Annotated in this window: 57 protein-coding genes and 3 tRNA genes (1 of these 60 running past the window's edge); 25 read left to right on the top strand and 35 right to left on the bottom strand. The window is 68.0% G+C overall.

The genetic code is table 11. The features are described 5' to 3' along the window. The 3 genes in view from AC1DW4_RS14290 to lpxK are tightly spaced (each overlapping or abutting the next) and all read left to right on the top strand, a layout consistent with a single transcriptional unit that may run on beyond the window. Positions 1-164 carry the 3' portion of a lysophospholipid acyltransferase family protein gene (locus AC1DW4_RS14290; protein WP_477017926.1) on the top strand. 523 nt of this gene lie to the left of the window's left edge, so the window shows 164 of its 687 coding nt (coding positions 524-687); its start codon lies beyond the left edge, outside the window; it ends in the stop codon at positions 162-164. Further along, a complete protein-coding gene (locus AC1DW4_RS14285; RefSeq protein ID WP_477017925.1) occupies positions 161-1,444 on the top strand; it encodes a 3-deoxy-D-manno-octulosonic acid transferase in 1,284 nt (427 codons plus the stop codon). Before AC1DW4_RS14290 ends, AC1DW4_RS14285 begins: the two co-directional genes overlap by 4 nt. After that, complete coding sequence (gene lpxK / locus AC1DW4_RS14280; RefSeq protein WP_477017924.1) at positions 1,441-2,448, top strand: tetraacyldisaccharide 4'-kinase; 1,008 nt, start codon at positions 1,441-1,443, stop codon at positions 2,446-2,448. Before AC1DW4_RS14285 ends, lpxK begins: the two co-directional genes overlap by 4 nt. Here lpxK and AC1DW4_RS14275 read toward each other — a convergent pair. Next, complete coding sequence (locus AC1DW4_RS14275) at positions 2,433-3,749, bottom strand: metal-dependent hydrolase family protein (protein WP_477017923.1); 1,317 nt, start codon at positions 3,747-3,749, stop codon at positions 2,433-2,435. The genes lpxK and AC1DW4_RS14275 overlap by 16 nt on opposite strands. Before the next feature lie 147 nt (positions 3,750-3,896). Between AC1DW4_RS14275 and AC1DW4_RS14270 the strand changes: the two genes are divergently transcribed. Continuing rightward, positions 3,897-4,550: a murein L,D-transpeptidase catalytic domain-containing protein gene (locus tag AC1DW4_RS14270; protein WP_477017922.1), complete on the top strand. Its 654-nt coding sequence runs from the start codon at positions 3,897-3,899 to the stop codon at positions 4,548-4,550. Positions 4,551-4,553: 3 nt separating this feature from the next. Here AC1DW4_RS14270 and purD read toward each other — a convergent pair whose 3' ends face one another. Both purD and AC1DW4_RS14260 read right to left on the bottom strand, forming a co-directional pair. Beyond that, a complete protein-coding gene (purD, locus tag AC1DW4_RS14265; RefSeq protein WP_477017921.1) occupies positions 4,554-5,831 on the bottom strand; it encodes a phosphoribosylamine--glycine ligase in 1,278 nt (425 codons plus the stop codon). Positions 5,832-5,879: 48 nt separating this feature from the next. Next, positions 5,880-6,035 (bottom strand): hypothetical protein, encoded by a 156-nt coding sequence (locus AC1DW4_RS14260; RefSeq protein ID WP_477017920.1) that lies wholly within the window; start codon positions 6,033-6,035, stop codon positions 5,880-5,882. Between the two features lie 64 nt (positions 6,036-6,099). Here AC1DW4_RS14260 and xseA point away from each other — a divergent pair, with 64 nt between their 5' ends. The 3 genes from xseA (at position 6,100) to AC1DW4_RS14245 (ending at position 8,762) form a co-directional block, all read left to right on the top strand. Beyond that, positions 6,100-7,689, top strand: coding sequence for an exodeoxyribonuclease VII large subunit (gene xseA / locus AC1DW4_RS14255; protein WP_477017919.1), 1,590 nt, complete (start codon positions 6,100-6,102; stop codon positions 7,687-7,689). An 89-nt stretch (positions 7,690-7,778) separates the two neighbouring features. Further along, positions 7,779-8,240, top strand: a complete 462-nt coding sequence (locus AC1DW4_RS14250) for a YciI family protein (RefSeq protein WP_477017918.1) — start codon at positions 7,779-7,781, stop codon at positions 8,238-8,240. Between the two features lie 117 nt (positions 8,241-8,357). After that, positions 8,358-8,762, top strand: coding sequence for an RcnB family protein (locus tag AC1DW4_RS14245; RefSeq protein ID WP_477017917.1), 405 nt, complete (start codon positions 8,358-8,360; stop codon positions 8,760-8,762). A 59-nt stretch (positions 8,763-8,821) separates the two neighbouring features. Here the strand turns inward: AC1DW4_RS14245 and gatB are convergent, their stop codons facing one another. Continuing rightward, entirely contained in the window at positions 8,822-10,324 is a 1,503-nt protein-coding gene (gene gatB, locus AC1DW4_RS14240) for an Asp-tRNA(Asn)/Glu-tRNA(Gln) amidotransferase subunit GatB (protein WP_477017916.1), read from the bottom strand. A gap of 103 nt (positions 10,325-10,427) precedes the next feature. On the opposite strand from gatB, the gene AC1DW4_RS14235 reads away from it, so the two are divergent. Further along, entirely contained in the window at positions 10,428-10,769 is a 342-nt protein-coding gene (locus AC1DW4_RS14235; RefSeq protein ID WP_477017915.1) for a hypothetical protein, read from the top strand. A 38-nt stretch (positions 10,770-10,807) separates the two neighbouring features. On the opposite strand, the gene gatA is transcribed toward AC1DW4_RS14235, so the two are convergent. From gatA to AC1DW4_RS14220, 3 genes are all read right to left on the bottom strand, one after another. Then, entirely contained in the window at positions 10,808-12,286 is a 1,479-nt protein-coding gene (gene gatA / locus AC1DW4_RS14230; protein ID WP_477017914.1) for an Asp-tRNA(Asn)/Glu-tRNA(Gln) amidotransferase subunit GatA, read from the bottom strand. Then, positions 12,287-12,574, bottom strand: coding sequence for an Asp-tRNA(Asn)/Glu-tRNA(Gln) amidotransferase subunit GatC (gene gatC / locus AC1DW4_RS14225; protein WP_477017913.1), 288 nt, complete (start codon positions 12,572-12,574; stop codon positions 12,287-12,289). It lies immediately after the preceding gene. Between the two features lie 72 nt (positions 12,575-12,646). Then, the gene (locus AC1DW4_RS14220; protein WP_477017912.1) at positions 12,647-13,192 is read right to left on the bottom strand and encodes a hypothetical protein; all 546 of its coding nucleotides are present in this window, start codon (positions 13,190-13,192) and stop codon (positions 12,647-12,649) included. 70 nt (positions 13,193-13,262) lie between these two features. Between AC1DW4_RS14220 and ruvX the strand changes: the two genes are divergently transcribed. The 4 genes from ruvX to pyrC are packed head-to-tail and all read left to right on the top strand — an operon-like array spanning position 13,263 to position 16,940. Next, positions 13,263-13,730: a Holliday junction resolvase RuvX gene (gene ruvX, locus AC1DW4_RS14215; protein ID WP_477017994.1), complete on the top strand. Its 468-nt coding sequence runs from the start codon at positions 13,263-13,265 to the stop codon at positions 13,728-13,730. Next, positions 13,730-14,653, top strand: a complete 924-nt coding sequence (locus AC1DW4_RS14210; protein ID WP_477017911.1) for an AEC family transporter — start codon at positions 13,730-13,732, stop codon at positions 14,651-14,653. Before ruvX ends, AC1DW4_RS14210 begins: the two co-directional genes overlap by 1 nt. Before the next feature lie 23 nt (positions 14,654-14,676). Beyond that, positions 14,677-15,657, top strand: a complete 981-nt coding sequence (locus AC1DW4_RS14205; protein ID WP_477017910.1) for an aspartate carbamoyltransferase catalytic subunit — start codon at positions 14,677-14,679, stop codon at positions 15,655-15,657. Then, positions 15,654-16,940, top strand: coding sequence for a dihydroorotase (pyrC, locus tag AC1DW4_RS14200; RefSeq protein ID WP_477017909.1), 1,287 nt, complete (start codon positions 15,654-15,656; stop codon positions 16,938-16,940). The genes AC1DW4_RS14205 and pyrC overlap by 4 nt, the downstream gene beginning before the upstream one ends. A 261-nt stretch (positions 16,941-17,201) precedes the next feature. Here pyrC and AC1DW4_RS14195 read toward each other — a convergent pair whose 3' ends face one another. Then, positions 17,202-18,122, bottom strand: a complete 921-nt coding sequence (locus AC1DW4_RS14195) for a glycerophosphodiester phosphodiesterase family protein (protein ID WP_477017908.1) — start codon at positions 18,120-18,122, stop codon at positions 17,202-17,204. Between the two features lie 131 nt (positions 18,123-18,253). Here AC1DW4_RS14195 and plsY point away from each other — a divergent pair, with 131 nt between their 5' ends. Together plsY and dprA are read left to right on the top strand one after the other, a co-directional pair. Continuing rightward, positions 18,254-18,895, top strand: a complete 642-nt coding sequence (gene plsY / locus AC1DW4_RS14190; RefSeq protein WP_477017907.1) for a glycerol-3-phosphate 1-O-acyltransferase PlsY — start codon at positions 18,254-18,256, stop codon at positions 18,893-18,895. Continuing rightward, positions 18,892-19,974 (top strand): DNA-processing protein DprA, encoded by a 1,083-nt coding sequence (gene dprA, locus AC1DW4_RS14185; protein WP_477017906.1) that lies wholly within the window; start codon positions 18,892-18,894, stop codon positions 19,972-19,974. The genes plsY and dprA overlap by 4 nt, the downstream gene beginning before the upstream one ends. Here the strand turns inward: dprA and AC1DW4_RS14180 are convergent. Beyond that, positions 19,971-20,216, bottom strand: a complete 246-nt coding sequence (locus AC1DW4_RS14180) for a hypothetical protein (protein ID WP_477017905.1) — start codon at positions 20,214-20,216, stop codon at positions 19,971-19,973. The genes dprA and AC1DW4_RS14180 overlap by 4 nt on opposite strands. 148 nt (positions 20,217-20,364) lie before the next feature. Here AC1DW4_RS14180 and topA point away from each other — a divergent pair, with 148 nt between their 5' ends. Beyond that, positions 20,365-22,995 carry a type I DNA topoisomerase gene (gene topA, locus AC1DW4_RS14175; protein WP_477017904.1) on the top strand — a complete coding sequence of 877 codons (2,631 nt, stop codon included), beginning with the start codon at positions 20,365-20,367 and terminating at the stop codon, positions 22,993-22,995. A gap of 234 nt (positions 22,996-23,229) precedes the next feature. Then, a complete protein-coding gene (locus tag AC1DW4_RS14170; protein WP_477017903.1) occupies positions 23,230-24,306 on the top strand; it encodes a PA0069 family radical SAM protein in 1,077 nt (358 codons plus the stop codon). Positions 24,307-24,333: 27 nt separating this feature from the next. Here AC1DW4_RS14170 and AC1DW4_RS14165 read toward each other — a convergent pair whose 3' ends face one another. Then, positions 24,334-24,732, bottom strand: coding sequence for a hypothetical protein (locus AC1DW4_RS14165; protein ID WP_477017902.1), 399 nt, complete (start codon positions 24,730-24,732; stop codon positions 24,334-24,336). Positions 24,733-24,736: 4 nt separating this feature from the next. Continuing rightward, entirely contained in the window at positions 24,737-25,981 is a 1,245-nt protein-coding gene (locus tag AC1DW4_RS14160; RefSeq protein WP_477017901.1) for a class I SAM-dependent RNA methyltransferase, read from the bottom strand. A gap of 148 nt (positions 25,982-26,129) precedes the next feature. Between AC1DW4_RS14160 and AC1DW4_RS14155 the strand changes: the two genes are divergently transcribed. Further along, positions 26,130-26,702 (top strand): glycine zipper 2TM domain-containing protein, encoded by a 573-nt coding sequence (locus AC1DW4_RS14155; protein ID WP_477017900.1) that lies wholly within the window; start codon positions 26,130-26,132, stop codon positions 26,700-26,702. Between the two features lie 149 nt (positions 26,703-26,851). Here the strand turns inward: AC1DW4_RS14155 and AC1DW4_RS14150 are convergent, their stop codons facing one another. Together AC1DW4_RS14150 and AC1DW4_RS14145 are read right to left on the bottom strand one after the other, a co-directional pair. Beyond that, positions 26,852-27,577, bottom strand: a complete 726-nt coding sequence (locus AC1DW4_RS14150; protein WP_477017993.1) for a TlyA family RNA methyltransferase — start codon at positions 27,575-27,577, stop codon at positions 26,852-26,854. Continuing rightward, positions 27,577-28,467, bottom strand: a complete 891-nt coding sequence (locus tag AC1DW4_RS14145) for a LysR substrate-binding domain-containing protein (protein WP_477017899.1) — start codon at positions 28,465-28,467, stop codon at positions 27,577-27,579. The genes AC1DW4_RS14150 and AC1DW4_RS14145 overlap by 1 nt, the downstream gene beginning before the upstream one ends. A gap of 126 nt (positions 28,468-28,593) precedes the next feature. On the opposite strand from AC1DW4_RS14145, the gene AC1DW4_RS14140 reads away from it, so the two are divergent. Then, positions 28,594-29,154 (top strand): carboxymuconolactone decarboxylase family protein, encoded by a 561-nt coding sequence (locus AC1DW4_RS14140; RefSeq protein WP_477017898.1) that lies wholly within the window; start codon positions 28,594-28,596, stop codon positions 29,152-29,154. A 191-nt stretch (positions 29,155-29,345) separates the two neighbouring features. Here AC1DW4_RS14140 and AC1DW4_RS14135 read toward each other — a convergent pair whose 3' ends face one another. The 4 genes from AC1DW4_RS14135 to AC1DW4_RS14120 form a co-directional block, all read right to left on the bottom strand. Continuing rightward, positions 29,346-32,189 carry a valine--tRNA ligase gene (locus AC1DW4_RS14135; protein WP_477017897.1) on the bottom strand — a complete coding sequence of 948 codons (2,844 nt, stop codon included), beginning with the start codon at positions 32,187-32,189 and terminating at the stop codon, positions 29,346-29,348. Positions 32,190-32,315: 126 nt separating this feature from the next. Then, positions 32,316-32,924, bottom strand: a complete 609-nt coding sequence (locus tag AC1DW4_RS14130) for a DUF2497 domain-containing protein (RefSeq protein ID WP_477017896.1) — start codon at positions 32,922-32,924, stop codon at positions 32,316-32,318. 125 nt (positions 32,925-33,049) lie between these two features. After that, entirely contained in the window at positions 33,050-34,543 is a 1,494-nt protein-coding gene (locus AC1DW4_RS14125) for a TolC family outer membrane protein (RefSeq protein ID WP_477017895.1), read from the bottom strand. A 132-nt stretch (positions 34,544-34,675) separates the two neighbouring features. Then, a complete protein-coding gene (locus AC1DW4_RS14120; RefSeq protein ID WP_477017894.1) occupies positions 34,676-35,305 on the bottom strand; it encodes a protein-L-isoaspartate O-methyltransferase family protein in 630 nt (209 codons plus the stop codon). A 161-nt stretch (positions 35,306-35,466) separates the two neighbouring features. On the opposite strand from AC1DW4_RS14120, the gene AC1DW4_RS14115 reads away from it, so the two are divergent. Then, positions 35,467-35,540: transfer RNA gene (locus AC1DW4_RS14115), tRNA-Cys, on the top strand. Positions 35,541-35,775: 235 nt separating this feature from the next. Here the strand turns inward: AC1DW4_RS14115 and AC1DW4_RS14110 are convergent. Continuing rightward, on the bottom strand, positions 35,776-36,582 hold the full coding sequence (locus AC1DW4_RS14110) for a TrmH family RNA methyltransferase (protein WP_477017992.1): 807 nt from the start codon (positions 36,580-36,582) through the stop codon (positions 35,776-35,778). A gap of 65 nt (positions 36,583-36,647) precedes the next feature. Between AC1DW4_RS14110 and AC1DW4_RS14105 the strand changes: the two genes are divergently transcribed. Then, a tRNA-Asn gene (locus AC1DW4_RS14105) sits at positions 36,648-36,722 on the top strand. 22 nt (positions 36,723-36,744) lie between these two features. Here the strand turns inward: AC1DW4_RS14105 and AC1DW4_RS14100 are convergent. Beyond that, the gene (locus AC1DW4_RS14100) at positions 36,745-37,479 is read right to left on the bottom strand and encodes a hypothetical protein (protein ID WP_477017893.1); all 735 of its coding nucleotides are present in this window, start codon (positions 37,477-37,479) and stop codon (positions 36,745-36,747) included. 84 nt (positions 37,480-37,563) lie between these two features. Here AC1DW4_RS14100 and AC1DW4_RS14095 point away from each other — a divergent pair, with 84 nt between their 5' ends. Next, positions 37,564-38,166: an LOG family protein gene (locus tag AC1DW4_RS14095; RefSeq protein ID WP_477017892.1), complete on the top strand. Its 603-nt coding sequence runs from the start codon at positions 37,564-37,566 to the stop codon at positions 38,164-38,166. Between the two features lie 145 nt (positions 38,167-38,311). Next, entirely contained in the window at positions 38,312-38,632 is a 321-nt protein-coding gene (locus tag AC1DW4_RS14090; RefSeq protein WP_477017891.1) for a DUF8200 family protein, read from the top strand. Positions 38,633-38,683: 51 nt separating this feature from the next. Here the strand turns inward: AC1DW4_RS14090 and gltX are convergent, their stop codons facing one another. Next, on the bottom strand, positions 38,684-40,045 hold the full coding sequence (gltX, locus tag AC1DW4_RS14085) for a glutamate--tRNA ligase (RefSeq protein ID WP_477017890.1): 1,362 nt from the start codon (positions 40,043-40,045) through the stop codon (positions 38,684-38,686). Positions 40,046-40,176: 131 nt separating this feature from the next. Here gltX and alr point away from each other — a divergent pair, with 131 nt between their 5' ends. Further along, on the top strand, positions 40,177-41,217 hold the full coding sequence (alr, locus tag AC1DW4_RS14080) for an alanine racemase (RefSeq protein WP_477017889.1): 1,041 nt from the start codon (positions 40,177-40,179) through the stop codon (positions 41,215-41,217). A gap of 604 nt (positions 41,218-41,821) precedes the next feature. Next, positions 41,822-43,807: a M61 family metallopeptidase gene (locus AC1DW4_RS14075; RefSeq protein ID WP_477017888.1), complete on the top strand. Its 1,986-nt coding sequence runs from the start codon at positions 41,822-41,824 to the stop codon at positions 43,805-43,807. Here the strand turns inward: AC1DW4_RS14075 and AC1DW4_RS14070 are convergent. From AC1DW4_RS14070 to AC1DW4_RS14020, 11 genes are all read right to left on the bottom strand, one after another. Then, positions 43,804-44,484: a type 1 glutamine amidotransferase domain-containing protein gene (locus AC1DW4_RS14070; protein ID WP_477017887.1), complete on the bottom strand. Its 681-nt coding sequence runs from the start codon at positions 44,482-44,484 to the stop codon at positions 43,804-43,806. The genes AC1DW4_RS14075 and AC1DW4_RS14070 overlap by 4 nt on opposite strands. Positions 44,485-44,616: 132 nt before the next feature. After that, entirely contained in the window at positions 44,617-45,003 is a 387-nt protein-coding gene (gene rplL, locus AC1DW4_RS14065) for a 50S ribosomal protein L7/L12 (protein ID WP_477017886.1), read from the bottom strand. Positions 45,004-45,065: 62 nt separating this feature from the next. Next, on the bottom strand, positions 45,066-45,581 hold the full coding sequence (gene rplJ, locus AC1DW4_RS14060; protein ID WP_477017885.1) for a 50S ribosomal protein L10: 516 nt from the start codon (positions 45,579-45,581) through the stop codon (positions 45,066-45,068). A 318-nt stretch (positions 45,582-45,899) separates the two neighbouring features. Beyond that, complete coding sequence (locus AC1DW4_RS14055) at positions 45,900-46,403, bottom strand: DUF2059 domain-containing protein (RefSeq protein ID WP_477017884.1); 504 nt, start codon at positions 46,401-46,403, stop codon at positions 45,900-45,902. A gap of 142 nt (positions 46,404-46,545) precedes the next feature. Continuing rightward, positions 46,546-47,235, bottom strand: a complete 690-nt coding sequence (gene rplA, locus AC1DW4_RS14050; RefSeq protein ID WP_477017883.1) for a 50S ribosomal protein L1 — start codon at positions 47,233-47,235, stop codon at positions 46,546-46,548. A 3-nt stretch (positions 47,236-47,238) separates the two neighbouring features. Next, positions 47,239-47,670 (bottom strand): 50S ribosomal protein L11, encoded by a 432-nt coding sequence (rplK, locus tag AC1DW4_RS14045; protein WP_013269214.1) that lies wholly within the window; start codon positions 47,668-47,670, stop codon positions 47,239-47,241. A 306-nt stretch (positions 47,671-47,976) separates the two neighbouring features. Beyond that, positions 47,977-48,558, bottom strand: a complete 582-nt coding sequence (gene nusG, locus AC1DW4_RS14040; RefSeq protein ID WP_477017882.1) for a transcription termination/antitermination protein NusG — start codon at positions 48,556-48,558, stop codon at positions 47,977-47,979. Positions 48,559-48,580: 22 nt separating this feature from the next. Then, positions 48,581-48,892, bottom strand: coding sequence for a preprotein translocase subunit SecE (gene secE, locus AC1DW4_RS14035; RefSeq protein WP_477017881.1), 312 nt, complete (start codon positions 48,890-48,892; stop codon positions 48,581-48,583). 81 nt (positions 48,893-48,973) lie between these two features. Further along, positions 48,974-49,049, bottom strand: a tRNA-Trp gene (locus AC1DW4_RS14030). A 95-nt stretch (positions 49,050-49,144) separates the two neighbouring features. Then, positions 49,145-50,479: a hemolysin family protein gene (locus AC1DW4_RS14025; RefSeq protein ID WP_477017880.1), complete on the bottom strand. Its 1,335-nt coding sequence runs from the start codon at positions 50,477-50,479 to the stop codon at positions 49,145-49,147. 100 nt (positions 50,480-50,579) lie between these two features. Next, positions 50,580-50,711, bottom strand: coding sequence for a hypothetical protein (locus AC1DW4_RS14020; protein ID WP_477017879.1), 132 nt, complete (start codon positions 50,709-50,711; stop codon positions 50,580-50,582). 144 nt (positions 50,712-50,855) lie between these two features. On the opposite strand from AC1DW4_RS14020, the gene AC1DW4_RS14015 reads away from it, so the two are divergent. Then, entirely contained in the window at positions 50,856-51,962 is a 1,107-nt protein-coding gene (locus AC1DW4_RS14015) for a L,D-transpeptidase family protein (protein WP_477017878.1), read from the top strand. Between the two features lie 51 nt (positions 51,963-52,013). Here the strand turns inward: AC1DW4_RS14015 and AC1DW4_RS14010 are convergent, their stop codons facing one another. The 4 genes from AC1DW4_RS14010 to AC1DW4_RS13995 form a co-directional block, all read right to left on the bottom strand. After that, a complete protein-coding gene (locus AC1DW4_RS14010; protein ID WP_477017877.1) occupies positions 52,014-53,624 on the bottom strand; it encodes a carboxylesterase/lipase family protein in 1,611 nt (536 codons plus the stop codon). An 8-nt stretch (positions 53,625-53,632) separates the two neighbouring features. After that, entirely contained in the window at positions 53,633-53,956 is a 324-nt protein-coding gene (locus AC1DW4_RS14005) for a hypothetical protein (protein WP_477017876.1), read from the bottom strand. Then, positions 53,953-54,297 (bottom strand): glycine zipper domain-containing protein, encoded by a 345-nt coding sequence (locus AC1DW4_RS14000; RefSeq protein WP_477017875.1) that lies wholly within the window; start codon positions 54,295-54,297, stop codon positions 53,953-53,955. The genes AC1DW4_RS14005 and AC1DW4_RS14000 overlap by 4 nt, the downstream gene beginning before the upstream one ends. A gap of 173 nt (positions 54,298-54,470) precedes the next feature. Then, the coding region (locus AC1DW4_RS13995; protein WP_477017546.1) for an EF-Tu C-terminal domain-related protein at positions 54,471-54,614 on the bottom strand (144 nt) is incomplete at its 5' end.

Below are 54,614 nucleotides of genomic sequence, written 5' to 3'. Positions count from 1 at the left end.
ATCGGGCCCTTTTGCCCTTACCCTTTGGTCGCGGGGCCATCGTCTATGACATCGCCCACTTCCCGGCGGGCGCGGCCCTGTCCGATGTCACCGGGCCCTGGACGGAGCGCCTGACGGCCGTCGAGGCCCGCGCCGACGCGATGACGGGGCTGGAGCGGCTGTGACCCTGCCGCTCGTCGCCTATCGGCTGCTGACCCGTCTGCTGGAGCCCCTGGCCCCGCGCATCCTCGACGCGCGTGTCAAACAGGGCAAGGAGGACGCCGTCCGCGTCGATGAACGCCTGGGCGTCTCGGGTCTCGCCCGCCCCGACGGCGATCTGGTCTGGCTGCACGGCGTCAGCGTCGGCGAGACCCTGTCCCTGCTGCCCGTCGTCGAGCGGTTCGTGAAAGCCCGTCCCGACCTGAGCGTCCTCGTCACCTCCGGCACCATGACCTCCGCCGACCTGCTGGCCCAGCGCCTGCCGCCCGGCGTCATCCATCAGTTCGCCCCCGTCGACGGCCCCCATGCCGTCGCATCCTTCCTCGACCATTGGCGACCCTCGCTCGGCGTATTCGTCGAAAGCGAACTGTGGCCCAACCTGATCCTCGCCGCGCAGGCCCGGAAGATCCCGCTCGCCCTCGTCAGCGCCCGCATCACGGAGAAGACCGCCGAGGGCTGGAGCCGCATCCCCGCCTCGGTCCGAAGACTGCTCGATGCCTTCGCCCTCATCATGCCCCAGGACGACACGTCGGCGGCGCGTCTGCGATCGCTGGGCGCGCAAGTCGACGGTCAGGTGAACCTGAAACTCTCCGGTGCGCCCCTGCCCCACGACACGGCGGCCTTCACCGCCCTCAGTGCCGCCATCGGCGACCGCCCCGTCATCGTCGCCGCCTCGACGCATGAGGGCGAGGAAATCGCTATCGTCCGCGCCCTGGATCGCCTGGCCGAGCGCCTGTGCCTCGTCATCGTCCCCCGCCATCCGGCGCGAGGATCCGAGATCGCAACCACCCTGACCCGCGACGGCTATCGTTTCGCCCTGCGCTCGCGCGGCGCGGCCCCGAACGGCGAGACCGACATCTACGTCGCTGACACCCTGGGCGAGCTCGGGCTGTTCCTGCGGCTCGCCGACGTGGTCGTCATGGGCGGCTCGTTTGGTTCAGTGCTCGGTCGCGAGCCGTGGGGCGGGCACAATCCGCTGGAACCCGCGCGGCTGGCCAAACCCGCCGTCACAGGCCCCGACGCCGCGAACTGGGGGGCCGTGACCGCTGATCTGGTCGCGGCGGATGGTCTCGCCGTCGTCGGCACGCCCGGCGATCTGCCCGGCGTGATCGCGCCGCTGCTCGCCGAGCCCTCTGCCGCCCGCGCCATGGGTGAGCGCGGCCGGCGCGCAGCCGCCGAGGTCGGGGCGGGTCTGGACCGCCTCTGGGAGGCCTTGCAGCCGCTTCTGCCCCCGGTGCGCCGATGAAGCTTTCCACGCCGCGCTGGTGGTATGAGCGCGACGGCCGCCACGGCCGCGTCGCCCGCACCCTGCTGAAACCCGCCTCCTGGATCTGGGCCGCCGCCACCGCGCGCCGCATCGCCCGCGCCATCCCCGTGGACGTCGGCATCCCCGTCATCTCGATCGGCAATCTGACCGTCGGCGGATCGGGCAAGACGCCCGTTGCGCGCGAGGTCCTGCGCCTGCTTCGGGCCGACGAGATCGAGGCCCAGGCCCTGTCGCGCGGCTATGGCGGCAGGCTGGAAGGCCCCGTCCATGTCATTCCTGCCCTGCACGCCGCCGCCGACGTCGGCGATGAGCCCCTGATGCTCTCGGGCGAGGCTCCGGTCTGGATCGCGCGAGATCGGGTGGCCGGCGCGAGGGCTGCCGCATCGGCCGGCGCTCAGGCACTGATCCTCGACGACGCCCACCAGAACCCGACGTTGCGAAAGACGCTCAGCCTGATCGTGGTGGACGGCGAGACTCGCGAGGGTGAATGGCCCTTTGGCGACGGATCGGTCTTTCCGTCCGGCCCCATGCGCGAACCCCTCGCGGCCGGGCTCGCGCGCGCCGACGCGGTCGTCGTCCTGTTGCCCGCCGACGCCCCTCCCGCCGACCCTGAGCTGTTGGCGACGTTCGGCAATCTGCCGACCTTCATTGCCCGCCTGGAAGCCGCCAACGCACCGCCGACCTGCCCCCTGGTCGGCTTCGCGGGCATCGCCAAGCCGTGGAAGGTCGAGCGGGCGCTAAAGGCGGCGGGTGCGAATCTGGCCGATTTCGTCCCCTTTCCCGACCATGCCGAGTACCGGCCCGAGGACCTCGCCTTCCTCGCCGACCGGGCCGCCGCCTTCGGTGCCGGTCTGATCACCACGGAAAAGGACTGGGTCCGCCTGCCGCCCAACTGGCGAACCCGCGTCACCGCATGGCCCGTCGCCGCCCGGTTCGAGGACGAGGCGGCGTTCCGGACCCTTCTGGCTCACTGCTCGCGATAAACGACGCCGCCCTTCATCACGAAGGCCATGTGCTCCAGTGTCGTGACGTCGCTCAGCGGATCGCCCTGAACCGCCACGATGTCGGCCGGCATCCCGACCGCGATCCGACCGGCTTCCCCCGAGATCTGCAGGTGCGCCGCCGCCACGTTGGTCGCCGCCTGAACCGCCTCCAGCGGCGTCAGACCCGCCCGCACCAGCAGGGCGAACTCCTGGGCGTTGTCGCCGTGCGCCGAGACGCCCGTATCCGTCCCGAAGGCGATCATGACCCCGCCCTCGTGCGCCCGGCGCGCCATGTCCACCATCTTCGGCCCAACCTCCAATGCCTTGGCGGTCTGGGCGGGCGTGAAGAAGTTATCCGGTCCCGAGGCGACCCGCGCCACGAAGTCCCCCGCCAGAAGCGTCGGCACCAGATAAGCGTGGTGTGAGCGGAACAGCCGGATCGACTCGTCGTCCAGATAGGTGCCGTGCTCGATCGAGTCGCCGCCCGCTTCCAGGAAGGCGTTGATGCCGTCCGTGCCGTGGGCGTGGGCCGTGACCTGCCGTCCCATCCGGTGCGCGACCTCGACGATGGCGGCCAGTTCCGCGTCGGTGAACTGCTGGGCCAAGCCCGCGGCGGTGTTGGACAGCACGCCCCCGGTCGCCGTGATCTTGATGATGTCAGCCCCGGCCCGGACCTGCAGCCGCACCGCCCGCATGCAGTCGTCGGCCCCCGAACAGACGCTCTCGGGCGACAGCAGGTGCATGACGTCGTCGGTATAGCCGTTCACGTCCCCGTGCCCGCCGTGGATCGACACCGCCGACCCCGCCGCGATCACGCGCGGTCCGACCACGTCACCTCTGCGGATACCGTCTCGCAGGGCGAAGACGGCGTCGTTATCTCCACCCAGGTCGGCCACGGTGGTGAACCCGGCCATGAGCGTAAGTCGGGCGAATCCGGCCCCGATCATGGCGCTGTCGGCGGAATCGCGCGTCACCGCGTCCAAACGCCCCGAAGGGCTCTGCTGCGAGGTCAAGTGAACATGGCTATCGATCAGTCCCGGCAGCACGAATTCGTCGCGCAGATCGATGACATGGCCGTCGCCGACGAAGCCGTCGCGGATTTCGGTGACGCGGTTCCCGACGATCACGAGAGTTTTATCGCGCAGCACAACGCCGCTTTCGGGGTCTGCCAAAAGCCGCCCGGCCTGAACGAACGTCGTTTCGCCTGTCGCGGGTAAACCCTGTGAGGCGGGGCTCTGCTGCGCCTGCGAAGCGCCGGCCATGGCCATGACGGCCATCGCGGCCACGAGTGCGGACTTCATCGATCTCTCCCCTGTTATTGAAACGACCATACCCCGCTCAGGACCGGAGCCAAGGCCGCGCTTGAACGCAGGGCTGGATTTGTGAAACAAGTCGTACCTTCGGACAAACCGCTACGAGGGCGTCGCATGCGGCTATCGAGACGAGGGATGATTTTGGGTGGTTCGGCGTTGCTCGCCGGCTGCGCCTCGGCTCCCGCCGCCGTCACGCCGATCGTTCTGGCCCAGACGCCCGCGCCGCGTCCGCTAGCCCCCATTCCACAGATCACGCCGCCGCCGCTCGACCCGCAGCGTCTGGTCCGTCCCACCTTGATGGCCCGTGCCATGGCGGCGCTGGACGTGCACCATCAGCGCATCCCCCTGCGCGACCGGATGTATCTGGTCGATTTCCAGAAATTCTCCGGTGAGCAGCGATTCTACGAAGTCGATCTGATCGCCGGTCGCGTGATCGCCTTCCGGACCTGTCACGGTCGCGGGTCCGACCCGGAACACTCGGGCTATGCCCGGACCTTCTCCAACGAGCCCGAGAGCTACATGTCCTCGGTCGGGGCCTTCGCCACCGCCGGTGCCGGCTGGGGTGCGCAACAGGGTCCGAACGTTCTGCTCGACGGGCTGGAGTACACCAACAATCTGGCCCGCGACCGCGCGATCATCGTCCACGGCGCGGACTATGCGGACCCTGAGTTCCTGGCCCGCGAAGGCAAGCTGGGTCGCAGCTACGGCTGTTTCTCCACCGCCCACACCGACCTGCCGATACTGCGTGAACGCATGGGCGAAGGCCGCCTGCTCTACGCCGCCGCCTAGACCCTACTCCCGCTCCAGCGCCCGCCAACCGATGTCTGTGCGGTTGAAGCCGCCCGGCCAGTCGATCTTGCGTACCGCCTCATAGGCCCGCTCGCGCGCCTCGACGATGTCCTCGCCCTCGGCGCAGATGTTCAGCACCCGCCCGCCGACGGCCTTCAGCATACCGTCCTCGTCGCGGTGCGTCCCGGCGTGGAACACCTGCACATGCGGGCCGAAGTCCTGCTCGGCGCCCCGGATGATCGACCCCTCGATCGGACTGTCGGGATAGCCCTTGGCCGCCATGACCACGCAGATCACCGTCTCCGGCTTGAACTCAGGCTCGGGCAGGCGCGACACGTCCCCCCGCGCACAGGCCAGCAGATACGGTACGATGTCACCCGCCATCCGCATCATCAGCACCTGACACTCCGGGTCGCCGAAGCGGGCGTTGAACTCCACCACCTTGGGACCTTCGTCGGTCGACATCAGCCCGGCATAAAGCACCCCGCGATAGGGCGTCCCCTCCAGCGCCATGGCCTTCAGCGTCGGCTGCACGATCCGCCGGTTCGCGGCCATCACCAGGGCCTCGTCGAACACCGGCGCGGGCGAATAGGCGCCCATTCCGCCGGTATTGGGACCCAGGTCGCCGTCGAAGGCCCGCTTGTGGTCCTGGGCTCCGCCGAACAGCACGGCCCGCTTGCCGTCACACAGGGCGAACAGCGAGCCCTCCTCGCCGGCCATGAACTCCTCGATCACCACGCGCGCCCCCGCCGCTCCGAACCGCCCGCCCAGCATCCGCTCGATCTCGGCCTCGCCGTCGTGCCGGTCCGGGCTGATCGCCACCCCCTTGCCCGCCGCCAGACCATCGGCCTTGATGACATAGGGGGGCTTGAACACCTTCAGCGCGGCCTTGGCGTCCTTGATCCGCTCATAGACGCCATAGTGGGCCGTCGGGATCTCGTGCCGCGCCATGAAGGCCTTCGAGAACGCCTTGGACGTCTCCAACTGCGCCGCCTTGGCGGTCGGCCCGAAACAGGGAATGCCCGCGGCGTTCAACCGGTCGGCCAGCCCGGCCTCCAGCGCCACTTCCGGCCCGACGACCACCAGCCCGACCTTCAGCTCGCGCGCCAGCCGGGTCAGCCCCTCGGCGTCATTGGCCTTGTAGTCGGCCAGACAGGTGGCGACCTTGGCGATCCCGGGATTGCCGGGCGCGCAGTAAAGCTTGTCGACCAGCGGCGACTGGCTGATTTTCCAGGCCAGGGCGTGCTCACGCCCTCCCGATCCGACGAGCAGGATATCCATGCCCGCGCAATGGCCGCGACCGGCCGGGCGGTCAAGGGCAGCGGGCGATCAGAGGATGGCAGACGCCACATAGACGACCGCGCCCAGCAGGCCGATCGCCATCAGGATCAGCCAGATCGACACCGACGGATTGTTGCTGCGTCGGGCCAGGTCGCGCTCGCGCGGGTCGTCGGTCTCACGGGGAGGCATGCGTTCATCGCTCATGATCGAAGGGTATAATCCGAATGCGGCGGTTTGCGCGCGGCCCGACGCGCCATAGACTGCGACCATGACCGACGACTACGTCTTCGCCGGGCCCGCCGAGGCCACGCCAGCGCCCGCGCGTGACAACAACCCGCCGCTGTCGATCTCGGAGCTGTCTTTCGCCCTGAAGCGCACGCTGGAAGACCGTTTCGGCCACGTCCGGCTGCGGGGCGAGATTTCCAAGGTCACCCGCCACGCCTCGGGCCACATCTATCTGACGCTGAAGGACGACAAGTCGGCCATCGACGGCGTGGTCTGGAAGGGCTCCACGCGCGGCTTGGGTGTCCAGCCCGAGACGGGCTTGGAGGTCATCGTCACCGGCAAGATCACCTCCTACCCCGCCCGCTCCAGCTATCAGATCGTGATCGAGTCGATGGAGGCGGCCGGGGCCGGCGCCCTGCTGGCGCAGCTGGAGCGGCTGAAGATCAAGCTCAGCGGCGAGGGGCTGTTCGAGACCAGCCGCAAGCGCGCCATTCCGCTCTATCCCCGCACCATCGGCGTCATCACCAGCCCGACGGGGGCGGTGATCCGAGACATCCTGCACCGCATCGCCGAGCGCTGGCCGTGCCACGTCATCGTCTGGCCCGTGATGGTCCAGGGCGACGCCGCCTGCGGTCAGGTCGGTGCGGCTATCCGGGGCTTCGACGCCATGAGGCCGGACAGTCCAATCCCCCGCCCCGACCTGCTGATCGTCGCGCGCGGCGGTGGCTCGGTGGAGGATTTGTGGTGCTTCAACGACGAAGACCTGGCCCGCACGGTCTCGGCCGCCACCATCCCGATCATCTCGGCGGTGGGCCACGAGACCGACACCACCCTGATCGATTTCGTCTCCGACCGCCGCGCGCCGACGCCGACAGGGGCGGCCGAGATCGCGACGCCGGTCCTGGCCGACCTGCGCGCCGCTGTCACCGACCTGGAGCGCCGCCTGGACCGGGCGGGCGCGCGCCTGCTGGAGGACCGTCGCGTGCGCCTGCGCGCCGTCGCCCGCGGGCTGCCGGCTCGACCCGAGGACCTGATCGCCGTGGCCCAGCAGCGCCTCGATTACGCCGCCAGTCGTCTGGGATCCGGTCTGGGACGCAATGTCGAGCTGCATCACCGCCGACTGGTCGGGGTCGGAGGCCGGTTCTCGCCGCGTCTGCTGGACCGCGCGGTGGAGCAGCGCGTGGCCCGTCTGGACGGTCTCGGGAGCCGTCTCATTGCCGGGCTCGGCTCCAATGCGGCCAGGCATGAGCGTCGCCTGCTTCAGGTCAGCGGAAAGCTGACCCTAGCCCCTGTCCGCCATCGTCTGGAACAACGCACGACCCGGCTGACGACCGCGACCGCCCGCCTCGAACGCATTCCGTCACAGACGATCGACCGCGCGTCCGATCGCCTCGCCGCCCTCGCGCGCGCGCTCGCCACCCTAGATCCCCGGCGACCCAAACCCGGTTTCGCCCGGATCGACGACGAGACCGGCCGCATGATCGCCTCCGCCGCCGCTCTGTTGCCGGGCCAGGCCGTGACATTGAACTTCGCCGACGGATCGCGCGGCGCTGTGATCGATGGCGCGCACGCAGCCCCGCGCCCGACGTCCAAGCCCCGCCCGACGCCCGCCGACCAGGGCAATCTTTTCTAAGATCGCTCAGCCCGATGTCGATTCGGCATCCGGCCACGCGTCTCCCTCATGCGCGACCGTTCGCGTCGTCATGTTCGAGGAGACCTCCGATGCCCAGGCTGATCCCCAACGCCTTCGCCTTTCACGCGGCCGCCGCCGCCCTGATCCTCGGGGCCGCCGCCCTCGGCCCCGCCACCGCCCACGCCGAACAGTTCGCCCTGTTCGTCTATGAGACGCCCGCCGACTTCGCCGCGCGAAACGATCCGACCAAAGCCGAGGCCTACTGGGGCAGTTTCGCCGCTCTGGGGGCCGAGATGAACGCCGCCGGCATCGTGCGCGGGGGCGGTCCGCTGGCCGAGCCCACCCAGGGTGTGACCGTCACGGTCCGCGACGCCCAGGCTCGCAGCGCCACCCTCGAAAGCGCGCCCCAGACCCTCAGCGGCTGGTTCGTCATCGAGGTCGCCGACCGCGCCGAGGCCGAACGCTGGGCCGCCCGCGTTCCGGCCGCCGCCACGGCCCGGATCGAGGTGCGCCCGGTGCTCGACCTGCTGATGAACGGGATGGCGAAGTAGCGGTTTTCCTAAACGGCCCATTCAGGTCGGGTTCATGCAGCGATCGCGAGACTGGAGCCTCAGGTCGGGCTTTTTTCACGCGGTCGCGCAGACGACCCATCGAACGGGAGCAGTAGGATGAAGAACAAGACCCTCATCATCGGCGCCATGGCCCTGGCCACCCTGGCCGCGCCAGTCGCCGCATCGGCCCAGTCGCGCCATCACGACCGTGACCGCGATGGACGTTACGAGCAGTGGGAACGCCGCTCGGACCACAATCGCTACGACGGCGGACGCTACACGCCGCGCGAGCGCTACAACGACTACCGCCGCGGTCAGCGCGATCAGTACCGCGACAACCGCCGATATTACCGGGGAGCGACCCTGCCATACCAATACCGGTCCAGCTGGTACATCCGCGACTACAACCGCTACGGCTATCGCACCCCGCCGCGCGGCTACGGCTACTACCGCACCGACACCGGCGACGTGGTGCTGGCGGCGCTGGCCACCGGCGTCATCATCTCGTTGCTGAGCAACTAGACGCTCGCAGCAATGGGCGAGAAGCCCGCCCGGAGTGATCCGGGCGGGCTTTTTCGTCACTATAACCCAAGCTTGGCTTTCAGGATCTCGTTCACGCTGGCAGGGTTCGCCTTGCCGCCGGTCGCCTTCATGACCTGACCGACGAACCAGCCGATGGCTTGAGGCTTGTCCGCCACCGCTGCGGCCTTGTCCGGGTTGGCGGCGATGATCTCGTCTACGGCCTTCTCGATCGCGCCGGTATCGTTCACCTGAACCAGGCCGCGCGCCTCGACCACCTGACGGGGCGAGCCCTCGCCGGACCAGACATAATCAAAGACTTGCTTGGCGATCTTGGAGGAGATCACCCCCTCCTCGATCAGCGCCACCAGTTCCCCCACATGCGCCGCAGGGAGCGGACTCTCCGAAAAGTCCTTGCCGTCCGCCGCCAGACGCGCCGACAGCTCGTTGGTCACCCAGTTGGCCACCAGCTTGGCGTCCCGCCCTTTGGCCGCGTGTTCGAAATAGTCCGCCTTGGCCTGTTCGGAAATCAGCACCACGGCGTCATATTGCGACAGCCCATAGTCGGCCATCAGCCGCCTGCGCTTGTCGTCCGGCAGCTCGGGCAGGTGGGCCTTGATGTCGTCGATCCAGGCCTGTTCCAGTTCAAGCGGCAGCAGATCGGGATCGGGGAAGTAGCGGTAATCGTTGGCCTCTTCCTTGGACCGCATCGACCGCGTCTCGCCCGCCGTGGGGTCATACAGCCGCGTCTCCTGAACGATCTTGCCGCCGTCCTCCAGGATCTCGATCTGACGCCGCGCCTCGTAGTTGATGGCCTGTGAAATGAAGCGGAACGAGTTCACGTTCTTGATTTCGCACCGCGTTCCCAGGTTCGAGAAGTCGCCGGTCTCCTTGAAACGGGCATAGGCCCCCTCGCGGCACACCGACACGTTCACGTCGGCCCGCAGGTTGCCCTTTTCCATGTCCCCGTCGCAGGTGCCCAGATAGATCAGGATGGTGCGAATCTTCTTGACGTAGGCGACGGCCTCCTCCGGGCTGCGGATATCCGGCCGCGACACGATCTCCATCAGGGCCGTGCCCGCCCGGTTCAGGTCGACGTAGCTTTCCGTCGGCGACAGGTCGTGGATCAGCTTGCCCGCATCCTGCTCCAGATGCAGCCGCTCGATGCCGACGTTGAAGAACGACCCGTCCTCGGCCTCGACCTCGACGACGCCCTCGCCGACGATCGGGAAATAGAGCTGGCTGATCTGATAGCCCTGCGGCAAGTCGGGATAGAAATAGTTCTTCCGGTCGAACTGGCTCTTGCGATTGATCTGTGCGCGCAGACCCAGCCCGGTCTTCACCGCCTGCTCGACGCAGTGCCTGTTCAGCGTCGGCAGCATGCCGGGAAAGCCCGCGTCGATCAGCGACACCTGCTCGTTCGGCCCCGCGCCGAAGCCCACGGCGGCCCCGGAGAACAGCTTGGCCTTCGACGCCACCTGGGCGTGGATCTCCAGCCCCATGACGATTTCCCAGGCCCCGGTGCGGCCCTGAATGAGGTTCGATTTGTCGATCGTGTCGGTCATCCGCCCTGATTAGCCTCACCGGCACCGATGCGAAAGTTCCTGTCTTGAGTGCGTCACGATTTCCGGGTCATCCTGCATCCACTGTCCAACCGGAACCTGTCAGATGATGAAGACCCTCTTCGCCGCCGCCGCGCTCGCCGCCGTCGCCACCGCCGCCTCGGCCCAGACAGCTGCGCCCGCGACGCCGCCCGCCCCCATGGCCGATCACGACATGGCCGCTCACGCCGCCCACCCGACCATCACCTCCTCGATCAAGGATCTGCTGGCCGACCCCGCCACCGCCGCCGTGCTCGAAAAGCACCTGCCTGGCGTATCACAACATCCGGCCCTGCCGCAGTTCCAGGACATGACTCTGACCCAGGTCGCCCCCCTCTCCGGCGGTGCCGTGACGCCCGCCATCATCGAGGCCATCGACGCCGACCTGAAGGCCCTGCCCGCAAGCTGATCGTTGACGGACTGATCCTCTCGCCGAGGATCAGTCCGCTACCACCACCGCTCCGCCCGGCCGACGCCGCCTGCCGCCTGTTCCAGCGCCGCACCGACCTGAAACACCGTCGCCTCGTCCAGAGCCTTGCCGATCACCTGAAGGCCCAGGGGCAAGCCGTTGGAATCCAGTCCTGCCGGCACCGAAATGCCCGGCAGTCCGGCCAGGTTCGCCGTCACCGTGAAGACGTCGTTCAGATACATCGTCACCGGATCGATCTGCTTGTCCCCGATGGCGAAGGCGGCCGACGGCGTGGACGGCGTCAGGATGGCGTCGACCTGCCCCCAGACCTTGTCGAAATCCTCGGCGATGCGGCGACGGACCTTCAAGGCCCGGACGTAGTAGGCGTCGTAGAATCCGGCCGACAGCACATAGGCCCCGATCACCAGACGCCGCTTCACCTCGGCCCCGAAGCCCTCGGCGCGGCTGGTCTCGTAGAGGTCCGTCAGCGACGACGCCTTCTCGGCGCGGTGCCCGAACCGCATGCCGTCATAACGCGCCAGGTTCGACGACGCCTCGGCCGGTGCCACGATATAGTAGGTCGGCAGGGCGTATTTCGTGTGCGGCAGGCTGATGTCCACGATCTCGCAGCCCGCGTCCTTCAGCCAGGCGACGCCCTGGTCCCACAGGGCCTGCACCTCGGCCGGCATGCCATCGACGACGTATTCGCGCGGCACACCGATCCGCAGTCCCTTGACGGATTTGCCCACCGAGGTGGTCCAGTCCGGCGTGGGCACGTCTAGGCTGGTCGAGTCCTTCACGTCGAACGAGCACATGGATTGCAGCATCAGGGCCGCATCCTCGACCGTCCTGGTGATCGGCCCTGCCTGGTCCAGCGAACTGGCGAAGGCCACCATGCCGAACCGGCTGGCCCGGCCGTAGGTGGGCTTGATCCCAACCGTGCCGGTGAAGGCGGCCGGCTGGCGGATCGATCCGCCCGTATCCGAGGCCGTGGCCGCCAGGCACAGGTCCGCCGCCACCGCCGACGCCGACCCGCCCGAGCTTCCGCCCGGCGTCAGATAGGCGTTTGAAGCCTTTGATTTCCAGGGATTCACGACCGGCCCGAAGGCACTGGTCTCGTTGGACGAGCCCATGGCGAACTCGTCCATGTTCAGCTTGCCCAGCATGACCGCTCCGTCGCGCCACAGATTGGCGGTGACGGTCGATTCATAGGGCGGCACGAACCCGCGCAGCATGTTGGACCCGGCCGTCGTCTGCACCCCCTCGGTGCAGAACAGATCCTTGATCCCCAGCGGCGCGCCTTCCAGCGCTCCGGCGTCGCCCGAGGCGATCCGCGCGTCGGACGCCTTGGCCATCTCGATCGCCTTGTCGGCCGTGACCTCGACATAGGCGTTCAACGTCGGGTTCGCCGCCTCGATGTTGGCCACGAAGGCGCGCGTGATCTCTTCGGACGAAAAGGCCTTGGCCTTCAGCCCGTCGACGGCCGCCTTCAGGGTCAGTTGGGTCAGGTCCGACATCTATTCGACCACCTTGGGCACGACGTAGAATGCGTCCGCCGACTTCGGCGCGTTTGACAGCACCGCATCCACCTTGGCCCCATCCGTCACCACGTCGTCGCGCAGCCGCAGCGGCTGGGCGACGTTCGACGTCATCGGCTCCACGCCCTCCACATCGACCTCGTTCAGCTGGTCGATCCAGGCCATGATGCCGTTCAGCTCGCCCGCCAGGGGCTCCAGCCGGTCTTCGGGGGTCTTGATGCGGGCGAGGTGGGCGACCTTCCTCACCGTCGCGGCGTCGATGGCCATGCGGCCCTCCAGTCTTAGCGTCCAGCGGGCGGGATTAGCCGCCCACACCGCACCGCACAAGCGTCCAGCCGGTCAGGACGCGGGCGTCACAGTAATCGCCGCAGGGCTCCCGCCTTCGGCCGGGACCGTCCAGGCCACGATCACCTTCCGGTGACGGCTGCCGATCTGGCCCGATGCCTCGTCATAGGTGCTCTCGTGCAGGTCCAGATCGACCCGACCCGCCGAGGACGATAGGACGGTGTATTCCAGCACGTCGCCCAGCTTGAAGACTACCCAGCCATCTGCAGGCGACCCGAAGAAACCGATGTAGGTGTACAGCCCATTCATCGCCGGATCGCCACCGGCCGTGCCGAACAGCTTGGCGCTCTGATCGGCCACCCAATCGACGCGCACCACGCTGGCGGCGGACTGCAGACTGTCATCCAAGGCCTCGGCCGACCGGGCCTGGGGCGCACCAGACGCAGTCAGCGGCACGGCCTGCGGCACAGTGGGCGTGCCGGCTGTCGTGTCGGGCGCTTCGGCGGCCGAAGCCGCTGGCGCGGCGTCGGGCTGCGCGTCGCAGGCCGAGGCCGCTAGCGCACCGGCCAGACCCAGGGCGAGAAGCAGATGGCGCGACATTGCGGACCTCCATGGCATGTACGCCACCCTCGCCTTTGACAGGGCGCATGGCAACGCCTACGGCCGCGCCGTGCCCGTCTTCGACCTGATCGCCCTGCCCGCCGCCTGCCCGCCCGACACGGCCTGGATGGGACTGGACCTGGGCGAGACGACGATCGGCGTGGCCACCTCCGACACCTCGCGCATGATCGCCAGTCCGCTGGAGCTGATCCGCAAGTCCAAGTTCACCGCCGAGGCCCAGGCCCTGTTCAAGCTGATGGATCACAGGAAGGTCTCGGCCCTGATCATCGGCCTGCCCGTCAACATGGACGGCACCGAGGGGCCGCGCGCCCAGTCCTGCCGAGCCTTTGCCCGCAATCTGGAGCGGTTTCGCCCGGTCAACGTCGCCTTCTGGGACGAACGCCTTTCCACCTCGGCCGTCGAGCGTTTCCTGATCGGAGAGCTGGACCTGTCGCGCAAGCGCCGCGCAGGGGTGGTGGACCGAACCGCCGCCGCCTGGATCCTGCAGGGCGCGCTGGACCGGGTGCGGAACGTCTGATGCTGGCCTTGTTCGCCGGCGTCGTCCCGGTCTTCATCCTGATCGCCATCGGATATGGCCTGCGCAAATCCGACTTTCTGCCGGACGCGACCTGGCGGCCGATCGAGAAGCTGTCGATCAACCTGCTCTATCCGGGCTTTCTGATCCCCGCGATCTGGGACGCCGACCTGGCGGGCGGCAGCGCGGGCGCCGCGGGGGGATCGGCGGTCACGGCCGTCATCATCGTCGGGGCGCTGACGCTGCTGGCCAAGCCGCTGCTGAAGATCGACGGCCCGGCCTTCACCAGCGTGTTCCAGGGCACCATCCGCTGGAACAGCTTCGTCTTCCTGCCCGTCATCCAGTCGGTCTACGGGGCCGAAGGCCTGGCCCTGGCCGCCGTCATGATCGCCTGCATCATTCCGGTGACCAACATCGCCTGCGTCGCCGTCCTGGCCCGCTGGGGGGCCGATCAGCGCGGCGTCTCGCCCCGAGCCCTGACGAAGGCGATGCTGGCCAATCCGATCCTGGTCGCCTGCCTGACGGGGCTGGCGCTGAACTTCCTGCACGTCCCGCCCATTCCCGGCATTTCCGACACGCTGAAGCTGCTGGGCGGGGCGGCCCTGCCACTGGGCCTGATCGTCGCGGGCGCGGGCCTCAGCTTCGCGGAGGTCGCACGGCGTAAGTGGACGGTCGCGGGCGTCACCCTGGTCAAGCTGGGCGTCATGCCGCCTCTGATGTGGGGCCTGTGCGTCCTGTATGGCGGGGACGAGCTGGCTCAGGCGACCGCCCTTCTGTGCGGCGCGGCCCCGGGGGCTGCGGCGGCCTATCTGCTGGCACGCCAGATGGGCGGGGACGCGCCCCTGATGGCCGGGATCGTCGCACTGACCACCGTGGGCAGCGCGCTCGGCATCCCCTTGGCGCTCGCCCTGTTCCATCTGGCGTAAGAGCCGTCTATAGCCGGGCTTTGATGACCCAGCATGCCGCAGCCGCCGACCTGATCGCCGACCGGCGGGTCCCGTTCCCGAAACCGCATTTCCTGGCCGCTGCGGACCTGAACCCGCCGTTCACGCTGGCCTTGCTCGATCTGGCCGATGCCTTCGTCGATCTGAACCGCGAATCCACCAAGGGCCTGGATCTGCTGCGCGGCCGCACCGTGCTGAACCTGTTCTTCGAGAACTCGACCCGCACCAGTTCCTCGTTCGAGATCGCGGCCAAGCGCCTGGGTGCCGACGTCGTCACCATGCCCGTCGGGGCCAGTTCGGTGAAGAAGGGCGAGACCCTGATCGACACGGCCGTGACGCTGAACGCCATGCGCCCCGACATCCTGGTCGTGCGCCACTCCGCCTCGGGCGCGGCGGCCCTGCTCAGCCAGAAGGTCGGCTGCGCGGTCGTCAACGCCGGCGACGGCCGTCACGAACATCCGACCCAGGCCCTGCTGGACCTCCTCAGCCTGCGGCGTGCCTTCGGGGACGTCGGCGGCCTGACCGTCGCCATCTGCGGCGACATCGCCCACAGCCGCGTCGCCCGCTCCAACGTCGCCCTGCTGTCCATGATGGGGGCCCGCGTCCGCCTGATCGGCCCGCCGACGCTGGTTCCCGGCGACGCCGACCGCTGGGGCTGCGAGGTCTTCCACGATATGCGCGAAGGCCTGAAGGGCTGCGACGTCGTCATGATGCTGCGCCTCCAGCTGGAACGGATGGACGGGGCGCTGGTCCCCTCGACCCGCGAGTATTTCCGCTTCTGGGGCCTGGACCGCGAGAAACTGGCCTGGGCGAATCCGGGCGCCAAGGTCATGCACCCCGGCCCGATGAACCGGGGCGTCGAGATCGATTCCGATGTGGCCGACGACCTCAGCGTCTCCCTGATCCAGGATCAGGTCGAGATGGGCGTCGCCGCCCGCATGGCGGTGCTGGCCAGTCTGTCGGCACGGCTGGAGGACGGGGCATGATCAGCCTCGCCATCGTCAACGCCCGCCTGCTCGATCCCGCCACCGACTACGACGGTCCCGGCGCGGTGCTGATCGAGGACGGCGTCATCACCCGCGTCGAGCACGGTGCCGCGACGCCCTCCGCGACCCGGGTCATCGACGCCGGGGGCCTGTGCCTGTCCCCCGGCCTTATCGACATCCGCGTCCGCACCGGCGAGCCGGGGGCAGAGCCCAAGGAGACGCTGAAGTCCGCCAGCCTCTCGGCCGCGGCGGGTGGCGTCACCACCATCGTCATTCAGCCCGACACCGACCCCGCCGTCGACGACCCGGCCATGGTCGATTTCATCCAGCGCCGGGGCGCGGCCCTGAACCTGGTCAACGTCCGTGTCGCCGGGGCCGCCACGAAAGGCCGAGACGGCAAGCGCATGGCCGAGATCGGCCTGATGCACGAGGCGGGCGCGCTCTACTTCACCGATGGCGACCACGTCATCGCCGACACCCGCGTCCTGTCTCGGATCATGGCCTATGCCTCGGCCTTCAATGCCCTGATCGCCTGCCGCCCGGCCGATCCCTGGCTGTCGGAGGGGGCCGTGGCCACCTCGGGCGAGCTGGCCACGCGCCTGGGCCTATCGTCCGCCCCCGCGATCGCCGAACGCATCCAGCTGGAACGCGACCTGGCCCTGGTCGAACAGACGGGCGCGCGCTTCCTGGTCGACCAGATTTCGACCGAGGCCGCGCTGGAGGTCCTGGCCCGCGCCCGCGCCCGGGGGCTTGAGGTCGCCGCCAGCGTCTCCATCAACCACCTGTGCTTCAACGAGATCGACATCGGCGACTACCGGACATTCTTCCGGCTGGACCCGCCGCTCCGCCCCGAAAGCGACCGGCGCGCCCTGATCGAGGCAATCCGTGACGGCCTGATCGAGGCCATCACCTCCGCCCACACCCCCGCCCCCGCCGAGGACAAGCGCCGCCCGTTCGCCGAGGCCGCGCCCGGCGCCGTCGGCCTGGAGACCCTCCTGCCCGCCGCCCTGGGTCTGCATCACGAAGAGGGCCTCGACCTCCTCGACGTCCTGCGCCCCCTGACCCACGGCCCCGCGACCCTGCTGGGCCTCGAGGCCGGCGTGATCGCGCCCGATGCCCCCGCCGACCTGATCCTGTTCGACCCCGGCGCGCCGGTGGTCATCGACGCGGCGACGCTACGGTCAAAGTCGAAAAACTCCCCCTTCGATGGTCGTCGACTTCAAGGTCGCGTCGAGCTGACGGTCGTCGGCGGCCGTACGGTCCATCAATCCCCTCTCCCATAGGGAGAGGGCTTGAGCCCCCCAGAGCGCAGCGATGGGCAAGGCGAAAGGGTGAGGGGTTAAGGTCTCGCCAGTCGGGCATGCTGGCAGGTCGCATCCAGCACATCGCCCAAGTGCGCCATCACGGCCTGCCTTCGCCGCAGGTCCCTCGCAAAGCCTGTCAGTGTCTCGGGCCGCAACATCTTAATCCCTCACCCTTTCGCGCGAAGATGACGGCTTCGCCGCCATGCGCTCAAGCCCTCTCCCTCTGGGAGAGGGTAGGCTCTACCGCCGACACCGCCCCGCCGCCGCCAATTCCGCGCCCAGCACACCCTTGACCGCCAGCGGTTCGTCCGTCGCGATCACCGTGACACTCTGATCGAACAGGGCGCGATATTCGGACACGTCCCCATCCGCCGCGTAGACGTCGTCCAGCCGCCGCCCCGGCGCGCCCAGTGTCCCGAACTGTGCCTCCACGCCCCGCGCGCCCACCGCCCGCCACAGCGCGGGTTTCGGCTCCCCCGCCCCGGTCCAGGCCAGAATCTGGGCGGCGTTCAGCCCCTCCAGCCCGCTCACATCGTCCATCCCGGCCGAGATCATCATCTCAGGGGCCAGCGCCGCCACGGACCGCGCGCTCTCGGGCGTATAGGTGATCAGGATCACGCGACCCGCCGCCCCCGAGCGCCGCACCTGATCCACAACCTTCTGAGCCAGGGCCACCGTCGCCGCCTCGCTGGACGGCTTCAGGTCGATCGAGGCGATCGCCCCGACCCGCCCGGCGGCCGCCAGTGCCTCCTCCAGAGTCGGCGGCGCGGCGTCGGTCAGGGTGCCGTTGGGCGCCCGCAGCCGCGCGGCCTTGACCTGGGCCAGCGTATTGTTCGCGACCAGACCGTGGCCCGTCGTCGTCCGATCCAGGCTGTCGTCGTGCATCATGACCAGCACGCCGTCACTAGTCAGGGCCGCATCCATCTCGAGGATCGCGCCAGGGATGGCCCGACCGGTCGTCTCGAAAGCCTGGATCGAGTTCTCGGGCTGATCCTCGCCCGACTGGCCGCGATGCGCCGAGATCGCGATGCCCCCGCCCTCGCGCACGCAATCGAAATAGGCCGCCAGCACAGGGGCCTGTTCGACCGCGACAGGGGACGCGCCGGCGCATGCCGTCGCTGCGCAGGCCATCAGCAGGGTTGCAAGCGAAAGGCGGGTCATGGGCATACCGAAACGAACGAACAGCCGGTGCTCTTAGCCGCCGATCGTGACGTCTGTAACCCCTTCGCGCCCTTGCTCCAGACCCGCCCCCGACGCATTGTGGCCGCGCACGCAAAGCGGGAGCGAATCGGTTGCAGGATCTGGTCGGCCCAGCGCTGTTCACGCTCGGCCTCGTTGCCGTGGGCGGTTATCTGCTGGGCTCCATCCCCTTCGGCGTCCTGATCACCCGCGCCGCCGGGGCGGGCGACGTGCGCAACATCGGTTCGGGCAACATCGGCGCGACCAATGTGCTTCGCACCGGCCGCAAGGACCTGGCGCTCGCCACCCTGCTGCTGGATGCCGGAAAGGGGGCCGTCGCCCTGCTGCTGGCCCGCCATTTCCTGCAGTCCGAGGCCGCCGGAGCCATAGCCGGTGGCGCGGCCTTCCTGGGCCACCTGTTCCCCGTCTGGCTGGGCTTCAAGGGCGGCAAGGGGGTTGCCACTTTCTTCGGCCTGATGATCGCCGCCTGCTGGCCGCTGGGGCTCATGGCCGGGGCGACTTGGCTGATCGTGGCCTTCGTGCTGCGTTATTCCTCGCTGGCCGCTCTCGTCGCCGCCGCCGCCGCGCCGCTTTATGCCCTGCTGCCCCTGCCCGCCCTCGACCTGCCCGCGCCCCAGCCGATCTTCGTCCTGGCCATCGCGACCGCCATCCTGATCTACGTCCGCCACCACGAGAACATCGCCCGCCTGCTCAAGGGCGCCGAGCCGCGGATCGGGGCCGCCAAAAAGGCGTGATCCTGCCGGAGGTCGAACGCATTGCCCGCCTGCGTCTGGCCCGCGCCGACCGGGTCGGCCCAGTCTCCTTCCGCCAGCTTCTGGACCGCTTCGGCACCGCCGTCCGCGCGCTGGACGCCCTGCCCGACCTCGTCCGCAAGGGCGGCGGCCACGGCTATACCCTGCCGGATCAGGGCCGCGTCGAAGCCGAACTCGCCGCCGGAGACCGCGTCGGGGCGACCCTGCTGGTGCTCGGCGACACCGACTTTCCCGCCATGCTGACGGCGCTCGACCCTCCGCCACCGCTGCTGTGGACCCGCGGCGACGTCGCCCTGCTCGCTCGGGAGTCAGTCGCCATCGTGGGCGCGCGCATCGCCTCTGCCGGGGGTCAGCGCATCTCGCGTGGCATGGCCCAGCAGTTGGGCGAGGCGGGATTCGTCGTGGTCTCCGGCCTCGCGCGGGGTATCGACACGGCCGCCCACGCCGGCTCGCTGGCCACAGGCACCGTGGCCGTTCTGGGCGGCGGCGTCGACGACATCTACCCAGCCGAGAACGCCGCCCTCTACGCGCAGATCGTCGAACAGGGCTGCGTCGTCTCCGAAAGCCCGATGGGCGCACGCGCCCAGGCCCGCGACTTCCCCCGGCGCAATCGCATCATTTCCGGGTTGTCGCGGGGCGTGATCGTGGTGGAGGCGGAACTGCGCTCCGGCTCCCTCATCACCGCCCGTCTGGCGGGCGAACAGGGGCGTGACGTCTTCGCCGTGCCCGGCTCTCCGTTGGACCCGCGCTCGAAAGGGCCGAATGAGCTGCTGCGTCAGGGGGCCATCCTGTGCGAGGGCATCGACGACGTCCGTCGCGCCTTCGAGACCCTGCGGACCCTTCGCGAGCCAGCCGCCGACAATCCTTTCAGCGATCATGCGGACGACGTGGATCCCGCCTTCCTCGATCGGGTCGCGGCTCTGTTGTCGCCCACGCCTACGCCGCGCGACGAGATCGCCCGCGCCCTGAATGCGCCCATCGGCACCGTGGCGGCCGCCTTGCTGGAACTCAGCCTGGCGGGCCGGGCGACGCTTTTGCCAGGGGGTTCGGCATCGACCTAGGCGGGACGCGGCGGCTGGGGCCGTTCGACGGGCTTACGGGCCAAGGGTTCGGCGGCCAGGCTCGCCGCGCTGTCGAGCAGTCGCCCCAAAGCCTCGTCGCCGTCCCAGCGCGCCATCTGCGCCAGCTCCATAGCCATGGCTCCGATGTATTCGCGCACGGGAAACTCGCCTGGCACCGCGTCCGCTGCGCGTTCATGGCTTACGGCCCCCGGATCGGCCGTGGTCCTTGCCTGCAGTCCCATGTCGTGCTCCCAGCTGTTCCTCGACCATAGGATACAACCCCAAGTCATACGTCAACCTTAACGGGAAAATGGACATCAGGATCAGCCTGATTGACTTACGCCCCGCGCCCAACCACGTTCTGCGCCCCTCCTCCCAGACTGAGCCGCAATGAATCTCGTCATCGTCGAGAGCCCCGCCAAGGCCAAGACCATCAACAAATACCTCGGCTCCGGCTTCGAGGTTCTCGCCTCCTACGGCCACATCCGCGACCTTCCGTCCAAGGACGGCTCGGTCAAGCCGGACGAGGATTTCGCCATGGAGTGGGAGGTCGACGCCCGTGCCTCGACCCGGATGTCCGAAATCGCCGCCGCCGCCAAACGCGCCGACCGCGTCATCCTGGCCACCGACCCCGACCGAGAGGGCGAGGCCATCAGCTGGCACGTGCTGGAGGTGCTGAACAAGAAGAAGGCCATCAAGAACACGCCGGTCGAGCGCGTCACCTTCAACGCCATCACCAAGTCGGCGGTGCTGGAGGCCATGGCCAATCCGCGCCAGATCGACATGGAGCTGGTCGAGGCCTATCTGGCCCGCCGCGCGCTCGACTATCTTGTCGGCTTCACTTTGTCGCCCGTCCTGTGGCGAAAGCTGCCCGGCGCACGTTCGGCCGGTCGGGTGCAGTCGGTCGCCCTGCGCATCGTCGTCGATCGCGAACTGGAGATCGAACGCTTCCGGCCCCAGGAATACTGGTCCATCGAGGCCGATCTGGCCGCCGACAGCCCGCCCTTCACCACCCGTCTGGTCAAGCACGCCGGCAAGCGGATCCAGCGCCTCGACATCAAGGACGAGGCCACCGCCCACGCCGCGCGCGACGCCATCCAGTCCGGCGACTTCACCATCAAGTCGATCGAGAAGAAGCCGGTCCGCCGCTTCCCCTCGCCGCCCTTCACGACCTCCACCCTGCAGCAAGAGGCGTCCCGCAAGCTCGGCTTCGACGCCCAGCGCACCATGCGCGCGGCCCAGAAACTCTACGAGGGCGTGGACGAGACCGGCGGCCTGATCACCTATATGCGGACCGACGGCGTCCAGACCACGCCGGAGGGTATAGCCCAGGCGCGCGAGGTCATCGGCGAGACCTTCGGCTCCGCCTTCGTCCCCGCCGAGGCCCGCCACTACAAGACCAAGGCCAAGAACGCCCAGGAGGCGCACGAGGCGATCCGGCCGACCAACATCGCCCGCCGCCCTGACTCCCTGCGCCTGGAATCCGATCTTCAGCGCCTCTACGAACTGATCTGGAAGCGGATGGTCGCCTCCCAGATGGAGGCCGCGCGCCTGGACCGCACCACGGTCGAGGTCGAGACGCCGGACGGCCTGACCGGCCTGCGCGCGACCGGCCAGGTCGTCACCTTCGACGGCTTTCTGGCCGTCTATGAGGAAGGCCGCGACGAAAAGCAGAAGGGCACCGAATCCGAGGAGGACGATGATACGGCCCGCCTGCCGGCCCTCAAGGAAGGTGCCAGAGCCAGGGTCGAGGCGATCCGCATCGACCAGCATTTCACCGAGCCGCCGCCCCGCTATTCCGAGGCCACCCTGGTCAAGAAGCTGGAGGAGCTCGGCATCGGCCGGCCGTCCACCTACGCCTCGATCCTGACGACGCTGCGCGACCGCGGCTATGTCCGCATGGACAAGAACCGCTTCATCCCCGAGGACAACGGCCGTCTGGTCACCGCCTTCCTGGAGCAGTTCTTCGGCCGCTGGGTCGAATACGACTTCACCGCCGCGCTCGAGAACGAACTGGACGAGGTTTCTGCCGGTCAGATGGACTGGAAGGCCCTCCTGCGCGAGTTCTGGTCCAAGCTGAAGCCCGCCACCGCCGCCGTGCTGGAACGTCAGGGTGTGATCGACGAACTCGACACCGCCATCGGGCCCTTCCTGTTCCCGGACAAGGGCGACGGCTCGGACCCCCGCCTGTGCCCGCTGTGCAAGACCGGCCACCTGCACCTGAAGGCCAGCTTCAAGATGAAGTCCTCCTTCATCGGCTGCTCCAACTATCCCGAATGCCGCTACACCCGGGGCTTCGGCGCGGGCGAGAACGCGGGCGACGAGGCCGGCGGCGATCGCGACCTGGGAGTCGATCCGGCGACCGGCCTGCCCGTCGCGCTCAAGATCGGCCGCTTCGGCCCCTACGTCGAAACCGCCGTTCCGGGCGAAGAGAAGCCCAAACGCTCCTCCCTGCCCAAGGGCTGGTCACCGGCGACCCTGACGCTGGAACAGGCCGTCCGCCTGCTGGCCCTGCCCCGCCCAGTCGGCGATCACCCGGAAGACGGCAAGCCGATTACCGCCGGTTTGGGCCGCTACGGTCCCTTCATCCTGCACGCCGGGACCTATGCCAATGTCGCGGATATCGATGAGGTTTTCGACATCGGCCTGAACCGCGCCGTCGTTCTGCTGGCCGAGAAACGCGCGGGCAAGTTCGCCGGGCGCGGGGCCGCCGTCGCGCCGCTAAAGGACCTCGGCGCTCACCCGGAAACCGGCGAACCCGTCCACGTCATGGCCGGCCGCTTTGGTCCCTATGTCAAATCCGGCAAGATCAACGCCACCCTGCCCAAGGGTACCGCGCCCGAAGACATGACGATGGACATCGCCGTGCCCCTGCTCGCCGCCCGCGCCCTTGTGGCCCCCAAGGGCAAGAAAGCTCCGGCCAAGAAGGCGGCCCCAAAGGCGCCGGCCGCGAAGAAACCAGCCGCGAAGAAGCCGGCGGCCAAAAAAACGCCTGCCAAAAAAGCCGCAGCGAAAGACTGATCCCTATACCCTCTCCCAGGGGGAGAGGGCTTGAGCGCCTGAGAGCGCCAGCGATCAGACTTGCGCGAAAGGGTGAGGGGTACAGCCCTCACCCACGTCGCACCAAAACCCCTCGCCCTTTCGGCTGGCGCATCGCTGCGCTCTGCGAGCCTCAAGCCCTCTCCCGCCGTGAGAGGGAAAGGCTTCGCCACATTAGTTCTTGTTTTGTTCTTGTTCCATCCCTATCCTCCGCTCATGCCCTCCCGCCCCCTGCCGACGAAAGGACGCGGTGCCCGCACCAACGCCACCGGTCGATACGAGGCCACCACGCAAGAGGCCTTCGACGACGGCTGGACGCCGGAGGACGAGGCTCCCGCCCAGATCCGCACCACGCTCACGCCCGAGCACGCGCGGACCATCATCGCGAAGAACACCAGTCCCGACATCGGTTTCGACCGCTCGATCAACCCCTACAAAGGCTGCGAACATGGCTGCATCTACTGTTACGCCCGTCCATCCCATGCCTGGATGGGCCTATCCCCGGGCCTGGATTTCGAGAGCCGGATCTTCTTCAAGCCCGAGGCAGGGCGTCTCCTGGAACGCGAGCTCCTCGCGCCGCGATACGTCTGCAAACGCATCCACATAGGCGGCAACACCGATCCCTATCAGCCGGTGGAACGCGACCTGGAATCGACCCGCTCGATCCTCGAGGTCTGCCGCCGCTTCAACCAGCCTTTCTCCATCATCACCAAATCGAATCTGATCACCCGCGATGTGGACATTCTTGGGCCTATGGGCCGCGACCGTCTGGCCAGCGCCTTCGTGTCGATCACGACCCTGGACAGGGGGCTCGCCCGCGCCATGGAGCCTCGCGCGGCGACGCCCGCTCGGCGCCTCGACGCCGTCAAGCGGTTGGCGGACGCCGGGGTCCCCGTCGGCATTGGGTTCGCTCCGGTCATTCCCGGTCTGAACGACCATGAATTGGAGGCGGTGCTGGAGGCCGGGGCCAGGGCCGGGGCAACGACGGCGATGTATGTGACCCTGCGCCTTCCGCTGGAGATCAAGACACTGTTCCAGGAATGGCTGGCCGACGCACGGCCGGATCGTGCGGCTCGTGTCATGTCCCTGATCCGCCAGACCCGGGGCGGCAAGGATTACGACCCCGACTGGTCCCAGCGCATGAAGGGCACCGGCCCGGTCGCCGACCTGATCGCAACCCGGTTCAAGGCTGCGATCAAGCGGTACGGTCTCGACGGGCCGAGGCACGACCTCGACGTCTCCCGCTTCCGCGTCCCTGCCGACGCCAGGCCTCAACTGGAACTGTTCGGGTAGCCAGATCGCGCCGCCCGACGCGCCCGGCTAGACCGCCGTCTCCACCAGACCGCGCCAGGTTGGATCGGTGTCGTCCACCAGGTCCACGTCCTCCAGCAGTACCACGGCACCCTCGCCGTCGGGCAGGACGACACCCAGCACCTCCATGACCTCGCCGTCCGGGCCGAGATGGCTTTCGGCCTGCACCGCCACCGCCGCCTGCTCGCCCGCCTCGTCCCACCAGATCACCGGCTGCGGCAGGTCCATCGCGATCGGACGGGCGTCGTCGGTATCGGCCAGGGCAAAGATCGCCAGCCGCGCCTGCACGTCGTCCAGCGTCGCCACCCGCCCGGCGAAGGGCGTCAGTCGCGACCAGTCGTCGACGTCGAAACCCCCTCCATCCTCAACCTCGCCCTCCTCCGGGCCATAGTCATCGATCTCGTCCATCCGTCTATCTCCGAAACACAGCGACCAGTTCGATGTGCGCCGACCACAGAAACTGGTCCACCGGGGTCACGGTCTCCAGCCGGAAACCCGCGTCGATCAGCACCCGGGCGTCACGCGCGAAGGTCTGGGGATTGCACGACACGCCGACCACCACCTGGGCCCTGGCCCCGGCGATCTGGGCCGTCTGGTCGATCGCCCCGGCGCGCGGCGGGTCGAAGACGATCGCCTCGCATCCCTTCAGGTCGAAGGGCGTCAGCGGCCTTCGAAACAGATCCCGGGCCTCGGCGGTGATGGCCTTCATGCCCCTGGCCGATCCGATCCCGGCCTTCAGCGCCGCGATCCCGGGCGCCGACCCATCCGCTGCGACCACGCTGGCCACCGTGGCCAGCGGGAATGTGAAGGTTCCTGCGCCGCAGAACAGGTCCGCGACCTTCCTGGCCCCCCTGACCGCCGCGACGGCGCGAGATGTCATCGCCGCCTCGGCCTCTGGTACCGCCTGCAGGAACCCGCCGGCGGGCAGCGGCACCGTCGCGGGTCCGAACACGATCCGGGGCTGGCGCTCCATCATCAGGGTCTCGCCCGCCAGGCTGAGCCGCGCGACATCCGCCTCGCGCGCGGCCCGAATCGCCTGCGTCTTCCGGTCGGCCGACAGCCCGCCAGTCCGGCGCTCGACCCCCGTGACATCGACGTCCAGCCCGTCCAGCGTCCAGGTTACGTGCAGAGTCGGGGCTGATTTGGGATGCTCCAGAAGGGCCGCCGCCACGCGGTTCAGCGCCGGAAACGCCGCGACCAGTCGCGGATCCGCCACCGGACAGGTGGTCACTTCGACCAGCCGCCAGGATTTCCGCGCCTTGAACCCCAGCACGACCCGGCCGTCCTCCAGCCGCCGCGCATGCAGGGCCAGCCGCCGACGCGTGCCGACCGGAACGGCGACCGTCGCCTCGACCTCCGTCTCGATCCGCTCACGCGCCAGGGCCGCGATGACCTGATCCCGCTTCCAGTCCAGATACGGCCCGCTGGCCCAGTGTTGAAGCGAACACCCCCCACAGTCGCCGTAATGCGGGGACGCGGGCGCCACCCGGTCGGGACTGGCCTCGACCACCTCGGCGCTGTCCAGCCGCCCGTCGCGAATCTCGCCCCGTACCGTTTCGCCCGGCAGCGTCAGCGGTACGAACACCGGCCCAGCGTCCGTCTCGGCCACGCCGTCCCCCTGTCCGGCCATCCGAACGATCTTCAGCGTGGTGCTCATGGCTGGGCTTCTAGACGGCCTCGGTCGCATCGCGAAACCTGAACGAACATGAACGACCCACTCAAAACGCGTTCAGGTTCGACCCCCTAGAACCGGTGCATCAGATCGGAGCCGCACCCCGCGTCTCCCAGCACAGGGGATCTTCCCGATGTCCGTCTCTATGAAGCGTTCCGCTGCCGCCCTCGCCGCCGTCATCGGCGCGGTTGCGCTGGTGCCTTCGGCCGCATCCGCTCAGTCGTACGGCTATAACGATGGCTACCAGAACCAGGGCTACAGCCAGCCCTACGGCTATAACCAGGGCTACAACCAGGGTTACAGCAACAACGGGTACCAGGACCGCTGCCGGACCCTGGGTCAGGGCCGCACCGGCGCGGGTGCCACGATCGGGGCCGGCATCGGTGCCATCGCGGGTTCTCAGATCGCGGCACGCGGTCGCCGGACGGAGGGCTCCATCGTAGGCGGCCTGCTCGGCGCCGTCGTCGGTGCCCAGGTCGGTCGCGCCTCAAACAGCCACTGCCAGCCCACCGGCTATTCGTACGGCTACTCGAACCAGTCCTACACCCCGCCCGCGACCTATTACGACAACCGCGACCGCTACGACGACCGCGACCAGCGTTACGACGACCGTCGCTACGACGACCGCCGCTACGACAACGGCTACGAGGTCAGCGCGGATGGCTACTACTACTTCGACCCCCGCCGCGGCTGGCTGCCCCGGTAACGGTCAAAAAGATCGCGGCGTCGGTTAGTTTTCAGCCCCCCTGTCGACCGACGACGTGACGGGAGCCGCCGGTGGAGCAATCCGCCGGCGGCTTTCACCTGTTTGAAGGGCGGCTACCGCTCGCGACGCGGTCGCTGCTTGGGCCGCGCTCATGCCTTCTTGGCCCAGACCAGGAACTCGACATTCCCGTCGCCGCCGGTGATCGGGCTTTCAGTCGTCGCCTGAACGGGCCATCCGACACTGGAGAGCCAAGACGAGACGCCTTCGACCGCCGCCTGGTGGGCCTCCGGATCCTTGACGATCCCCTTCTTGCCGACGGCCGAGGGGCCCTCCCCCTCGAACTGGGGTTTGACCAGGGCGATCAGGTCGGCACCCGCCTCGGCCAGCCCTAGTGCCACCAGCAGCACCTTGGCCAGGCCGATGAAGCTGGCATCGCAGACGATCAGGCTGGGCGCATCGGGGATCAGGGTCCGATCCAGCGACCGGGCATCCGTCCGTTCCAGGCTGACGACGCGAGGGTCCGCCGCGATCCGGTCATGCAGCTGGCCAAAGCCGACGTCCACGGCGAACACCTTGGCCGCCCCCCGCTTCAGGCAGACCTCGGTGAAGCCGCCCGTCGAGGCTCCGACATCCAGCACCACCCGCTCCGAGACCTCGACCGGCCACAGCGTCAGCGCGTGATCCAGCTTCAGCGCGCCGCGCCCGACCCAGTCGTGCGCCTGCGTCACCGTCACGACCGCATCGTCGTCGAAGGCGCGCGCCGCATTCGTCACCACGACCCCGTCCACAACCACGCCCCCGGCCTGGATGGCCGCCTTGGCCCGCGCCCGGCTATCCACAAGCCCGCGCGTGACGAGTATTTGATCCAGTCGCATCATCGGTCATCCAGGGTCAGAAGCGGCAGCAGATAGTCCAGGAACACCCGTCCCTTGCGCGGCAACTCGCGGTGGGTCCACAGGGCCGACAGATCGATCGACGGACCGGACCAGTCCGGAGCGACCCGCACCAGCCGACCGCTGGCCAGATCGGTCCGCACCGCGAATGAAGGCAGCAGCGCCACCCCCGCGCCGGACACCGCCAGGCCATGCACCACGGCACCCGCCCCGGCCGTCACGGCTCCGGACGCCTCGAACGTGACCGCCTCTCCCGGCCCCTCCAGCCGCCACCGGACCCCCAGGGTCGATCCGGAATAGACGACGCATCGCCCCCGCAGTTGATCCTTCAACGGCGCGTCCCGATCCAGTGTCATCGCCACCTCCGGCGAGGCGACCAGCCAGCGCGCATAGGCCCCCAGCCGACGCCCCGTCATGCCACTGTCGGACAAAGGCCCCAGCCGCAGGATCAGATCGACCCCCTCCGCCACTGCGTCCACCCGCGCATCCGTGGCCGCCAGATCCAGCCGAACCCTCGGGAAGGCGTCCAGAAAGCCGCCGACGTGCGGTGCGACCTCGTCGGTCGCGAAGGCCACAGAGGTCGAGACCCGCAGGCGTCCCACCGGTTCCCGATCCGCGCCGGCCACCGCTTCGACAAGCGCCGCGTCCTCGTCCAGCAGTCTGAGTGCCTGCTCATAGACCCGCTGCCCGGCCTCGGTGACCGACAGCTGCCGCGTGGTCCTCAGCAGCAGCCGCGCCCCCAGGTCGGTCTCCAGCGCCGCGATGGCCCGGCTGGTCGCCGGCTGCGACAGGCCCGCGTCGCGTCCGGCGCGCGAGAAGCTGCCGGTCTCCACGGCACGCACGAACAGGCGAAGGGCGGACAGGCGATCCATCCCGCCTGTTTTCATGCGCCCGACGCATAAGTCAAAGGCGATCTCCTCGACTACTGCAGAGGCGGCCAACGGCGCACCTTGATTTCCGACGACGCATCCCGCGTCCGCCCCTCACCGGAGACCGCCATGACCCAGTTCCCGATCCACACCGTCGAAACCGCTCCAGAGGCCTCGCGCCCCTATATCGCGGCCGCCAAGGCCGCGTTCGGCATCGTGCCCAACCTCGTCGGCGAGTTCGCCGAAAGCCCGGCCGTGATCGAGGGCTATCTGTCCCTGGCCGGGGCCTATCAGAAGTCTGACCTGACTCCGCTGGAACGCGAGGTCGTCCTGATCGCCGCCGCCGTCGAGAACGCGTGTCACTACTGCGTCGCCGCCCACACCACGGTCACCCAGGGCCAGCATCTCGACCAAAGCGTGATCCAGGCCGTGCGGAAAGGCGGCCCCATCGCCGATGCGAAACTGGAGGCGCTGCGTGACTTCGCCACCCGTGTGGTGCGCGAGCGGGGCTGGGTGTCGGACGCCGACGTCAACCGCCTGATCGGCGCGGGCTATACCGCCGCCAATGTGCTGGAGGTCGTCCTGGGCGTCGGGCTGAAGACCATCTCGAACTACATCAACCACATCGCCGAAACGCCAGTCGACGCCGCTTTCCAGGCCAACGCCTTCACGCCGAAAAAGGCCGCCTGATCCCGTTCGTAACTTCCAAGCGACGTCGGACGAACACCGTTCGACTTCGCCGGGTTGGAGGCTTGGATGCGCGCGATCTCGATCCTGCTGGCCCTCGTCATCCTGGCGGTGGCTCTGTGGCTAATCCCCCAAACGCGGCGGGGCATGCTAGTCGCTGCGGAGAGCGTCAGCATCACCATGCCCCGAATGCGCTAGAGAGTCGCCAGCCGCTCCAGCGCCGCTTCCAGACGCGCCTTGCCCGCCTCGGCCTCGGCTAGCTTGGCCCGCTGTTCCTCGATCACGGCCGGGGCCGCGCGTTCGACGAAGTTCGGGTTGCCCAGCTTCTTCATGACATGGCCGATGTCGCTCTCGAAGCCGGCGATCTCCTTGGTCAGGCGCGCGCGCTCGGCCCCCAGATCGATGATCCCGGCCAGCGATAGCGCCGCCGCCGTCCCGCCGGACACGAAGGTCACCGCCCCGGCAGGGGCCGCCTCGGCCGTCGCCGCCTCCGACACCCGCGCCAGGGTCAGGATCAGGTCGCGGTGCCGCGTGGCCCGCTCGGCCGTCACACCATCCGGCGCGACGAACGTCAGCGGCGGCTTGGCCCCCGGCGGCACATTCATCTCGGCCCTCAGCGCGCGAACGTCGGTGACCAGATCGACCAGCCAGCCGATCTCGCCTTCCGCGCCTGCATCGACGAAGGTGTCCGGCAGCACAGGCCATTCAGCCCCGATCAGCATGGGCTCGTCGCGAGCCACACCTTCCTTACCCAGTTCGGCCCACAGCTCCTCGGTGATGAAGGGCATGACGGGGTGCAACAGCTTCAGCGTCTGATCCAGCGTCCAGGCCGTCATCGCCCGCGTCTCGGCCTTGGCCGCCTCGTCCGCCCCCTGGAACACCGGCTTGGCCAGTTCCAGATACCAGTCGCAGAAGACGTTCCAGACGAAGCGATACAGCGCCGACGCCGCATCGTCGAAACGACCGCCCTCGATGGCTTCGGAGACTTGGCGTTCGGTCTTGGTCAGCTCGCCCCGGACCCAGCGATTGATGGTCTGCTCGACCGTGGCCGGATCGAAGCCCTCGACGCGGGCGCATTCGTTCATCTGGCTGAAGCGGGCGGCGTTCCACAGTTTGGTGCCGAAGTTGCGGTAGCCCTCGATACGCTGGCGGCTCAGCTTGATGTCGCGCGTGCCCGACAGGATGGCCATGGTGAACCGCAACGGATCGGCCCCCAGCTCATCGATGATGACCAGAGGATCGATGACGTTCCCCTTGGACTTGCTCATCTTCTGGCCCTTCTCGTCGCGGACGAGGCCATTGATGATGACCCGCTTGAACGGCACCTCGTCCATGAAGTGCAGGCCCATCATCATCATCCGGGCGACCCAGAAGAAGATGATGTCCGCCGCCGTGACCAGGTCGCTGGTCGGATAGAACCGCGCCAGATCCTCGGTCTTCTCCGGCCATCCCATGGTCGAGAACGGCCACAGGGCCGAGGAGAACCAGGTGTCGAGAACGTCCGATTCTTGGCTCAGTCGAACCTCCAAGTAGCGATCGCTGTCGTCGCCTCCAAAGCCGGGAGCGTCGCTATCAACGGCTGGGCACCCGTAGAACTTCTCCGCCTCGGCAAAGGCCTCCTCGCGCGTTTCCGCAACGAAGAAGCGCAGATCCCCTTTTGAAAGATCAACGGGACGCGTGCCGTCATCATTCGCGGGCGGTCCAAACCACGCCGGGATGCGGTGCCCCCACCAGAGCTGGCGGCTGATGCACCAAGGCTCAATGTTGCGCAGCCATTCGAAATAGATCTTTTCGTAGGACTTCGGCTCGAACACCGTATCGCCCTGCTCGACCGCCTTCAGCGCCGGCTGGGCCAGGGTGTGGGCGTCGACGTACCACTGATCCGTCAGCCACGGCTCGATGACCACGCCGGATCGGTCGCCGTGCGGCACGACGTGGCGGGTTTTCTCGATCTCGCGCAGCCAGCCCTCTTCCTCGGCGCGGGCGACGATGGCCTTGCGCGCGGCGAAACGGTCCATGCCGTCGTATTCGGCCGGGATGTCCTGTGTGTCCGCCGTCGTGATGCGCGCGAAGGCGTCGAGGATGTTCAGGGCCTCCAGGCCGGCCCGCTTTCCGACGCCGAAGTCGTTGAAATCATGCGCAGGCGTGATCTTCACCGCGCCCGAGCCCTTGGTGGGGTCGGCGTAGTCGTCGGCCACGATCGGGATGCGGCGGCCGACGATCGGCAGGGTCACGAACTTGCCGACCAGCCCGGCATAGCGCGCATCGTCCGGATGCACGGCGACGCCCGTGTCGCCCAACATCGTCTCAGGCCGGGTCGTCGCCACGACGATGACGTCTCGCGTCTCCCACTCCGTGGCCTTGCCCTCGTCGTCGAAGGCGATCGGGTGTTCATAGGTCACGCCGTCGGCCAGCGGATAGGCGAAATGCCAATAGGCCCCCTCGACCTCGCGCTGTTCGACCTCCAGGTCGCTGATGGCCGTCTGGAACTGCGGGTCCCAGTTCACCAGCCGCTTGTCGCGATAGATCAGTCCCTGCCGGTGCAGCTGGACGAAGACCTTCCGCACCGCCGCGTTCAGCCCCTCGTCCAGGGTGAACCGCTCGCGGCTCCAGTCGCAGGACGCGCCCAGGCGGCGCAGCTGCTGGACGATGGTCCCGCCGCTCTCGGCCTTCCAGTCCCAGACCTTCTGCACGAAGGCCTCGCGGCCCATGTCGCGACGGCCGACATTGCCCGCCGCCGCCAGCTGACGCTCGACCACCATCTGGGTGGCGATGCCCGCGTGGTCGGTCCCCGGCAGCCACAGCACCGACTTGCCGCGCATCCGGTGATAGCGGGCCAGGATGTCCTGCAGCGTGTTGTTCAGCGCATGGCCGATGTGCAGCGAGCCCGTCACGTTGGGCGGCGGGATGACGATCGAATAGGCCTCGGCCGCGCCGTCAGGCCCATTGCGATCCTGCGGCGCGAAGGCTCCCGACGCCTCCCATTGGGCATACAGACGCGGCTCGGCGGCCGTGGGGTCGAAGGTTTTCTCAAGCATCGCGTTCTCTTTGCCCTATCGCTCCGCGCGCGGCGCTTCGCTACTTGAGGGCGGGTCCGGAAAACAGAAAGGGGCGGCCCCGTCGGAGCCGCCCCTGGTGGTCTTAGTGGCAGGTGACGCCGGGGGCTAGGCGGAGCGGGCGATCCGTTCGACTTCCTTGCGTACGGCGGCTTCCACGATGCCGGGCAGGTTGGCGTCCAGCCATTCCTTCAGCATGGGCTTGAGCAAGGCGCGCGCCAGATCGTCGATGGTCGGACCGGTGCCACCCGTGGGGGTCGGCTCGGGCTGGCGGAACGCGGCGCTGAGGCCGGCGAAGGCCGAGGCCGCGCTGGCCGCCGCCGTTTCGCTGACCAGCGTCTCGTGGTCGACGGACGAGGTGCTGGGCGAGGGTTCGGGATGCACGGTCTCGGGCTCCGAATCGAAGATCGTGGGAAAGGGTTCGGGCTCGGAATCTGCGACGCCGATGTCCAGGTCGCCGATCGACTGGGCGGCCGGGGCCTCATAGCGATCGGTCAGATCGAGAATTTCCTCGTCCTCGGCAGCCGGTTCCGCATCCGTCGTCGAAGGGGTCGGGTCCATGAAGGCGGCCACGGGCTCGGGCTCGGCCGTCGGCTCCGGCTCGGGCGCAGCCGCCGGCGCAGCCTCCGCCGCCGGCGCGTCGTCTTCCGAGATGATCCGGCGAATCGACGCCAGGATCTCTTCCATCGTCGGTTCTTGGGCTGTCGTGTCGGTCATGGTCTGGCCTTCGAAGAACCTGCGCGGGCGAGCAGCGAGAGCGGAGTGGCCGGACACGGGTCCGGCCCACAGCATTTCGTCGCATCTACGCCCTTTGGAATCAACGGGCCTTTTCGCCTGTTGGGTTAATTGGCCCCGGTCGGAGCCGTCTGAACGATTTCGGATTTCAGCTGGGTATCGATCGGCGCGTCCTCGGTGTCGGCGGCCGGGGTAACCGGCGGCGCGGCGATCCGGTCCAGCGTCTCGATCAGACCTTCCCACGGCAAGGCGCCCCGCAGGCTGACCCGGTCGCCATTGGTTGCGGGATCATAAAGCTCGATCGAGGGATCCAGTTCGCGGGCGCCCAACCGGCCCATCGCGGCCAGCAGCTGGGCCTGGGCGACATATTGATTGCGGCGCGCGCTCGCCAGGTTGATCTCGGCGTTGCGCAGTTCCAGTTCGCCGTTCAGCACGTCCAGCGTGGTTCGCAGACCGACCTGCTGCTCCTGACGCACGCCCTCGGCTGCCACGGTCGCGGCGCGCACGCCCGCCTGACCCGCCGTCAGTTGCGACGCGGTCGAGATGACCTGGGCATAGGCGCTGGAGACGTTCTGCAGCACGGTCCGGCGCTGGCGTTCGATCTCGATCTGGGCGGCGTTGGCCTGTTCCAGCGCCTGGACTTCCTGCGACCGGTTCAGACCGCCGGTGAACAGGGGCACGGAAATCGAGGCTCCGGCCTGGAAGCTGGTGCGGTCGGCCAGATCGAAGTTGGTCAGGTCGCCGGACCCGCCATAGGAGGCCGTGGCTCGCGCGCTGGGCAGGAAGGCCGACTTGGCCTGGGCATGGCGCGCCTCTGCGGCCTGCAGGTCGTATTGGGCGGCGGTGATGCCGGGGTTCTCGGCAAGACCGACATCCAGGGCGACGTCGAAGTCGTTCGGGATTCCCGGCAGGACGGGCGGTTCTTCCAAATTGGCCGGGGCCTGGCCGACCACGGCGGCATAGGCGGCGCGCGACACCGACAGCTGCGCCTGCGCCCCGGCAAGATCGGCCTCGGACTGGGCCAGGCGGGCTTCGGACTGGGACACGTCGGTGCGGGTGATCTCGCCGACCTCGAAGCGGGCGTTCGATTCGTCCAATTGGCGACGCAGGACGGCGACGTTGGCCTCGCGGATGCGCAGGATCTCGACATCGCGCTGAACGTCGACATAGGCCTGGATCACCGAGGCCAGCACCTGCTGCTCGATCGCGCGCAGCGATTCGCGGCCACTCAGCACATTGGCGGTGGCGGCATCGATGCCGTGGGCGATGCGTCCGCCGGAATACAGGGTCTGCGACAGGTCGATGCTGGCACCGCCCGTGTCGCTCTCGACCGTGCCGAGGCCGCCGCCCTGTGTGCGGCTGTAGCTGGCCGACCCGCTGACGCTGACTTCGGGCCGCAGGCCGGCGCGCGCCTGCGGCACCAGCTCGTCCAGCGCCCGCTGATTGGCGCGCTGCTGCTGCAGGGTCGGGTTGGTGCGGTACGCCAGGGCGATCGCTTCCTGCAGCGTCTCGGCGAACGACGGGCCGGCCAGGCCGACCGCGACGGCGGTGACCAGCGAGATTCGGGCGACGGTGGCGAGCGCACGCGAGCGTTTGAACATGGTCATATCCTGATGGGCCCCGCGAACGGTGCCGGTATCCCTCTGGAACGGGGTAGTGGGGGCGTCCCGTCCCTGACGCCAGTTAAGTTTTTTTCACCCGACCGCCAGACCCAGACCGCAACAAGGCGGTTATCAGAGGGCGAATGCCGGCGCGGGTGTCATTTCGGCCAGGACCGGCGGAGCGGCATCGAACAGTTCCCGACGCGAATAGCCTTCGCGACCCCGGACATACAGGACCGCCCGCCCATTGGGCCCGCTGCGCTCGACGACCGCCAGCCGGCCTCCGATCCGCAGCTTTTCCAGCCAGGCCGTCGGTCGCGCCGCCACCGCACCCTCGCTGACGATGAGGTCCCAGTCCTGACCGGCCGGCGTGTTCAGGGACGCGACGTGCACGGCCACCCCGGCGTCTTCCAGCGCGGGTCCGACGATCTCGGCGACGGCCGCATCGGCCTCCTGCGCCGTCACGCGCAGGCCCAGCCGGGCCAGCACGGCGGCGGCATAGGGGGCGGCGATGGCCAGGGCGCTCTCGCCAGACCGCGCGTTCAGCGCCTGCACGAGCTTGGCGACCTCACGCGCCTGCATCAGGCGGCGATCGCCAGCGATCTCGACCTCGACCTCGCCATAGACGGCAAAGGCGCGCTCGGGCGCACAGAAACGCTCGCGCGGCACGGCCAGCAGGGCGGCCTGCAACCCCCGGTCGGTGACGTCGTTCACCCGCACCTGGGAATCGACCATGACCTTGCGTGCGGCGGCGAAATCCATTTTCCGTAACGTCCCTTGGCCCGGCCACGCCGGGATTCTGGCGCGCTTATAGGTCCGCGCGTCGCAGCCGACAATCATTGCGGCGGACAATCATTGCAGGGGTCAGGTCGATCTGATAGCAACCGCCCCTCGCGATCTGGGGGCCCGTCACACGGCCCTATGGCCTGATGGCGGAGTGGTGACGCAGAGGACTGCAAATCCTTGCACCCGGGTTCGATTCCCGGTCAGGCCTCCATCGCGATCCCGTCGGGATCAGCGCTTAATCACAGCGGTGCGGTCATCCAGCCGATGGCACCCGCCGCACCGACGCAACCGGCGACGATCGCGCCTGCCAGCGCGATGCGCATGTTGCGGCTCATGAACCCCAGAATGCTCGCCATGTCGTCCCCTCCCCGGACCGACACAGCGCCACAGATTTCACGGTTCATCAAGGTGGACGAAGCGTTAATGCGTTGAATTTTTGGTGACTGTCACGCTTGCCGCTGGGTCAGCTGATACAGCCCCAGCGCGCTCGTCACCGCCACGTTCAGCGAATCGAACCCGCCCGCCATGGGAATGCCGACGCCGCGAGCCCTCGCGATGGCCCAGTCGGGCAGCCCCGGCCCCTCCGACCCCAGCAGCAAGGCCCGTCGGCCACCGGGCTCCAAGGCATTCAGCGGCTCACGGGCGGTCGGCGACAGTGCGATGACCTCGAACCGCGCCACCTCCAGCGCGTCGATAAGGGCCGCCAGCGAGGGGGCGGCGGCACCCGGCACGCGCAGCACCGCCCCGACCGATACCCGGATCGACTTGCGATAGAAGGGATCGCCGCACCGCTCGTCGGTCAGCACGGCCGCCGCTCCGAACGCCGCGGCGTTGCGATACAGCCCGCCGATGTTGTCGTGATTGCCGATCTCTGACGCGGCCACGACCACCGCATCGTCCGCCAGATCCTCGAGAACCCACTCCACCGCTGCCGGCCGGGGCTTCTCTCCCAGCGCCAGGATGCCTCTGTGAAGAGGGAAGCCAGCGATCCGGTCCAGCACGGCCTGGCTCGCCGCGAAGATCGGCACCCCGGACGGAACGGCCCGCAGCATCGACGTCAGGGCCTCGACCCGGCTGGCGGCGATCAGCACCGATCGCGGCCGACACAGCGACGCCGCCGACAGCAGGGTGCGCAGAACGACCTCCCCCTCCGCGATGAACAGTCCCTCCCGCCCCGTCAGGTCGCGCTCTCGGATATCGCGATAGGATGCGACGCGCGGGTCGTCTGGGTCGTCGATGGTCTCGATCCACATGGCCGACATTTCCCGTTGCGCCGCCGATGCGGCCGCTGCTATAGGCCCGCCTCCCGAGCCTCTGTTCCGCGGTAGCTCAGTGGTAGAGCAGCCGACTGTTAATCGGCTGGTCGTAGGTTCGAATCCTACCCGCGGAGCCACTCGGCCTTTCCAGGCACATGGCTATCGAGATCGATCGGGCAACCAGGTGACCTGACGCGCGCCGTCCGGACCCGTCCACGCGATCCGCCATCCCTGCCCGGCTCGCGCCAGACCGTTTTCCGCCGCGCCCGTCAACTCGGGCGGGACGAATGCACGATCGCCCACCCTCAACCCAGCCCCCGCATCGTCGCCGACGGCGAGCATCCAACGCCCCTCCGCATCGCTCTTCGCGGTCAGACCCACGCCGTTGCGGACGATCGCGACCTCTGTGTTCGCGGCGGCCCGACCGGACAGAAAGCCCGCGCGACCGTCGGCGTCGATCGCGTCCAGCGCGCCCGCCCCATCAAGCCGTCGAGTCGGCGCCCCAATGCCGAGGATGGCCACAGGCCCGCGAGGATCGGCCGAGACCAGCAGCCGTCCGGGCGCGGGATAGGCGATCTGGCCCACCTGCGCCTCCACGGCCAGCACCGCATCCGCCTTGGGGGCCGGCAGCCGGATATCGAAATGCCCCGCCTCGTCCGCTCCGGCGGCAAAGGCGACGCCGTCCGCTCCGGTCAGGACCACGCGCCCGAATGGCGCCGCCATGCCGATGACATGGATGGCGTCCCCTCCACGCGTGACCTGTTCCACCCGCGGCTCTGCGATCCAGCCGTTGTTGGCCGTCTCTGAGCCCGTCGGTTTTTCGGCCGGCGATCCGCACGCCGCCACCAGCAGGGCCGCGCCGAACATCATCTGAATGACAAAGAGGCGTTTCATCGGGCTCGCCGCGACTATAGGACAGGCGTCTCGATAGCCCGTCCATCGGCGCGCTGTCTCGCCCCACCTTGCCGTAGAGAACCCATGAGCCCTCCGGAGCCTCGCATCGCCCCCTTCGACGGGTCATCCGTCTGCCTGTTCTGCGGCTCCTCCGATGCGGCCGATCCCAAATACACACGCGCCGCCGCCGACTTCGGCACGGCTGCGGCTCGTGCGGGGTGGCGGCTGGTCTATGGCGGCGGAGGCGTCGGCCTGATGGGGGCCTCTGCCAGGGCGGCACACGCCGCCGGCGGCAGGGTCCTGGGGGTCATGCCCGAGTTCCTGCGCAGCCGCGAACGCCTGTTCGACGAGGTCGAGACCCTGGTCGTCACCTCGATGCACGAGCGCAAGCAGATCATGTACGACCAGTCCGACGCCTTCGTCGTCGCGCCGGGCGGCATAGGCACGCTGGAGGAAGTCGTCGAGCTGCTGAGCTGGAAGCGGCTGGACCTGCATGGCAAGCCGGTTATCTTCCTGAACATCGACGGCTTCTGGGACACCTTCTTCGACCTGATGCGCCACAGCGTGGCGTCGGGCTTCACGCCGGAATCCTTCCTCCAAGCCTGGAGTGTCGCGGACACCGTCGAGGATGCCATCACGCAGATGGCACGGGGCACCGACGCGGTCTTGCAACATGATCGTCGATAAGTGATCATCGCTTAGTCAACGCCGCATCGAGGATGCATCGTCCGTCTGTTTCAAAAACGCAGATTGACAGTTTCTAAAAAAGACGCACTATCGGGGCGCTGACACTGAGGGCCGATCCGGCCCGGTCCCATCTCGGAGCCTCTTCATGCGCGCTGTCCTCCTCGCCGCCGCCCTTCTGCTTGCCCCGGCCACCGCCACCCAGGCCCTGCCTGGCGGCACCAGCACCTTCACGGTCCAGAACGTCGCCTTCACGCCGCAGGCCCCGATCCTCATCGACGGCGTCAACTGGCGCTGCAATACAGAGAATGTCTGCGTCGGGACCGGCGGTCAGTCCCAGCCTGCCAGCCGCGCCTGCCGCCGGGTGGTCGCCCGCGTCGGCGTCGCCCTGGCCAGCTTCACCTACAAGGGCACGACGCTGAGCGACGACGAGCTCGCCGCCTGCAACATCGCCGCCGCCAACGCCTGATCCCGCCGTATCCTCCCCGTCCGCTCCGCGGATGGGGAGGAGACCACGGCCCTAGACCACTTCGCCCTTCAGCCGCTTCTCGATCCGCTCGCGCCCGATCATAGGCACGAGCGTCGCCATGTCCGGCCCGTGCGGCTGCCCGGTCAGGATGTGGCGCAGCGGCATGAACAGGGCCTTGCCCTTGGCCCCCGTGCTGTCCTTGACCGCGCTGGTCCAGACCGACCAGGCCCCCGCATCGATCGTCTGCGGCAGCACGGCCAGGGCCGCCGCCGCGAAGGCCGGATCTTCGATCACCGGCGTCACCGGGCCCCGCACGATCCGGGCCAGATCGACCACGTCGCCGAACTTCGTCAGGTTCGCCCGCACCGCCTCCCAGAACGCCTCGCCCAGGTCGCAGTCCAGCGCCGCCAGCCGATCCCTGGCCACCGCATAGGGCATGGCGTGCAGCGCCTGGGCGTTCAGCCGGTCCAGATCGTCGGTGTCGTACCGCGCCGGCGACCGGCCCATCTTGTCGAAGCTGAAGCCTTGCCCCAGCGCCTCGATGCTGTCGGCGACCTCCAGCGGGTCCGAGGTCCCGATCCGGCCCAGATGGCTGGTGATGGCGATCGGCTCGTATCCCTGCTCGCGCATCTCGGCGACCGACAGCGACCCCAGCCGCTTGGACAGCGCCGCGCCATCGGCCCCGACCAGCAGCGGCATGTGGGCGAAGGTCGGCACCGTGGTCCCCAGACCGGCTGCGATCAGCGCCTCGAAGATCTCAATCTGCGCGCCGGTATTGGTCGTGTGATCCTCGCCCCGGATGACGTGGGTGATCCCCATGTCGATGTCGTCCACCACCGACGGCAAGGTATAAAGATACAGCCCGTCCTCTCGGATCAGAACCGGATCGGACATGGAGGTCGTGTCCACCTCGGCATGGCCGCGCGACAGGTCCTCCCAGGCCACGCGGCGGCCGTCCAGCTTGAAGCGCCAATGCGGCTTCCTGCCCTCGGCCTCGAACGCGGCCTTCTCGTCCTCGCTCAGCGCCAGGGCCGCGCGGTCGTAGATCGGCGGCAGGCCGCGCGACAGCTGCACCTTGCGGCGACGATCCAGTTCCTCGGGCGTATCCCAGGCCGGATACAGCCGCCCGGCGGCCTTCAGTCGCTCGGCCGCGTCGTGATAGCGCTCGAACCGCCTGGACTGGTTATACCGCTCGTCCCAGACCAGACCCAGCCAGGTCAGGTCGTCCTCGATCCCCTGCTCGAACTCGGGCGTCGATCGCGCCAGGTCGGTGTCGTCGATCCGCAGCACGAACGATCCGCCCTGCCCCTTGGCGAACATCCAGTTGACCAGGGCGGTGCGGACGTTGCCCACATGCAGCTTGCCGGTGGGCGACGGGGCGAAACGGACCTTGACGGGCGGGTGGGCGGACATGGGGACAGGCGACCTTGAAAGCGAGGCGCACAGGTCGTTCGTCCCGCCTCTCAAGTCAAGGACAGCCGCGAACCGGCGGTCATCCTCGATTTTCGGCTTCCCGCGCAACGATCTTGCGGCATAAGGCGACGATGACCGCGACCGCGACCCTGACCATCGATCTGGATGCCCTTGCGCACAACTTCCATGCGCTCGAGGCCGTATCCGGCGCGCCGGTGCATCCGGTGGTCAAGGCCGACTCTTACGGCCTCGGTGCCGTCCCGGTCGCCACCCGGCTGATGACCGAAGGCGCGCGGACCTTTTTCGTGGCGCGCTTGGCCGAGGGTCTCGTCCTGCGCACCACCCTCGGTCCGGAGCCCACCATCTATGTGCTGGACGGCTGCGTCGGCGACGCCGCCCAGGCGCTGAAGACGGCCGATCTCCGGCCCATCCTCAACCACACCGATCAACTCATGGCCTGGCGCGCAGTGGGCGACGGAGCCTGCGGCCTCCAGATCGATACCGGCATGAACCGGCTCGGCTTCCGGGTAGAGGCCGCCCCCGAGCCGTTCGACGGCCTGTCGCTGGTCATGAGCCATCTGGCCTGCGCCGACGACCCTACCGAGCCGATGAACCGGCGACAGCGCGACGCCTTCGCCGCCATCGCGGCCCGCTACCCCGGCGCGCTCAGATCCTTCGCCAACTCCGGCGGCTGTTTCCTGGGCCCCGACTACGCCTTCGACGCGGTCCGGCCCGGTATCTGTCTGTATGGCGGCGGCCCCGAAGGCCGTCCGGACGATCGGATCAGGGCCGTCGCCGCCCTGTCCGCCCGGGTCCTTCAGGTCCGCGATGTCCCCGCCGGCGAGAGCATCGGCTATTCGCGCGGCTTCGTCGCCGACACCCCTCGCCGCATCGCCACCTGCGGCGCGGGCTATGCCGATGGCGTCCTGCGCAGCCACTCCCCCAGAGGCCAGGTCTGGGTCGCCGACGCCTTGCGGCCAATCCTCGGCCGCGTCTCCATGGACGTCATCGCCGTGGACCTGACCGGGCTCGACGTGACGGTCGGCGACACGGTCGAACTGTTTGGCCCCAACAGCCCCCTCGACGACGCGGCCGCGGCGGCCGGGACGATCAGCTACGATCTCCTGACCTCGGTCACCGCGCGGGTACCGAGGCGATATGTGGGTCGATGAGCGTTCTCCCTCCCCCTCGGGGGCATGAGGCCGATCGCATACGATCGGCTCCCATATGGTCGAAGCGCAGCGGAGACCGGGTGGGTCGGGCAAGACGGTGCAAGGCACCGATCTGACAGACCTGCGCGGTCGGACAGGTTCATCACGGAGAGCACGGAGGAAGGCACGAAGAGCACGGCGGAACCGAGCGTCATCAACGTTCGCCGCCCCTTCCTGATGCCTGAAAGAAATGGCGGTTTCGCCGCGATCCATCCCGAAGGCCTTCCCCGACCGCAACCGCACACGCGGTCCCGTCGTGTCCTTCGTGGCTTTGCTTCCTCCGTGCTCGCTGTGAAGAAACCCTTCCTTCCTGTCCGCCACGACAGCCACCGTTGTCCGCGCTGACCCCGAAAACCCCAAGGTTTCCAACACCCGCCCTCCCCACCGTTCGCAGCGGAAGAGCGATCAGACACGTCTCCTCCCCCGTCCCGAAGGGACGGGAGGTGGCTGCGAGCCCTTGCGAGCGGACGCAGGGGTTCTTGCCACTCCGGCCACCTTCGCGCTTGACCTCCCTGCCCTACCGTCGTGATCTCTGGCCTTCCCCATTTTGTGCCCGGATCCCGCCATGTCCCGATTGCTCGTCACTGCCTGCGCTTTCGCTCTGCTCTCCGCCGCCCCCGCGATGGCCCAGAGCACCGATGGCCGCATCGGAACCGGCGCGGGCCCCACCGCCCCGAACATCGGTGGCTTTCCCGACAGCCCGGCCATCCCCACCCCGACCCAGGCCACCTATCCCGGCACGATCCGCTACGAGGCCGACGTCACCGACCTGGATCACCGCGTGATCTCGGCGCGTCAGTTCATCCCGGTGCGCCCCGGCCCCCTGACCCTGCTCTATCCGAAATACCTGCCGGGCAATCACGCCGATTCGGGACCGATCCAGCTGCTGGCCGGGGTCGTCATGATCGCCAACCGCCAGCGGATCGAGTGGCGCCGCGACGCCGTCGACCCCTATGCCTTCCACCTCGACGTCCCTGCGGGCGTGTCGGAGATCGAGGTGAACCTGCAGTGGCTGACCCAGGCCGACAACGCGAACTGGCGCGTCGTCATGACCCCCTCGATCGTCAATCTGGAGTGGGAAAAAGCCATCCTGTATCCGGCAGGATACCTCTCCACCGGCATCATGGTGGAAGCCTCGGTCAAGCTGCCCGCCGGCTGGAACTACGGCACCGCCCTGACCACCCTCAGCCACGAGAACGACGTGACCCGGTTCGCGCCCGTCGATCTCTACACCCTGGTCGACAGCCCCATGTTCGCCGGGGCCAACTATCGCCGCATCGACATCGACCCGGCCGGCGAAAACGTCCACCTGAACATTGTCTCCGACGAGCCGGGCAACATCGCCCCCACCGCCGAACAGCTGGGCTACTACGAAAACCTGGTGGCCCAGACCGACCGCCTGTTCGGTGCGCGTCACTATGACCATTACGAGTTCCTGCTGGCCCTGACCGACCAGCTGGGCGGAATCGGGCTGGAGCATCACCGCAGTTCCGAAAACACGGCCTCGCCCGACTATTTCACCAACTGGGGCCGGTCGGTCGGCAACCGCTCGCTGCTGCCGCACGAGTTCACCCATTCCTGGAACGGCAAGTTCCGTCGCCCGGCGGACGAGCTGACCGCAAACTACAATGTGCCGACCGAGAACAGCCTGCTCTGGGTCTATGAGGGCCAGACCGAATATTGGGGCGACGTGCTGTCGGCCCGCAGCGGCCTGCACACCCTGGATCAGACCCGCATCATCCTGGCCAATCGCGCGGCCTTCTATCAGAACCAGCCGGGCCGGGCCTGGCGCACTCTGCAGGACACCAACAACCACAACCTGCTCGGCTACCGCGTACCCGGTCAGTGGGGGTCGTGGATGCGCGGCACCAGCGACTATTACGACGAGGCGGCGCTGATCTGGCTGGATGCCGACACCTTGATCCGTGAACGGACGAACGGCCGAAAATCGCTGGACGACTTCGCCAAGGCCATGTTCGGCGCGGGCGTGCAGGGCTCCGACGGGGTCTGGGTGCCAAACGGCTATACCTTCGCCGATGTGGTCGGAGCATTGAATGGCGTCACCGAATACGACTGGGCCACCTTCCTGCGCACCCGGCTCGACGCCAGCGGCCCGGATGCAACAGCCCCGCTCGATGGCCTGGAGCGCGCCGGGTACCGGCTGATCTACGTCGACACGCCTTCCGCCGAGGAAAAGGCCATGAGCGGCAACTGGGGCTCTGACTTCCAGTATTCGCTGGGATTCAGCCTCAGCGGCCCGACCAACCGCATCAGCGGCATCCGCTGGGGTGGACCGATCTACGAAGCCGGCATCGGCGCGGGGTGGGACCTGATCGCCGTCGGCGACAAGGCCGCCAGCCCCGAGGTCCTGCGCGACGCCGTCACGGCTTCCAAGGGCGGCACCACCCCGATCCGGCTCACGCTCAAGAACGGCACGCGCATCCGCACCCTCGACCTCGCCTGGACCGAGGGGCTCCGTTACCCCCGGCTGGAGCGGATCGAAGGCACCCCCGACCGCCTCGCCGACATCGTCACGCCCCGGCGGCGCTAGCCCTTCAGGAGACCCAGCAGAGCCTTCGCGGCTTCTTCGGAAGACGCGGGGTTCTGGCCGGTGATCAGCTTGCCGTCGGTCAGGACGAATGGCGCGAAGTCGGCACCCTTCTGATACAGCCCGCCATTCGCCTTCAACATATCCTCGACCAGGAAGGGCACGACGTCGGTCAGGCCGACCGCCTCCTCCTCGCCATTGGTGAACCCGGCGACCTTCTTGCCCTTGACCAGGAACTCACCGTCCGTGCCCTTCACATGGCGCAGCACGCCCGGCGCGTGACAGACGGCGGCCACCGGCTTGTCCGCCCTGGCGAACGCCTCGATCAGGTCGATCGAAGCGCGGTCCTCGGCCAGGTCCCACAACGGGCCGTGACCGCCCGGATAGAAGACGGCATCGAAATCCCCGGCCTGCACGTCCGACAGTTTGTGGGTGCTGGCCAGTTCCGCCTGGGCCGCGTCGTCGGCTTTGAAGCGTTTCGTCGCCTCGGTCTGGGCGTCAGGTTCATCGCTCTTGGGGTCCAGCGGCGGCTGGCCGCCCTTGGGCGAGGCCAGGGTGATCTCGGCCCCGGCGTCCTTCAGGACATAGTACGGCGCGGCGAACTCCTCGAGCCAGAAGCCCGTCTTCTTGCCGGTGTCGCCGAGTTGATCGTGCGAGGTCAGTATCATCAGGATGTTCATGGCGGGGACTCCGTTCAGATGAAAATACAGCCAGGCTTGGCCATTGCCGGTCTGAACGCAGAAGAGCCCGGCGGTTTCCCGCCGGGCCCCTCGAAAAGCGATCCGCGACCAAACGGCCGCAGGTGGCTTTGCTTACTTGATCTGAACGGTCGCGCCGGCTTCCGTCAGCTTCTTGGCGATCTCGTCGGCGTTCTGCTTGGAGACGTTCTCGACGACGTTCTGCGGAGCGCCTTCGACCAGGTCCTTGGCTTCCTTCAGACCCAGGTCCGAACGCACGCCACGGACTTCCTTGATGACGTTGATCTTCTTGTCGCCGCCCGAGACGAGCACGACGGTGAATTCGGTCTGCTCTTCGGCGGCTTCAGCCGGAGCAGCGGCACCACCACCGGCAGGCATCGCCATCGCGACCGGAGCAGCGGCGCTGACGCCCCACTTCTCTTCCAGCAGCTTGGACAGTTCGGCGGCTTCGAGGACGGTCAGCTTGGACAGGTCTTCGACGATCTTGGACAGGTCGGTCATGGTCAGTTTTCCTTCGGAGGATGGGGTTCAGTAGAGGTTTGCGAAGATGGAAGGTCGGTCGCCTATGCCGCTTCTTTCGCGCCATAGGCGCTGAAGACGCGGGCCAGCTGTGCGGCGGGAGCCTGGACGACACCGGCGATCTTGGTCGCGGGCGCGTTGAGCAGGCCGAGCAGCGAGGCGCGGATTTCGTCCAGCGTCGGCAGCTTGGAGAGGCTCTCCACGCCTTTGACGTCGACGACGGTCTCGCCCATGAAGCCACCGACGATGACGAAGCGGTCATTGCCCTTGGCGAACTCGGTCGCGACCTTGGCGGCCGTGGCGGGGTTTTCGGCGTATGCGATGCCCACGGGACCCTTGAACAGGTTGTGGTAGTCGCTGCCGTCATTCGCCGCGAGTGCCTTCAGCGCCAGGCGGTTCTTGACCACCTTGAACGCTCCGCCGGCGGTGCGCAGACGGCCCCGCAGGTCTTCCATTTCCGCAACGGTCAGGCCCAGGTTATGGGCCACGACCACGCTGCCTGCATCGGAGAAGACGCCCTTGAGCGACTCGATCGATTCGGCCTTTTGTGCGCGATCCATTGCGGTCTCCAGTCTTGAGGTTCGCCGCCGGGCTTATTCCCGACGACGAGATTGGCCAGAGCGCGATGCGTCTGCCCCAAGGGGAAACGCGGCGCGTTCGGGCCGGGTAGCGATGTCCGAAGGATGCTGACGGGGTTCCGTCCCGGATACCGGGCCGACCTTGCGTCTTGCGTCCCCATCTCCCCACGGCACTGGAGGGCTCTCCAGCATTTACGACCCAGGTGACCCCTGGATCCCGAAGTTCTCGGACAGGACCGTCGGGACCGGGGTCTCGACGGAAGAGCGCGCTCTATACAGCAGCGCAGGCGGAAATCAACTTCAGTCTTGCCTTTTGGCAGGGTTCGAGCTTGCTGCTGAAGTCGGGCATTCGAAGGCTGCGCAGAACTTGGTCACCAGATCGGTCAGGAAAGCCTGCAGCATCGGGCCCATATCCGCCCCAACCTCAGCACTGAGGTCGAATTGCCGGGCCGCAATCTCTCGGCCCTGGGGCGTATCGTAAAAAGCGACAAGCGCAGTCAACTGCTCCAGCGTCAGGCGTTCGGCGTAGAGCTCCTCGGTATGCTCGAGCATGCCGACCATGTGGCGGCCCAACATTTCAGGCATGTTGGCTTGCATCCAGCGCACCTGCTCCGCCGGTAGCTCGCTGTTCTCCACCTCGGCGTCCACCGAGCGTTGCAGCGCCTTGTCCAGTCCATCTCGAACCGTCGCATCGACCAGTCGCTCGGCAAGGGCTGCGCGAGCGTCGCTGTCGGCGTCCTGGGCCAAAGCGGGGGTCGTGCACAGCGCAGATACGGCGATGGCTGCAATCAACAAATGGCGCATTTCGTTCGTAGCCCCGTCAACATTCGAGAAGCAACCTGGCTGTCCTGAGCCGCTTTGAATAGCGCAGGGCTGCAACGCAGACGCGAAAAAGGGCGGCGACCCTGCGGCCACCGCCCTCATTCATTTCCGACGGGTGTCGGGATCAGGCCGTGACGGAGGCCGGATCGATCTTCACGCCGGGACCCATCGTGGACGACAGGCTGATGCGCTTGACGTAGGTGCCCTTGGCGCCGGTCGGGCGGGCCTTTTGCAGGGCGTCGACATAGGCGCGGACGTTGGCTTCCAGGGCTTCCTGGGTGAAGGAGGCCTTGCCGATGCCGCCGTGCGCGATGCCGGCCTTCTCGACGCGGAACTCGACCGCGCCGCCCTTGGCGTCCTTGACGGCCTGGCCGACGTTCGGGGTCACGGTGCCGACCTTGGGGTTCGGCATCAGGCCGCGCGGGCCCAGCACCTTACCCAGGCGACCGACCAGGGCCATCATGTCCGGAGACGCGATGACGCGGTCGAAGTCCATGAAGCCGCCGTTGATCTTCTCGTACAGATCCTCGGCGCCCACGATGTCGGCGCCGGCGGCGGTCGCTTCGGCCGCCTTGGCGTCCTTGGCGAAGACGGCGACGCGGACGTCACGGCCGGTGCCCGACGGCAGGTTGACGACGCCACGGACCTGCTGGTCGGCGTGACGCGGATCGACGCCCAGGTTGACGGCGATCTCGATCGACTCGTCGAACTTGGCCGAGGCATGCGACTTCACGGCGGCGATGGCGTCGGCGACGGTCATCAGGGCCTGGGTGTCGGCGGTGAACGCCTTGGCGCGCTTGGTTTGCTTGGCCATGATTTAGCGCTCCACGATGTTCAGGCCGATGGCCTTGGCGGAACCTTCGATGATGCGGGCGGCCGCATCCAGATCGTTGGCGTTCAGGTCCTTCATCTTCTTCTCGGCGATCTCGCGCAGCTGGGTGCGGGTGATCGAACCGACCGTCTCGCGGCCCGTCAGCTTGGCGCCCGAGGTGATGCCCACGGCCTGCTTGATGTAGTGGGTGGCCGGCGGGGTCTTGGTGACGAAGGTGAAGCTTTTGTCCTGATAGACCGTGATCACGGTCGGCAGGGGCGTGCCCTTCACTTCCTTCTCGGTGCGCGCGTTGAACTCCTTGACGAAGCCCATGATGTTCACGCCGCGTTGACCCAGTGCGGGCCCGATGGGCGGCGAAGGCGTGGCCGAACCGGCCGGCACCTGCAGCTTGATATAGCCCAGAATCTTCTTGGCCATTGGTCTCTCCTGTGAATGACCGCGAACTCAATCGGGGCCGGTGAGCCGTGGTGCGGCATGGCTGCCTCCCACGGATTTGCCCCGGGGCCGGAGCCACGGGAGGCGCGCGTTTAGCAGGGTGAAGCCGGGGTGGCAATCAAAGTCTCCTCCCTGTCGCGCAGCGATGGGGAGGTGGCGCGACGCTTCTTCCGCATCGTGACGGAGGGGTTCTTGCGCGGCGACATCGCATGCGCGTCAAGAACCCCTCCACCACTTCGTGGTCCCCCTCCCCACCGGCCAAGCAGCCGATGGGGAGGAGACGCCAAATCAAGCCGCGTTCTTCTCGACCTGGCTGTATTCCAGATCCACCGGGGTCGGCCGGCCGAAGATCGACACCGCGACGCGCAGGCGGGCGGCGTCCTCGTCGACGCTCTCCACCTGGCCGTCGAAGCTGGCGAACGGTCCGTCGATGACCTTGACGGTCTCGCCGATGTCGAAGCGGATCGTGGGCTTGGGACGCTCGACGCCCTCTTCCACGGCGCCGATGATGGCCTGAACCTCGCGCTCGCTGACCGGCAGCGGCTTGGTGCCGCCCGCCGCGCCCAGGAAGCCCGTGACCTTGGGCGTGTCCTTGACCAGGTGATAGGCGTCGTCGGTCAGCTCCATCTTCACCAGCACATAGCCGGGGAAGAATTTGCGTTCCGAATTGACCTTGCGGCCCCGGCGGATTTCTACGACGTCCTCGGTCGGCACCAGGATCTCGGAGAAGCATTCCTCCAGATCGCGCTGCTTGGCCTGGTCGCGGATGTGCTGGGCGACCTTCTTCTCGAAGTTCGAATAGGCGTGGACGATGTACCACTTGTGGCGCGGGTTGGAGGCCACTTTGGTTTCGGGCGCTGCATCCGTCATGGGCGCGTCTTCCTTCTTTTTCTTATTGTCCGATGGCCAGGATCCAGGTCGAGGCAAAGCCCAGACCCGTATCGACCGCCCAGAAGAAGACGACCGCGATCGCGACCATCATGAAAACCATGACCGAGGTGATCCAGGTTTCCTTGCGGCTGGGCCATACGATCTTCCTGGCCTCGGCCTGGACCTGGCTGATGAACTGGCCGGGTGAGGTCCGCTTCTTGGGCGCGGGGGCGTCCACCGTGACGGTCGAGGCGGCAGCCGCCGTAGCCAACTGCGGCTTGGCACGGGCGGCGGGATTGCCGGTGCGACGGCCGGGGAAATGGGGCTTGGCCATGATCGTCTTGCGGGTCTCGTTTCGAACGCGGGTCCGGCCTCCGCAGATGGGGAGGCCCAGGCTGCGACGACAGGGGGGAAATGGCAGGAGTTGGGGGATTCGAACCCACGACCCCCGGTTTTGGAGACCGGTGCTCTACCAGCTGAGCTAAACTCCTAGACAAGTCAGAAACGCCGTGGGGCAAGCCCCGCGGCGCGTCCGTTCGCCAGACGGGGGGCTATGCCTGACCCGGCGGGCCATTTCAAGGCCGGATCAGTGATCCAGGTGCGCCGCGACCGCGTCGGCCTCGTCCTGCTTGTTGACGACCTGCTTGAACAGCAGCTTGTCGATGCGCCGGTCGTCCATGTCGATGACCTCGACCTCGAACCGGCCCAGCTGCAGGATCTCGCCCTCGTCGGGCACGCGCGACAGCTGGTGCAGCACCAGGCCGGCGATGGTGTGGAAGCCGTCCGCCTCGCCAAAGTCCTCGCCCAGCACGTCGGACAGCTCGTCCAGATCGGTCTGGCCGTCGACCAGCCAGGTGCCGTCCTCGCGTTGGCGCACGCTGACGTCGGCGTCGTCATGGCCCTCGTCGAAGTCGCCGGCGATCATTTCCAGCAGGTCGGTGGCCGTCACCACGCCCTCGAACGCGCCGAACTCGTCGACCAGGAAGGCCATGTGGACCTTGGACGCCTTCAGGATCTCCAGCGCCTTCAGCACCGAGGTCGACTGTGGGATGAAGGCCGGGGTCTGGACGTGCTTTTCGATATTGAACTCGCCGTTGTCCAGCAGGCTGTCCAGCAGGTCCTTCTTGTGGACGACGCCCAGCGGGTTATCGACGTCGTTCTCCTTGGCCACCACGATCCGCGAATACGGGCAGGTACGGACCTCTTCGCGCAGCACCTCCTCGGTGTCGTTCAGCGCGACCCAGAAGACCTCGTGGCGCGGCGTCATGGCGACCCGGATCGGCCGATCGCCAAGGCGCAGGATTTCCTCGATCATCGTCTGTTCCTCGGGCTCGATCAGACCCGACGCCGTGCCCTCGGCGATCATGGTCTCGACCTCTTCCTGGGTGACGTCTGATCCGTCGCGGTCCTTGACGCCCATGATCTTCAGGATGGCCGAGGTCGAGGCCGTCAGCAGCACCACGAAAGGATGCAGCACGATCGCCACTGTCGAGATCGGTGCCGCCATCTTGGCCGCGATCGATTCGGGAAAGATCAGCGCCAGCCGCTTGGGCACCAGCTCGCCCACGATCAGCGACACATAGGTGATGCCCACCACGACCACGGCCGTCGATGCGAACTCGGCATAGTTGATGGTCGCGGGAAAGGCCGCCTCGATGATGCGGGTCAGCTCGCCCGCGATGGCCGCCTGACCATAGGCACCGGCCAGAATCCCGATCAGGGTGATGCCGACCTGGACCGCAGACAGGAAATGGGTGGGGTCTTCCGACAGCTGCAGGGCGGCACGGGCCCCGCGATCCCCGCGCTCTGCGCGGCTCTGCAGCTTGGATTTCCGGGACGAAACGACCGCCATCTCGGTCGCGGCGAACAGGCCGTTGAGCACCACGAGGAGCAGAACGACGACGATGGCGATGAGTAACATCTAGGGGGGAGTGGGACCGACGCGGCGCGACAGTCGGCGTCCGCCCTGTATCGTTAGCCGAATGTGGCCGCTTTCGCCACGATTTCCTTATGGGCCGGGATCAGCGGGTTCGACCAGCATCCACCGAGCCATAGGCCCCACTGGTGGGACCCCGACCATCATTCGCCATCGCGCATGCGGAGACCCCGATCAGGGTGCCGATGAAGATGCCGATGTGCAGGGCGCGCCGCATGAAGGTTACCAAAATCCTAACGTCCGATATCGAACCTAGACGCCGGGATTCGGTTCCGGGCAAGCGGTCACCCGCCACCGGTTGTGCGGAACGGTAAACGCATCGGCGGGTTGGCTAATCCAGTCCCCTCAGAGTGCCCGTTTCATGATCCGCCTTTCGCTTGCCGTCGCCCTTCTCGCCTCTGTCTCCCTCGCCGCCTGCGGCGCGCCCGATCCCGAACAGACGACGCAGGCGACGCCGGCCTCCGCCCCTCAGGCCAAGGTTGGGGCGTCCGGACCGCTCTCGGCCCAGTCGATCGAGACCGCCGCGTGGTCGGCCACGTCACCCCAGACCCGGCCCACGCCGTCGGCGCCCAACGCAGCCCCCACCGCCCCCGGTGACGAAGGTGCGGCGGCCGCCACCACGGCCCCTCCCCGCCCCGACATCGTTCGAGCCCAAATCCTGTTGGACCGAGCCCGTTTCTCTCCGGGCTCGATCGACGGTCTGGGCGGCCAGAATACCGAGCAGGCCGTGGCGGCCTTCGAACAGGCGAATGGCCTGACGGTCGACGGCCAGCTGGACGAACAGGTCTTTGCCCGCCTGACCCAGAACGCCGGAGCCGTCACCACGACCTATACGATCAGCCCCGCCGACGTGGCCGGACCGTTCGTCGCCAACATCCCGAGCGACCTGGCCGCACAGGGCGAATTGGCCGCCCTGTCCTATCGCAATCCACTGGAGATGCTGGCCGAGCGTTTTCACGTGACCGAGGGCTTGCTGACAGCCATCAACCCCGGCGTCGATTTCACCCACGCGGGCCAGGCGATCCTGGTCCCCGCCGTCGCCGATCAGCCCCTGCCCGCCGCCGTCACCCGCATCACGGTCAGCAAGGCCGAGGGATCCCTGCGGGCCTTCGGGGCCGACGGAGCCCTGTTGGCCTTCTATCCCGCCACGGTCGGCAGCTCGGCCCGCCCCGCGCCAACCGGCCGCCTGACCGTGCTCGGCGTCGCCAATGAGCCGGACTACACCTATGACCCCAGCCGGGTCAGCTACGACCGGGGCGACAAGAAGGTCGTCGTTCCCGCCGGTCCCAACAACCCGGTCGGCTCGGTCTGGATCGAGCTGTCGCGCGATACCTATGGCATCCACGGAACGCCCGAGCCGTCCAGGATCGCCAAGACCGCCTCCAGCGGCTGCGTCCGCCTGACGAACTGGAGCGCCGAACAGCTGGCGAAGGCCGTCAAGCCCGGCGTCGAGGTGGTGTTCAGGTAGCCCTGATCAGGAAAAGTGCAGGCGGTTTTCCGCCCGGATCAGAGCCAGGCATCAGGGTTCCACAGGTCCCAAGTCCGTTCCGCCCCAGAAGCCGCACTGGTGCCGGTCGTGGAAGGTCGCATCGACTGTGTCACCCGCCGGCTCGAACACCACGACCGGCCCGCCACCGTCCGACACTTGGGGCCAGCGCGCGTCGAAGTCCGTGTCATGACCGAACCCGGCCCACAGCGCCATCATCCGCCCCGACAGCGCCCTCTGTTCCGGCGTCCACCGCTTCGTGTCAGTGAAGATCCACGAGGTCCCGAACACATAGGCCAGCTCGCTGGCGTGATAGGCTCCCATGTCCAGCCCGGTGATCCAGTCGGGGAGGATGAAGGGCGCCTCGCGGTCCGCGAACTCATATCCGTGGACCGGAACGTGCCGCGCCAGCAGCCGCCGCAGCGAATCGGCCGGGCATGAGAATCGGCTGTCGGTGAAGCTCTGGGCGATCGCCACCGCCGGACCTTCGGCCCCGACCGGATAACGCTCCAGCACGCGCGCACCCGCGTCGCCGTACAGCCAGTGGGTCTCCTTTTCATAGCGGTCCATGTCGCGCACCTCGACGGCGAACAGCCGCCCCTCGTCGGTGTTGGACCCCACCATGACCGGCACCTGGGTGAAGGCCCCGTTGGCGAAGGCCTCCGGCGGACTCAGCGGCACTAGGGCGTCGCCATAGACCGGCCCCCATGACCCCGGTCCGTTGATCCCCGAGCGCGTCGAGGCACCCCGAGCGATCCGCCAGGCGGGGGTCCGCCTCAAACAGTCGGCCACGTCCGGCCCCTCACATCCCAGATTGGCCGCGAACAGCAGCCCCGGCGCCGCCTGGTCCGTCGCCGCATTCAGCGACGAGGGTTCCAGACACGGCCCGCTCTGCAGGATGACGCGGCTGTACAGCCCCTGCGACCCCGGTGAGGCCATCAGGTAACAAGCGCTCCATGCGCCCGAACTTTCGGCGAACACCGTCACATTCATCGGATCGCCGCCGAACGCCGCGATGTTGTCGTGCACCCAGCGCAGCGCCGCCTGCTGGTCCATCAGCCCCCAGTTCCCACCGACGCCCTCCCCCTCGGATTCGAAGTCCGGCAACGCCAGCCACCCAAGTGCCCCCAGCCGGAAGTTGACCGTGACGACGACCCGGTCCTGCTCGGCCGCCAGCCGGCTGGGGTCATAGTTGGCCCCGGCCCCGATCGTGAAGGCACCGCCGTGCAAATAGACCATGACCGGCTTGGGTCGTTCGACCGCGCCCGCAGGCCCGTAGACGTTGACGAACAGACAGTCCTCGGCCCCGACCACCAGTCCGCCGCCCCCGCCGAGAATCGCCTCGCGTCCCAGTGCCTGGGTGCAGTCGGAGCCGATCCGCGTCGTGTCACGCACCCCGCTCCAGCGTTGCACCGGACGCGGCCCTCGCCACCGCAGATCGCCGACCGGCGGCGCGGCATAGGGAACGCCCAGGAAGGCGCGAACGCCGGCCCCCTCAACGCCCCTCACGACACCCGCCTCGGTCGTCGCCGTCACGAAGCTCCGATCACGCGCGAACCGCACATGATCCACGCCCCCCGGATGGGTCGAAACGCAGCCGCCGAGGAGGATCAGCGCCACGAGCGCGAGAAGACGAGCCAGCATGCCTCCTTCTAGCCCGCGTCCAACCCGGCATGCCACGCGGCATAGGGGGTATTCCTGGCCATGTGCCTGTTCAGGTCCGGCGCACCGTCGTGGCACCAGACCGGACCGCGCTCGCCCAGCGCCACCTTGGCGGCCTGGACGGCACCGCGCGCGGCCTTTAGCGTAGCGGACTCCTTGCGTTCCAGCGCGGTCCGGACCGCCCGTCGCGCCCGCATCAGTTCATCGACGTGCTGCTGTCGTTGCGACTCGGTCAACGCCGGGTTCGAAGCTCGCCACAGCCGCCCGCGCACGACGAAATATCGGCCGTCCGGTGTCGTCGGATAGCGGCTCAATAGTAGCCGTAGCTGCCCCGGCGCGGCACCCGCTCATAGCCATAGCGTCCGTCGCGATTGTAGCCGCCAAAGCCATAGCCACAGGGGTCGTCCCGCTCCGACAACTGGTTGCCGGCCAGTCCGCCGACCAGGGCCCCGATCGCCGCCCCGCGCTCGCGATTACCGTCGCCCGCGATGGCCGCCCCCGCGATGGCCCCCAAGGCCGCGCCGCTGGCCGTGGCATACCGCTGGTTCTCCGCATAGTCGCGCTCGCAGCGAGAGGCATAGCCGTCCGTCGTGGCGCAGGCGCTCAGCGACATCAGCGAAACACCGGCCACGGCCGAGGCGATGAGGATCTTCATGGAGGGCTCCTGAACAGACTCTCTGGCCAACGCAGGGAGCCGGTCGCGCGTTCCGTGGCGGAGGTGGCCAAAGAAAAAGGCCCCCCGGTTCGCACCGGGAGGCCTTGCTCGGTTCAGTCACTCACGCGCTCAAGCAGCGAGCCGCCGCGCGGCGAGCGTTAGCGCCCTTAAGATCAGGCGATGATCTTGGCGACGACGCCGGCGCCGACGGTGCGGCCGCCTTCACGGATGGCGAAGCGCAGCTTCTCTTCCATGGCGATCGGCGTGATCAGCTCGACGTTCAGCTCGGCGTTGTCGCCGGGCATGATCATCTCGAC

The sequence above is a fragment of the Brevundimonas sp. P2_A6 genome (assembly GCF_056404975.1).
Note: the sequence above shows the minus strand (reverse complement) of the source record. Positions and strands in the feature narration are given on the sequence as shown.

Coding starts and splice junctions, on each gene's coding strand:
- AC1DW4_RS14075 (WP_477017888.1), top strand. CDS start 41,822: ATGTCCCGATTGCTCGTCACTGCCTGCGCTTTCGCTCTGCTCTCCGCC.
- rplL (WP_477017886.1), bottom strand. CDS start 45,003: ATGACCGACCTGTCCAAGATCGTCGAAGACCTGTCCAAGCTGACCGTC.
- AC1DW4_RS14270 (WP_477017922.1), top strand. CDS start 3,897: ATGATTTTGGGTGGTTCGGCGTTGCTCGCCGGCTGCGCCTCGGCTCCC.
- AC1DW4_RS14125 (WP_477017895.1), bottom strand. CDS start 34,543: ATGTTCAAACGCTCGCGTGCGCTCGCCACCGTCGCCCGAATCTCGCTG.
- gatB (WP_477017916.1), bottom strand. CDS start 10,324: ATGACCGACACGATCGACAAATCGAACCTCATTCAGGGCCGCACCGGG.
- gltX (WP_477017890.1), bottom strand. CDS start 40,045: ATGTCCGCCCACCCGCCCGTCAAGGTCCGTTTCGCCCCGTCGCCCACC.
- AC1DW4_RS14055 (WP_477017884.1), bottom strand. CDS start 46,403: ATGCGCCATTTGTTGATTGCAGCCATCGCCGTATCTGCGCTGTGCACG.
- rplA (WP_477017883.1), bottom strand. CDS start 47,235: ATGGCCAAGCAAACCAAGCGCGCCAAGGCGTTCACCGCCGACACCCAG.
- xseA (WP_477017919.1), top strand. CDS start 6,100: ATGACCGACGACTACGTCTTCGCCGGGCCCGCCGAGGCCACGCCAGCG.
- nusG (WP_477017882.1), bottom strand. CDS start 48,558: ATGACGGATGCAGCGCCCGAAACCAAAGTGGCCTCCAACCCGCGCCAC.
- purD (WP_477017921.1), bottom strand. CDS start 5,831: ATGGATATCCTGCTCGTCGGATCGGGAGGGCGTGAGCACGCCCTGGCC.
- AC1DW4_RS14180 (WP_477017905.1), bottom strand. CDS start 20,216: ATGGGACTGCAGGCAAGGACCACGGCCGATCCGGGGGCCGTAAGCCAT.
- AC1DW4_RS14155 (WP_477017900.1), top strand. CDS start 26,130: ATGTCCGTCTCTATGAAGCGTTCCGCTGCCGCCCTCGCCGCCGTCATC.
- AC1DW4_RS14195 (WP_477017908.1), bottom strand. CDS start 18,122: ATGACCCGCCTTTCGCTTGCAACCCTGCTGATGGCCTGCGCAGCGACG.
- AC1DW4_RS14010 (WP_477017877.1), bottom strand. CDS start 53,624: ATGCTGGCTCGTCTTCTCGCGCTCGTGGCGCTGATCCTCCTCGGCGGC.
- AC1DW4_RS14260 (WP_477017920.1), bottom strand. CDS start 6,035: ATGAGCGATGAACGCATGCCTCCCCGTGAGACCGACGACCCGCGCGAG.
- AC1DW4_RS14015 (WP_477017878.1), top strand. CDS start 50,856: ATGATCCGCCTTTCGCTTGCCGTCGCCCTTCTCGCCTCTGTCTCCCTC.
- AC1DW4_RS14150 (WP_477017993.1), bottom strand. CDS start 27,577: ATGCGACTGGATCAAATACTCGTCACGCGCGGGCTTGTGGATAGCCGG.
- AC1DW4_RS14205 (WP_477017910.1), top strand. CDS start 14,677: ATGACCCAGCATGCCGCAGCCGCCGACCTGATCGCCGACCGGCGGGTC.
- AC1DW4_RS14020 (WP_477017879.1), bottom strand. CDS start 50,711: ATGCGGCGCGCCCTGCACATCGGCATCTTCATCGGCACCCTGATCGGG.
- AC1DW4_RS14275 (WP_477017923.1), bottom strand. CDS start 3,749: ATGAAGTCCGCACTCGTGGCCGCGATGGCCGTCATGGCCATGGCCGGC.
- AC1DW4_RS14220 (WP_477017912.1), bottom strand. CDS start 13,192: ATGTCGCGCCATCTGCTTCTCGCCCTGGGTCTGGCCGGTGCGCTAGCG.
- alr (WP_477017889.1), top strand. CDS start 40,177: ATGACCGCGACCGCGACCCTGACCATCGATCTGGATGCCCTTGCGCAC.
- AC1DW4_RS14070 (WP_477017887.1), bottom strand. CDS start 44,484: ATGAACATCCTGATGATACTGACCTCGCACGATCAACTCGGCGACACC.
- rplK (WP_013269214.1), bottom strand. CDS start 47,670: ATGGCCAAGAAGATTCTGGGCTATATCAAGCTGCAGGTGCCGGCCGGT.
- rplJ (WP_477017885.1), bottom strand. CDS start 45,581: ATGGATCGCGCACAAAAGGCCGAATCGATCGAGTCGCTCAAGGGCGTC.
- AC1DW4_RS14160 (WP_477017901.1), bottom strand. CDS start 25,981: ATGAGCACCACGCTGAAGATCGTTCGGATGGCCGGACAGGGGGACGGC.
- gatA (WP_477017914.1), bottom strand. CDS start 12,286: ATGTCGGACCTGACCCAACTGACCCTGAAGGCGGCCGTCGACGGGCTG.
- AC1DW4_RS14135 (WP_477017897.1), bottom strand. CDS start 32,189: ATGCTTGAGAAAACCTTCGACCCCACGGCCGCCGAGCCGCGTCTGTAT.
- AC1DW4_RS14090 (WP_477017891.1), top strand. CDS start 38,312: ATGCGCGCTGTCCTCCTCGCCGCCGCCCTTCTGCTTGCCCCGGCCACC.
- AC1DW4_RS14165 (WP_477017902.1), bottom strand. CDS start 24,732: ATGGACGAGATCGATGACTATGGCCCGGAGGAGGGCGAGGTTGAGGAT.
- AC1DW4_RS14110 (WP_477017992.1), bottom strand. CDS start 36,582: ATGTGGATCGAGACCATCGACGACCCAGACGACCCGCGCGTCGCATCC.
- AC1DW4_RS14100 (WP_477017893.1), bottom strand. CDS start 37,479: ATGAAACGCCTCTTTGTCATTCAGATGATGTTCGGCGCGGCCCTGCTG.
- AC1DW4_RS14000 (WP_477017875.1), bottom strand. CDS start 54,297: ATGAAGATCCTCATCGCCTCGGCCGTGGCCGGTGTTTCGCTGATGTCG.
- AC1DW4_RS14250 (WP_477017918.1), top strand. CDS start 7,779: ATGCCCAGGCTGATCCCCAACGCCTTCGCCTTTCACGCGGCCGCCGCC.
- AC1DW4_RS14210 (WP_477017911.1), top strand. CDS start 13,730: ATGCTGGCCTTGTTCGCCGGCGTCGTCCCGGTCTTCATCCTGATCGCC.
- AC1DW4_RS14095 (WP_477017892.1), top strand. CDS start 37,564: ATGAGCCCTCCGGAGCCTCGCATCGCCCCCTTCGACGGGTCATCCGTC.
- AC1DW4_RS14130 (WP_477017896.1), bottom strand. CDS start 32,924: ATGACCGACACGACAGCCCAAGAACCGACGATGGAAGAGATCCTGGCG.
- AC1DW4_RS14145 (WP_477017899.1), bottom strand. CDS start 28,467: ATGGATCGCCTGTCCGCCCTTCGCCTGTTCGTGCGTGCCGTGGAGACC.
- AC1DW4_RS14235 (WP_477017915.1), top strand. CDS start 10,428: ATGATGAAGACCCTCTTCGCCGCCGCCGCGCTCGCCGCCGTCGCCACC.
- AC1DW4_RS14120 (WP_477017894.1), bottom strand. CDS start 35,305: ATGGATTTCGCCGCCGCACGCAAGGTCATGGTCGATTCCCAGGTGCGG.
- AC1DW4_RS14025 (WP_477017880.1), bottom strand. CDS start 50,479: ATGTTACTCATCGCCATCGTCGTCGTTCTGCTCCTCGTGGTGCTCAAC.
- AC1DW4_RS14140 (WP_477017898.1), top strand. CDS start 28,594: ATGACCCAGTTCCCGATCCACACCGTCGAAACCGCTCCAGAGGCCTCG.
- pyrC (WP_477017909.1), top strand. CDS start 15,654: ATGATCAGCCTCGCCATCGTCAACGCCCGCCTGCTCGATCCCGCCACC.
- gatC (WP_477017913.1), bottom strand. CDS start 12,574: ATGGCCATCGACGCCGCGACGGTGAGGAAGGTCGCCCACCTCGCCCGC.
- lpxK (WP_477017924.1), top strand. CDS start 1,441: ATGAAGCTTTCCACGCCGCGCTGGTGGTATGAGCGCGACGGCCGCCAC.
- topA (WP_477017904.1), top strand. CDS start 20,365: ATGAATCTCGTCATCGTCGAGAGCCCCGCCAAGGCCAAGACCATCAAC.
- AC1DW4_RS14245 (WP_477017917.1), top strand. CDS start 8,358: ATGAAGAACAAGACCCTCATCATCGGCGCCATGGCCCTGGCCACCCTG.
- AC1DW4_RS14170 (WP_477017903.1), top strand. CDS start 23,230: ATGCCCTCCCGCCCCCTGCCGACGAAAGGACGCGGTGCCCGCACCAAC.
- secE (WP_477017881.1), bottom strand. CDS start 48,892: ATGGCCAAGCCCCATTTCCCCGGCCGTCGCACCGGCAATCCCGCCGCC.